The 54,111-nt window shown below is 68.3% G+C and carries 59 protein-coding genes and 1 pseudogene (1 of these 60 only partly in view); 23 read left to right on the top strand and 37 right to left on the bottom strand.

The features are described from left to right. Window positions 1-401: the 3' end of an alpha/beta hydrolase gene (locus HMPREF0591_RS04430; RefSeq protein ID WP_007167225.1), read on the top strand. Its footprint begins 496 nt before the window's first position; the window shows 401 of its 897 coding nt (coding positions 497-897); the start codon falls outside the window, past its left edge; its stop codon occupies window positions 399-401. 16 nt (window positions 402-417) lie between these two features. Here HMPREF0591_RS04430 and HMPREF0591_RS04425 read toward each other — a convergent pair whose 3' ends face one another. After that, a complete protein-coding gene (locus tag HMPREF0591_RS04425; protein WP_007167224.1) occupies window positions 418-1,041 on the bottom strand; it encodes a TetR/AcrR family transcriptional regulator in 624 nt (207 codons plus the stop codon). Window positions 1,042-1,203: 162 nt separating this feature from the next. Between HMPREF0591_RS04425 and HMPREF0591_RS31895 the strand changes: the two genes are divergently transcribed. Then, window positions 1,204-1,332: a hypothetical protein gene (locus HMPREF0591_RS31895; protein ID WP_170826102.1), complete on the top strand. Its 129-nt coding sequence runs from the start codon at window positions 1,204-1,206 to the stop codon at window positions 1,330-1,332. A 12-nt stretch (window positions 1,333-1,344) separates the two neighbouring features. On the opposite strand, the gene HMPREF0591_RS04420 is transcribed toward HMPREF0591_RS31895, so the two are convergent. The 4 genes from HMPREF0591_RS04420 to HMPREF0591_RS04405 form a co-directional block, all read right to left on the bottom strand. Further along, complete coding sequence (locus HMPREF0591_RS04420; RefSeq protein ID WP_007167222.1) at window positions 1,345-2,772, bottom strand: NAD(P)(+) transhydrogenase (Re/Si-specific) subunit beta; 1,428 nt, start codon at window positions 2,770-2,772, stop codon at window positions 1,345-1,347. Further along, a complete protein-coding gene (locus HMPREF0591_RS04415; protein ID WP_007167221.1) occupies window positions 2,769-3,098 on the bottom strand; it encodes an NAD(P) transhydrogenase subunit alpha part 2 in 330 nt (109 codons plus the stop codon). Before HMPREF0591_RS04415 ends, HMPREF0591_RS04420 begins: the two co-directional genes overlap by 4 nt. 19 nt (window positions 3,099-3,117) lie before the next feature. Beyond that, window positions 3,118-4,203 carry a Re/Si-specific NAD(P)(+) transhydrogenase subunit alpha gene (locus HMPREF0591_RS04410; protein WP_007167220.1) on the bottom strand — a complete coding sequence of 362 codons (1,086 nt, stop codon included), beginning with the start codon at window positions 4,201-4,203 and terminating at the stop codon, window positions 3,118-3,120. 228 nt (window positions 4,204-4,431) lie between these two features. After that, window positions 4,432-4,893 (bottom strand): nuclear transport factor 2 family protein, encoded by a 462-nt coding sequence (locus HMPREF0591_RS04405; protein WP_040621827.1) that lies wholly within the window; start codon window positions 4,891-4,893, stop codon window positions 4,432-4,434. A 118-nt stretch (window positions 4,894-5,011) separates the two neighbouring features. Here HMPREF0591_RS04405 and HMPREF0591_RS04400 point away from each other — a divergent pair, with 118 nt between their 5' ends. Further along, the gene (locus HMPREF0591_RS04400; protein WP_050790008.1) at window positions 5,012-6,232 is read left to right on the top strand and encodes an acyl-CoA dehydrogenase family protein; all 1,221 of its coding nucleotides are present in this window, start codon (window positions 5,012-5,014) and stop codon (window positions 6,230-6,232) included. Next, window positions 6,225-7,049, top strand: a complete 825-nt coding sequence (locus HMPREF0591_RS04395; protein ID WP_007167217.1) for a tyrosine-protein phosphatase — start codon at window positions 6,225-6,227, stop codon at window positions 7,047-7,049. The genes HMPREF0591_RS04400 and HMPREF0591_RS04395 overlap by 8 nt, the downstream gene beginning before the upstream one ends. Window positions 7,050-7,059: 10 nt before the next feature. Here HMPREF0591_RS04395 and HMPREF0591_RS04390 read toward each other — a convergent pair whose 3' ends face one another. The 6 genes and pseudogenes from HMPREF0591_RS04390 to HMPREF0591_RS04365 all read right to left on the bottom strand — a co-directional run bounded on the left by HMPREF0591_RS04390 (window position 7,060) and on the right by HMPREF0591_RS04365 (window position 13,179). After that, window positions 7,060-7,920, bottom strand: coding sequence for an SDR family oxidoreductase (locus tag HMPREF0591_RS04390; RefSeq protein WP_007167216.1), 861 nt, complete (start codon window positions 7,918-7,920; stop codon window positions 7,060-7,062). Window positions 7,921-7,975: 55 nt separating this feature from the next. Further along, window positions 7,976-9,400, bottom strand: a complete 1,425-nt coding sequence (locus HMPREF0591_RS04385; protein ID WP_007167215.1) for an aldehyde dehydrogenase family protein — start codon at window positions 9,398-9,400, stop codon at window positions 7,976-7,978. A 163-nt stretch (window positions 9,401-9,563) separates the two neighbouring features. Continuing rightward, window positions 9,564-10,505, bottom strand: a complete 942-nt coding sequence (locus HMPREF0591_RS04380; protein ID WP_007167214.1) for a class I SAM-dependent methyltransferase — start codon at window positions 10,503-10,505, stop codon at window positions 9,564-9,566. A gap of 30 nt (window positions 10,506-10,535) precedes the next feature. Next, window positions 10,536-11,474: pseudogene (locus HMPREF0591_RS04375) on the bottom strand (class I SAM-dependent methyltransferase). A gap of 83 nt (window positions 11,475-11,557) precedes the next feature. Further along, window positions 11,558-12,193, bottom strand: coding sequence for a TetR/AcrR family transcriptional regulator (locus tag HMPREF0591_RS04370; protein WP_279626953.1), 636 nt, complete (start codon window positions 12,191-12,193; stop codon window positions 11,558-11,560). 2 nt (window positions 12,194-12,195) lie between these two features. Beyond that, window positions 12,196-13,179 (bottom strand): pirin family protein, encoded by a 984-nt coding sequence (locus tag HMPREF0591_RS04365; RefSeq protein WP_007167211.1) that lies wholly within the window; start codon window positions 13,177-13,179, stop codon window positions 12,196-12,198. A 173-nt stretch (window positions 13,180-13,352) separates the two neighbouring features. Between HMPREF0591_RS04365 and HMPREF0591_RS30240 the strand changes: the two genes are divergently transcribed. Beyond that, entirely contained in the window at window positions 13,353-15,356 is a 2,004-nt protein-coding gene (locus HMPREF0591_RS30240) for a chloride channel protein (protein ID WP_007167210.1), read from the top strand. On the opposite strand, the gene HMPREF0591_RS04355 is transcribed toward HMPREF0591_RS30240, so the two are convergent. Both HMPREF0591_RS04355 and HMPREF0591_RS04350 read right to left on the bottom strand, forming a co-directional pair. After that, window positions 15,353-15,901 carry a Dps family protein gene (locus tag HMPREF0591_RS04355; RefSeq protein WP_023867974.1) on the bottom strand — a complete coding sequence of 183 codons (549 nt, stop codon included), beginning with the start codon at window positions 15,899-15,901 and terminating at the stop codon, window positions 15,353-15,355. The two genes, HMPREF0591_RS30240 and HMPREF0591_RS04355, sit on opposite strands and share 4 nt — an antisense overlap. Before the next feature lie 96 nt (window positions 15,902-15,997). Next, window positions 15,998-16,909: a DNA-3-methyladenine glycosylase family protein gene (locus tag HMPREF0591_RS04350; RefSeq protein ID WP_007167208.1), complete on the bottom strand. Its 912-nt coding sequence runs from the start codon at window positions 16,907-16,909 to the stop codon at window positions 15,998-16,000. A gap of 54 nt (window positions 16,910-16,963) precedes the next feature. Here HMPREF0591_RS04350 and HMPREF0591_RS04345 point away from each other — a divergent pair, with 54 nt between their 5' ends. Further along, complete coding sequence (locus tag HMPREF0591_RS04345) at window positions 16,964-17,359, top strand: nuclear transport factor 2 family protein (protein ID WP_065517745.1); 396 nt, start codon at window positions 16,964-16,966, stop codon at window positions 17,357-17,359. Here HMPREF0591_RS04345 and HMPREF0591_RS04340 read toward each other — a convergent pair. From HMPREF0591_RS04340 to HMPREF0591_RS04325, 4 genes are read right to left on the bottom strand one after another with little or no spacing between them, the layout of a single operon-like run. Beyond that, window positions 17,356-17,736 (bottom strand): DUF427 domain-containing protein, encoded by a 381-nt coding sequence (locus HMPREF0591_RS04340; protein WP_007167206.1) that lies wholly within the window; start codon window positions 17,734-17,736, stop codon window positions 17,356-17,358. The two genes, HMPREF0591_RS04345 and HMPREF0591_RS04340, sit on opposite strands and share 4 nt — an antisense overlap. 59 nt (window positions 17,737-17,795) lie before the next feature. Next, window positions 17,796-18,611 carry a class I SAM-dependent methyltransferase gene (locus HMPREF0591_RS04335; RefSeq protein WP_040621821.1) on the bottom strand — a complete coding sequence of 272 codons (816 nt, stop codon included), beginning with the start codon at window positions 18,609-18,611 and terminating at the stop codon, window positions 17,796-17,798. A gap of 18 nt (window positions 18,612-18,629) precedes the next feature. Further along, entirely contained in the window at window positions 18,630-19,667 is a 1,038-nt protein-coding gene (locus tag HMPREF0591_RS04330) for an NAD-dependent epimerase/dehydratase family protein (protein ID WP_007167204.1), read from the bottom strand. Continuing rightward, complete coding sequence (locus HMPREF0591_RS04325; protein ID WP_031353776.1) at window positions 19,664-20,170, bottom strand: nuclear transport factor 2 family protein; 507 nt, start codon at window positions 20,168-20,170, stop codon at window positions 19,664-19,666. The genes HMPREF0591_RS04330 and HMPREF0591_RS04325 overlap by 4 nt, the downstream gene beginning before the upstream one ends. Before the next feature lie 90 nt (window positions 20,171-20,260). On the opposite strand from HMPREF0591_RS04325, the gene msrA reads away from it, so the two are divergent. Further along, window positions 20,261-20,773, top strand: a complete 513-nt coding sequence (msrA, locus tag HMPREF0591_RS04320; protein WP_007167202.1) for a peptide-methionine (S)-S-oxide reductase MsrA — start codon at window positions 20,261-20,263, stop codon at window positions 20,771-20,773. Window positions 20,774-20,780: 7 nt separating this feature from the next. Here the strand turns inward: msrA and HMPREF0591_RS04315 are convergent, their stop codons facing one another. Next, window positions 20,781-22,106 carry a cytochrome P450 gene (locus HMPREF0591_RS04315; RefSeq protein WP_007167201.1) on the bottom strand — a complete coding sequence of 442 codons (1,326 nt, stop codon included), beginning with the start codon at window positions 22,104-22,106 and terminating at the stop codon, window positions 20,781-20,783. 129 nt (window positions 22,107-22,235) lie between these two features. On the opposite strand from HMPREF0591_RS04315, the gene HMPREF0591_RS04310 reads away from it, so the two are divergent. From HMPREF0591_RS04310 to HMPREF0591_RS04300, 3 genes are read left to right on the top strand one after another with little or no spacing between them, the layout of a single operon-like run. Next, window positions 22,236-22,847: a TetR/AcrR family transcriptional regulator gene (locus tag HMPREF0591_RS04310; RefSeq protein WP_007167200.1), complete on the top strand. Its 612-nt coding sequence runs from the start codon at window positions 22,236-22,238 to the stop codon at window positions 22,845-22,847. A 40-nt stretch (window positions 22,848-22,887) separates the two neighbouring features. After that, window positions 22,888-23,100: a TOBE domain-containing protein gene (locus HMPREF0591_RS04305; protein ID WP_007167199.1), complete on the top strand. Its 213-nt coding sequence runs from the start codon at window positions 22,888-22,890 to the stop codon at window positions 23,098-23,100. Between the two features lie 3 nt (window positions 23,101-23,103). After that, window positions 23,104-24,147, top strand: a complete 1,044-nt coding sequence (locus HMPREF0591_RS04300; protein ID WP_007167198.1) for a zinc-binding dehydrogenase — start codon at window positions 23,104-23,106, stop codon at window positions 24,145-24,147. A 65-nt stretch (window positions 24,148-24,212) separates the two neighbouring features. Here the strand turns inward: HMPREF0591_RS04300 and HMPREF0591_RS04295 are convergent, their stop codons facing one another. Together HMPREF0591_RS04295 and HMPREF0591_RS04290 are read right to left on the bottom strand one after the other, a co-directional pair. Continuing rightward, a complete protein-coding gene (locus HMPREF0591_RS04295; protein WP_007167197.1) occupies window positions 24,213-25,103 on the bottom strand; it encodes an alpha/beta fold hydrolase in 891 nt (296 codons plus the stop codon). A 29-nt stretch (window positions 25,104-25,132) separates the two neighbouring features. Beyond that, on the bottom strand, window positions 25,133-26,368 hold the full coding sequence (locus HMPREF0591_RS04290) for a sulfotransferase family protein (RefSeq protein ID WP_007167196.1): 1,236 nt from the start codon (window positions 26,366-26,368) through the stop codon (window positions 25,133-25,135). Between the two features lie 28 nt (window positions 26,369-26,396). Here HMPREF0591_RS04290 and HMPREF0591_RS04285 point away from each other — a divergent pair, with 28 nt between their 5' ends. Both HMPREF0591_RS04285 and HMPREF0591_RS04280 read left to right on the top strand, forming a co-directional pair. Further along, on the top strand, window positions 26,397-26,984 hold the full coding sequence (locus HMPREF0591_RS04285) for a TetR/AcrR family transcriptional regulator (RefSeq protein WP_007167195.1): 588 nt from the start codon (window positions 26,397-26,399) through the stop codon (window positions 26,982-26,984). Next, entirely contained in the window at window positions 26,981-28,093 is a 1,113-nt protein-coding gene (locus tag HMPREF0591_RS04280; protein ID WP_007167194.1) for a DUF1214 domain-containing protein, read from the top strand. Before HMPREF0591_RS04285 ends, HMPREF0591_RS04280 begins: the two co-directional genes overlap by 4 nt. On the opposite strand, the gene HMPREF0591_RS04275 is transcribed toward HMPREF0591_RS04280, so the two are convergent. The 4 genes from HMPREF0591_RS04275 to HMPREF0591_RS04260 form a co-directional block, all read right to left on the bottom strand. Then, window positions 28,090-29,130, bottom strand: coding sequence for an LLM class flavin-dependent oxidoreductase (locus tag HMPREF0591_RS04275; RefSeq protein WP_007167193.1), 1,041 nt, complete (start codon window positions 29,128-29,130; stop codon window positions 28,090-28,092). The two genes, HMPREF0591_RS04280 and HMPREF0591_RS04275, sit on opposite strands and share 4 nt — an antisense overlap. Beyond that, a complete protein-coding gene (locus HMPREF0591_RS04270) occupies window positions 29,130-29,654 on the bottom strand; it encodes an SRPBCC family protein (RefSeq protein ID WP_007167192.1) in 525 nt (174 codons plus the stop codon). The genes HMPREF0591_RS04275 and HMPREF0591_RS04270 overlap by 1 nt, the downstream gene beginning before the upstream one ends. Window positions 29,655-29,705: 51 nt before the next feature. Next, window positions 29,706-30,815, bottom strand: a complete 1,110-nt coding sequence (locus HMPREF0591_RS04265; RefSeq protein ID WP_007167191.1) for a fatty acid desaturase family protein — start codon at window positions 30,813-30,815, stop codon at window positions 29,706-29,708. Between the two features lie 82 nt (window positions 30,816-30,897). Continuing rightward, window positions 30,898-31,986 (bottom strand): ferredoxin reductase, encoded by a 1,089-nt coding sequence (locus HMPREF0591_RS04260; protein ID WP_007167190.1) that lies wholly within the window; start codon window positions 31,984-31,986, stop codon window positions 30,898-30,900. A 97-nt stretch (window positions 31,987-32,083) separates the two neighbouring features. Between HMPREF0591_RS04260 and HMPREF0591_RS04255 the strand changes: the two genes are divergently transcribed. Beyond that, window positions 32,084-32,731 (top strand): TetR family transcriptional regulator, encoded by a 648-nt coding sequence (locus tag HMPREF0591_RS04255; RefSeq protein WP_007167189.1) that lies wholly within the window; start codon window positions 32,084-32,086, stop codon window positions 32,729-32,731. A 48-nt stretch (window positions 32,732-32,779) separates the two neighbouring features. Here HMPREF0591_RS04255 and HMPREF0591_RS04250 read toward each other — a convergent pair whose 3' ends face one another. Continuing rightward, on the bottom strand, window positions 32,780-33,175 hold the full coding sequence (locus HMPREF0591_RS04250) for a hypothetical protein (protein ID WP_007167188.1): 396 nt from the start codon (window positions 33,173-33,175) through the stop codon (window positions 32,780-32,782). A 37-nt stretch (window positions 33,176-33,212) separates the two neighbouring features. Next, the gene (locus HMPREF0591_RS04245; protein WP_007167187.1) at window positions 33,213-33,818 is read right to left on the bottom strand and encodes a GNAT family N-acetyltransferase; all 606 of its coding nucleotides are present in this window, start codon (window positions 33,816-33,818) and stop codon (window positions 33,213-33,215) included. A 66-nt stretch (window positions 33,819-33,884) separates the two neighbouring features. Here HMPREF0591_RS04245 and HMPREF0591_RS04240 point away from each other — a divergent pair, with 66 nt between their 5' ends. After that, window positions 33,885-34,970, top strand: a complete 1,086-nt coding sequence (locus HMPREF0591_RS04240) for a F420-dependent hydroxymycolic acid dehydrogenase (protein WP_040621085.1) — start codon at window positions 33,885-33,887, stop codon at window positions 34,968-34,970. On the opposite strand, the gene HMPREF0591_RS04235 is transcribed toward HMPREF0591_RS04240, so the two are convergent. After that, a complete protein-coding gene (locus HMPREF0591_RS04235) occupies window positions 34,971-35,888 on the bottom strand; it encodes a cation diffusion facilitator family transporter (protein WP_007167185.1) in 918 nt (305 codons plus the stop codon). Between the two features lie 153 nt (window positions 35,889-36,041). Here HMPREF0591_RS04235 and HMPREF0591_RS04230 point away from each other — a divergent pair, with 153 nt between their 5' ends. After that, window positions 36,042-36,620, top strand: a complete 579-nt coding sequence (locus HMPREF0591_RS04230) for a hemerythrin domain-containing protein (protein ID WP_007167184.1) — start codon at window positions 36,042-36,044, stop codon at window positions 36,618-36,620. A 56-nt stretch (window positions 36,621-36,676) separates the two neighbouring features. On the opposite strand, the gene HMPREF0591_RS04225 is transcribed toward HMPREF0591_RS04230, so the two are convergent. Further along, window positions 36,677-37,573, bottom strand: a complete 897-nt coding sequence (locus HMPREF0591_RS04225) for a manganese catalase family protein (protein WP_007167183.1) — start codon at window positions 37,571-37,573, stop codon at window positions 36,677-36,679. A gap of 164 nt (window positions 37,574-37,737) precedes the next feature. Between HMPREF0591_RS04225 and HMPREF0591_RS04220 the strand changes: the two genes are divergently transcribed. Both HMPREF0591_RS04220 and HMPREF0591_RS04215 read left to right on the top strand, forming a co-directional pair. Next, window positions 37,738-38,436, top strand: a complete 699-nt coding sequence (locus HMPREF0591_RS04220) for a GAF and ANTAR domain-containing protein (protein WP_007167182.1) — start codon at window positions 37,738-37,740, stop codon at window positions 38,434-38,436. 39 nt (window positions 38,437-38,475) lie between these two features. After that, window positions 38,476-39,813 carry an acyl-CoA dehydrogenase family protein gene (locus HMPREF0591_RS04215; protein ID WP_031353778.1) on the top strand — a complete coding sequence of 446 codons (1,338 nt, stop codon included), beginning with the start codon at window positions 38,476-38,478 and terminating at the stop codon, window positions 39,811-39,813. Window positions 39,814-39,881: 68 nt separating this feature from the next. Here HMPREF0591_RS04215 and HMPREF0591_RS04210 read toward each other — a convergent pair whose 3' ends face one another. Then, entirely contained in the window at window positions 39,882-40,337 is a 456-nt protein-coding gene (locus HMPREF0591_RS04210; RefSeq protein ID WP_007167180.1) for a MaoC family dehydratase, read from the bottom strand. A 161-nt stretch (window positions 40,338-40,498) separates the two neighbouring features. Here HMPREF0591_RS04210 and HMPREF0591_RS04205 point away from each other — a divergent pair, with 161 nt between their 5' ends. Beyond that, window positions 40,499-40,789: a hypothetical protein gene (locus HMPREF0591_RS04205; RefSeq protein ID WP_007167179.1), complete on the top strand. Its 291-nt coding sequence runs from the start codon at window positions 40,499-40,501 to the stop codon at window positions 40,787-40,789. A gap of 118 nt (window positions 40,790-40,907) precedes the next feature. Then, entirely contained in the window at window positions 40,908-41,081 is a 174-nt protein-coding gene (locus HMPREF0591_RS32920) for a hypothetical protein (protein ID WP_007167178.1), read from the top strand. A 34-nt stretch (window positions 41,082-41,115) separates the two neighbouring features. On the opposite strand, the gene HMPREF0591_RS04200 is transcribed toward HMPREF0591_RS32920, so the two are convergent. The 4 genes from HMPREF0591_RS04200 to HMPREF0591_RS04185 all read right to left on the bottom strand — a co-directional run bounded on the left by HMPREF0591_RS04200 (window position 41,116) and on the right by HMPREF0591_RS04185 (window position 43,300). Beyond that, on the bottom strand, window positions 41,116-41,784 hold the full coding sequence (locus tag HMPREF0591_RS04200) for a GAP family protein (RefSeq protein WP_040621081.1): 669 nt from the start codon (window positions 41,782-41,784) through the stop codon (window positions 41,116-41,118). A 73-nt stretch (window positions 41,785-41,857) separates the two neighbouring features. Then, window positions 41,858-42,256, bottom strand: coding sequence for a DUF302 domain-containing protein (locus HMPREF0591_RS04195; protein WP_007167176.1), 399 nt, complete (start codon window positions 42,254-42,256; stop codon window positions 41,858-41,860). An 80-nt stretch (window positions 42,257-42,336) separates the two neighbouring features. Further along, a complete protein-coding gene (locus HMPREF0591_RS04190) occupies window positions 42,337-42,951 on the bottom strand; it encodes a mycothiol-dependent nitroreductase Rv2466c family protein (RefSeq protein WP_007167175.1) in 615 nt (204 codons plus the stop codon). A gap of 31 nt (window positions 42,952-42,982) precedes the next feature. Continuing rightward, a complete protein-coding gene (locus HMPREF0591_RS04185; protein WP_007167174.1) occupies window positions 42,983-43,300 on the bottom strand; it encodes a metal-sensitive transcriptional regulator in 318 nt (105 codons plus the stop codon). Window positions 43,301-43,536: 236 nt separating this feature from the next. Here HMPREF0591_RS04185 and HMPREF0591_RS04180 point away from each other — a divergent pair, with 236 nt between their 5' ends. The 4 genes from HMPREF0591_RS04180 to ag85C all read left to right on the top strand — a co-directional run bounded on the left by HMPREF0591_RS04180 (window position 43,537) and on the right by ag85C (window position 48,792). Continuing rightward, on the top strand, window positions 43,537-43,968 hold the full coding sequence (locus HMPREF0591_RS04180) for an MmpS family transport accessory protein (RefSeq protein ID WP_007167173.1): 432 nt from the start codon (window positions 43,537-43,539) through the stop codon (window positions 43,966-43,968). After that, window positions 43,965-46,883 (top strand): MMPL/RND family transporter, encoded by a 2,919-nt coding sequence (locus tag HMPREF0591_RS04175; protein ID WP_007167172.1) that lies wholly within the window; start codon window positions 43,965-43,967, stop codon window positions 46,881-46,883. The genes HMPREF0591_RS04180 and HMPREF0591_RS04175 overlap by 4 nt, the downstream gene beginning before the upstream one ends. Window positions 46,884-46,905: 22 nt before the next feature. Then, window positions 46,906-47,403: a metallophosphoesterase family protein gene (locus tag HMPREF0591_RS04170; RefSeq protein WP_007167171.1), complete on the top strand. Its 498-nt coding sequence runs from the start codon at window positions 46,906-46,908 to the stop codon at window positions 47,401-47,403. 330 nt (window positions 47,404-47,733) lie between these two features. Continuing rightward, window positions 47,734-48,792: a diacylglycerol acyltransferase/mycolyltransferase Ag85C gene (gene ag85C / locus HMPREF0591_RS04165; protein WP_007167170.1), complete on the top strand. Its 1,059-nt coding sequence runs from the start codon at window positions 47,734-47,736 to the stop codon at window positions 48,790-48,792. Window positions 48,793-48,827: 35 nt separating this feature from the next. Here the strand turns inward: ag85C and HMPREF0591_RS04160 are convergent, their stop codons facing one another. From HMPREF0591_RS04160 to HMPREF0591_RS04145, 4 genes are all read right to left on the bottom strand, one after another. Next, complete coding sequence (locus HMPREF0591_RS04160; RefSeq protein ID WP_007167169.1) at window positions 48,828-49,544, bottom strand: YoaK family protein; 717 nt, start codon at window positions 49,542-49,544, stop codon at window positions 48,828-48,830. Between the two features lie 64 nt (window positions 49,545-49,608). Then, complete coding sequence (locus HMPREF0591_RS04155; RefSeq protein WP_007167168.1) at window positions 49,609-50,958, bottom strand: maltokinase N-terminal cap-like domain-containing protein; 1,350 nt, start codon at window positions 50,956-50,958, stop codon at window positions 49,609-49,611. A gap of 48 nt (window positions 50,959-51,006) precedes the next feature. Continuing rightward, window positions 51,007-52,779, bottom strand: a complete 1,773-nt coding sequence (treS, locus tag HMPREF0591_RS04150; protein WP_040621817.1) for a maltose alpha-D-glucosyltransferase — start codon at window positions 52,777-52,779, stop codon at window positions 51,007-51,009. 121 nt (window positions 52,780-52,900) lie between these two features. Continuing rightward, window positions 52,901-53,950 (bottom strand): S1C family serine protease, encoded by a 1,050-nt coding sequence (locus HMPREF0591_RS04145; protein ID WP_007167166.1) that lies wholly within the window; start codon window positions 53,948-53,950, stop codon window positions 52,901-52,903. Window positions 53,951-54,111 lie beyond the last annotated feature (161 nt).

Raw genomic sequence — 54,111 nt, 5'->3', positions numbered from 1 at the left:
CCGCCCGGCTGCACAAGCCTCCGGTCATGGTGCCGACGGTCGGACGACCGGGAGACGTCGCCTTGATGAGCACGCCCGACGCCTACCCCGGCTACCTCAGGCTCGTGCCCGAGGGTGGGGAGCTGACCAACGAGGTGGCGGCCCGCATTGCGTTGACGATCATGGCCTACCGTCCCGGCCGCGACGCCGCGAAGGTCACCTGCCCGATCCTGTTCTGCGTGTGCGAGGCCGACTCGGTGGCACCGGCGGGGCCGACGCTGCGCTATGCGGCCAAGGCGCCGCGGGGCGAGGTCAAGCTCTATCCCGAGGGCCATTTCGCGATCTATGTCGACGAGGCGTTCGACCGCGTCGTCGCCGACCAGCTCGCCTTCCTCGACAAGCACCTGAAGAGCGCGGCGTAGCGGGAGAGCCCCGAACCTAGGGGCCGAGCGGGGAACTCGTGCGGATCCCTTCGTCGCGGATCAGCCCGCGCAGCAGCGCGGTGCTGAATTCCGCGGCGATCTCCTTGGCGCTGCGGCGTCCACTCGGGCGCAACCACCGGTACGCACCCAGCGTCATGCCGATGTATCCGAGCGCCAGGACGTGGGAGTCGCACTGGTAGAACTCGCCGCTGGCGATCCCCCGGTCGATGAGGCCGTGGACGTGCTCGTAGACCTGGGTTTCCTTCTCCCGCACCGCGGCGACCTGCTCCTCGGTGAACCACTCGGCGATGTAGGGCGCCTCCTGGAAGTAGACGGCGGCCCGCTCGGGATTGGCCGCGATGCCGGTGAGCAGGCGGACGGTGTACTGGTAGAGCGCCTCGCGCGCCGTCCAGGACGGGTCGTCGTGGACGGCGGCCAACGTGCCCTCGGCGGCCTGCTGATAGATGTCGTAGAGGATCAGGGACTTGCTGGCGTAGTAGTGGTAGACGGTCGCCTTGTTCAGTCCGATCACGTCGGCGACGTCGTCCATCCGGGTGCCGTGGTAGCCGCGGGCGGCGAACAGCTTGGTGGCGACCGCCAGCAACTCCTCGCGCCGCGTTCGTCCGTTCTCGGATGGCATCTGTACTCGCTATCGTCAGTGCCGGGCGGGACGGTGGTGTGCCGGGCAGGGCCAATTATCAATCAACTGGTTGGACAGTTTAGGCAAACGCCGGGTGTCGCCCCGACGAGGATGGGACTAGACTCCCTTCCAGAAAGCTCAAGTCGCGACTGGAGGGGTGGCCTGATGGATCCGAGCCCGGACTACGACGCTAGCGACGAAATCGAGTTCTTCTTCCGCTACGTCCCGTGGGGTCTGCGCGGTGTGGTCGACGGCAACGGCTACCCGCCGCCCGCCTACCCGCCGGTTTAGCCTGCTCCGGCCCTACAGGGCCTTCAACTCCTCGGCGACCTCGGTCACCGACTTCTTCGCATCCCCGAACAACATCGTCGTCCCGTCGGCGTAGAACAGCGGGTTGTCGATGCCCGCGAACCCGGAGTTCATCGACCGCTTGAGCACGATCACCGACTTGGCCTTGTCCACGTTGAGGATGGGCATGCCGTAGATCGGGCTGGACTGTTCGTTGCGGGCCGCCGGGTTGGTGACGTCGTTGGCGCCGATGACGATCGCGACGTCGGTGCGGGCGAACTCGTCGTTGATGTCGTCCATGTCCTTCATGGCGTCGTAATCCACCTCGGCCTCGGCCAGCAGCACGTTCATGTGCCCGGGCATCCGGCCCGCGACCGGGTGAATCGCGTACTTCACCGGCACGCCCTTCTCCTCCAGCAGGCTGGCCATGTCCTTGACGGCGTGCTGGGCCTGCGCGACGGCCAGCCCGTAGCCCGGAACCACGATCACCTGGTTGGCGTAGGCCATCTGGATCGCGGCGTCGGCGGCCGACGTCGCCTTGACGTGCTTGTCGCCGCCGTCCCCACCGGCGCCCGGGGCCACGCCCCCGCCGCCGAAGCCACCCGCGACGATCGCCGGGATCGAGCGGTTCATCGCCTTGGCCATGAGGTTGGTCAGGATCGAACCGGACGCGCCGACGATCATGCCGGCCACGATCATCGCGGTGTTGTTCAGCGCCAGGCCGGCCGCCGCGGCCGACAGCCCGGTCATCGCGTTGAGCAGCGAGATGACCACCGGCATGTCGGCGCCGCCGATGGGCAGCACCACCATCAGGCCGAGCACGCCCGCCGCAACCAACAGGCCGATCATCCACCACAGCGACGCCCCACCGGTGCCGGGGTGCGCATGGATGCCGACGACGACCGCCGCGGCCACGGCGCCGGCCAGCAGCAGCAGGTTGATCGGTTGCTGGGCCCTGCCGAAGCCGATCGGCGCCCCGGAGATGATCTCCTGCAGCTTGCCGAACGCGATGATCGATCCCCAGAACGAGATCGAGCCGATGATCGCGGCGAACAGCGAGGCCACCACGATGTGCACCGTCGGCGACTCGCCATGCTGGAAGGCCGAAAAGCCTTTGGTTTCAATGAATTCCGACAGGGCGATCAGCGCGACCGTGCCGCCGCCGACGCCGTTGAAGAACGCCACCAGCTGCGGCATGGCGGTCATCTTGGTCAGGCGCGCCGGTGGCACGCCGAGCACGACGCCCACGACCAGGCCCGCGATGATCAGCACCCACGACTCGGTGTGCCGGATCTTGATCAGCGTCGCCGCCACGGCGAGGGCCATGCCGACGGCCGCGATCAGGTTCCCCCGCACCGCGGTCTTCGGGCCGGTGAGGCCCATCAAGCCGTAGATGAAGAGGGCGAACGAGATGATGTAGAGGACGGTGACGAGGTAGTTCATTTGGCGGCCAGATCTTCCGTCTTGACGGGCACGGCTTTCTTCTTGCCCTTGAACATGCCCAGCATCCGGTCGGTGACGATGAAGCCGCCGATGACGTTCAGCGTCCCGAACACCACCGCGACGAACAGGATGATCTGCACCGCCAGCGACGGATGCTCGACCTCGCCGAAAACCACCAGCGCGCCCAGCACCACGATGCCGTGGATGGCGTTCGTGCCCGACATCAGCGGCGTGTGCAGCGTGTTGGGCACCTTGGAAATGACCGCGAACCCGACGAACCCGGACAGCACCAGGATCGCCAGATTGGCCAATAGCTCGTCGTACATGTAGTCCTCTCCTACCGGGTCACTGGGCCCGGGTCACGCACGCCGCCGCGACGACCTCGTCGTCGAAGTCGGGGGCCAGCTTGCCGTCGGTGATCAGCAGGTCCAGCAGCGCCGTGATGTTCTTGCTGTAGAGCTCGCTGGCGTGCTCGGGCATCGTCGCGGGCAGGTTCAGCGGCGAGGCGATGGTGACGTCGTGCTTGACGACCGTCCGCCCCGGCTCGGTCAGCTCGCAGTTGCCGCCCGTCTCGCCCGCGAGGTCCACGACCACACTGCCGGGCTTCATCGACTCCACCGCCGCGGCGGTCACCAGGCGCGGCGCGGGCCGCCCCGGGACCAACGCCGTGGTGATGACCACGTCGAACCCGGCGATCGCCTTCTCCAGCGACTTCTGCTGCTGGGCGCGTTCGTCCTCGGTGAGCTCGCGGGCGTACCCGCCCTCACCGGCCGCGTCTATCCCGATGTCGAGCCACTGCGCCCCCACCGAGCGCACCTGGTCGGCCACCTCCGGGCGCACGTCGTAGCCGGAGGTGCGCGCGCCGAGGCGTTTGGCCGTCGCCAGCGCCTGCAGCCCGGCCACGCCGACTCCGAGCACCAGCACGCTGGCCGGCTTCACCGTGCCGGCCGCCGTCGTCAGCATGGGGAAGAACCGGGTCGACTCCGACGCGGCCAGCAGGACGGCCTTGTAGCCGGCCACGTTGGCCTGCGACGACAGCGCATCCATCACCTGGGCCCGCGAGATCCGCGGAATGGCCTCGAGCGCGAACGCCTGCACGCCGGCCTCGGTGAGCGCGCCGATCGAGTTGTCCGCGTTGCGCGGCGCCAGGAACCCGATCAGGGTCTGCCCGCGGCGCAACCTGGCGACCTCTTCCTTGTTCGGCGGTGCCACCTTGACCACGATGTCGGCGGCCCAGGCGTCCCCGATGCTGGCGCCGGCCTCGGTGTAGAGCTGGTCGGGGAGCAACGCGCCTTCGCCCGCTCCGGACTCCACCACTACCGCCACACCGCTGCTGATCAGCGACGCCACCGCCTTGGGCACCAGCGCGACCCGCCGTTCGTCGGCGCCCGACTCGGCGACCACCCCTACCGTCGTCTGCGCATCTGTCATGGCGCGTACATCTGCTTTCCCGCACTTTCCTGCCGTTTGAATGTGCCGCTGGCTGGCCGCACGCTTCGCTACCTTAACGCCTGCCGGGTTTCACCCCCGACGTGCGATCGCCCGGGCCCGGATACCCCGCCAGCTGCCGATCGACTCCCGTCGATGGTTCGTCACCGCGAGCGCGAGCAGTAGCGCCCGCCGCGTTGTGGAGTCACAAGAAGGCGTTGTGGCCGGCGGCTACCAGAGCGGGATGTCCCGGCCGTGTTCGGCCGCGGGCCGGGGCCCGAAGTAGCGGCGTTCGGACCCGTCGATCGGCACGTCGTTGATGCTGGCCTCGCGGCGGGCCATCAACCCCGACGGGGAGAACTCCCACAGCTCGTTGCCGTAGCTGCGGTACCACTGCCCGCCCGCGTCGTGGCATTCGTACTGGAACCGCACGGCGATGCGGTTGTCGTGGAAGTCCCACAGGCTTTTTCGCAACGCGTAGTCGAGTTCGCGCTGCCACTTGCGGGTCAGGAAGGCCACGATCGCGTCGCGGCCGACGACGTGATCGCCGCGGTTTCGCCACTGCGAGTCGGGCGTGTAGGCCAGGCTTACGCGGTGCGGGTCGCAGGTGTTCCAGGCGTCCTCGGCGGCCTGCACCTTCTGCAGGGCCGTCTCGAGAGTGAACGGGGGGAACGGCGGGCGGGATTCGCTCATGGCCATGTCTACCGCGAGCAGACACAAAATCGCACTAATCCGCACGCCGGCAGGTGACTTTGCGTCTGCTCGTGGCCACGACGGGCACGTGTCCTATCGTGACGGCATGGACTTCGCGATGTCGGCCAAAGCCAACGACTACCACGAGCGACTGTCCGACTTCATGACCGAGTACGTCTTCCCGGCCGAGGCCGAATACGACAAGTACCGGGACGAGGCCGGCCCCAACGATCACACCGTCCCGCCGATCATCGAGGACCTGAAGACCAAGGCCAAGGAGCGCGGCCTGTGGAACCTGTTCCTGCCGGCCGAGTCGGGGCTGACCAACCTCGAGTACGCCCCGCTGGCCGAGTTGACCGGCTGGAGCCTCGAGATCGCGCCCGAGGCGCTCAACTGCGCGGCCCCCGACACCGGCAACATGGAAACCCTGCACCTGTTCGCCACCGAGGAGCAGCGCAAGCAATGGCTGGAGCCATTGCTGGGCGGCGAGATCCGCAGCGCCTTCTCGATGACCGAGCCCGCGGTCGCGAGCAGCGACGCGCGCAACATCGAGACCTCCATCGTGCGCGACGGCGGCGACTACGTGATCAACGGGCGCAAGTGGTGGACCTCCGGGGCGTCGGACCCGCGCTGCAAGATCCTCATCGTGATGGGCCGCACCAACCCCGAGGCGGCAAGCCACCAGCAGCAGTCGATGGTCCTGGTGCCGATCGACACCCCGGGCGTGACGGTCGTCCGCTCCACCACGGTCTTCGGCTACCAGGACCAGCCCGGGCACTGCGAGATCATCTACGACAACGTCCGGGTACCCGTCACCAACCTGCTCGGCGAAGAGGGCGGCGGCTTCGCGATCGCCCAGGCCCGGCTGGGCCCCGGCCGCATCCACCACTGCATGCGCGCGCTTGGCGGGGCCGAACGCGCGCTGGCCCTCATGGTGGACCGGGTGCAGAACCGGGTGGCGTTCGGCCGCCCGCTGGCCGAGCAGGGCGTGGTGCGGGAGGCGATTGCCAAGTCGCGCAACGAGATCGATCAGGCCCGGCTGTTGTGTCACAAGGCGGCGTGGACCATCGACCAGCACGGCAACAAGGCCGCGCACACGCTGGTCTCGCAGATCAAGGCGGTGGCCCCGCAGGTGGCCTGCAACGTGATCGACCGCGCGATCCAGGTGCACGGCGCCGCCGGGGTCAGCGAGGACACGGTGCTGGCCCGGTCGTACGGGTGGCATCGGGCCATGCGCCTGTTCGACGGGCCCGACGAGGTGCACATGCGGACCATCGCCCGCGCCGAACTCGGCCGGGAGAAGTCTCCCCTCGCCGCGGCGGTCACCGCGCATGACTGAGACGCTGCGGGAGTTGTCCGGCGCGTGGAACTTTCGCGACGTCGCCGACGAGACGCCCGGGCTTCGGCCGGGACGGCTGTTCCGGTCCGGTGAGCTGAGCCGCCTCGACGACGAGGGCCGCGCGATGCTGCGCGGGTTGGGGATCACCGACGTCGCCGATCTGCGCGCCGTACGCGAGGTTGCCCGCCGCGGCCCGGGCCTGGTGCCCGACGGCGTCGACATCCACCTGTTGCCCTTCCCCGACCTGGGTGACGAGGAGCCAACCGAGGACGATGCGCCGCACGAGACGGCGTTCCGGCGGCTCTTCGAGGGCAATCCCGACCAGTCCGACGAAGAGGTCAACGAGGCCGCCGTCCGCCACATGATCGACGAATACCGGCAGTTCCCCTCTCGCAACGGAGCGCAACGCGCTGTGCGGCATGTCTTTTCGCTGCTGGCAGCCGGACGTTCGGTGCTCACCCACTGCTTCGCGGGCAAGGACCGCACCGGCTTTGTGATCGCCACGGTGCTGGAAACGGTCGGCATCGATCGCGACACCATCGTCGCCGACTACCTGCGCAGCAACGCCGCGGTACCGCAACTGCGCGACCACATCTACGAGATGATCCAGCAGCGTTCCGACGCCGAGCTGACCCCGGAGGTCGTCACCTTCACCAAGGCGCGGCTGGCCGACGGTGTCCTGGGAGTCCGCCCGGAGTATCTGGCCGCAGCGCGTCAGGCCATCGATGAGGCGTACGGCTCACTGGACGCGTACTTGCGCGACGCGGGCGTTGCGCAGGCGGACATCGACCGCCTGCGCAACCAACTGCTCGTCTGATCCGGCCCGGCTACAGCTTGAAGTTGGCCTGCTTGGCCGCGGAGAGGTCGTCGATCTCGGACCAGTGCGCGGCCACATCCTGAACTGACGGCGGCGTGTCGAAGTTGGCGCCCTCGTTCTGGAACAGCGCCACCCGCTGCACCTTGCCCCCGCCGACGACGAAAACGGAAGCGGTGTTGGCGTTTTCCTCGGTGCACAGGTAGGCCACCACCGGCGCGACGTACTCGGGCGTCAGCTTCTCGAGCACCTCCTTGGGGAGGATGTCCTCGGTCATGCGGGTCGCGGCGATCGGCGCGACGGCGTTGGCGTGGATGTTGTACTTCGCCCCCTCCTGCGCCAGCGTGTTGATCATGCCGACCAGGCCGAGCTTGGCCGCGCCGTAGTTGGTCTGGCCGAAGTTGCCGAACAGGCCGCTGGTGGAGGTGGCGACGACGATGCGGCCGTAGCTCTGCTCCCGGAAATGCGGCCAGGCGGCGCGCAGCACGTTGTACCCGCCGTAGAGGTGCACCTTGAGCACGGCGTCCCAGTTCTCGAACGTCATCTTGTGGAAGGTGCCGTCGCGCAGGATCCCGGCGTTGCTCACCACGCCGTGCACGGCGCCGAACTCGTCGAGCGCCGTCTTGATGATGTTGGCGGCGCCCTCCGGCTCGGCGACGCTGTCGTAGTTGGCCACCGCCCGGCCACCCGCGTCCTTGATCTCGTTGACGACCTGGTCGGCCATGTTGTGGCCGGCGCCGGTGCCGTCGCGGGACCCGCCGAGGTCGTTGACGACGACGCTGGCGCCCTCGCGGGCCAGGGTCAGGGCGTATTCACGCCCCAGCCCCCCGCCGGCTCCGGTGACGACGATGACGCGATCCTGCACTCCGGGCATCAGGTTCCTCTCTCAGGTGAAAAATGCTTTCTGGCAAGCGGTTTCAAGCGGCGATTCAGAACATCCGGCGGGCCATCTTGAAGGCCCGCGCCGTGTACGGCGGGTAGATGAAGCTCGACAGGTCGGGCCGGGTCGGCTTGGTCAACACCGACTTGCGGTGGCTGAACTCCTCGAAACCGTAGCGGCCGTGATAGGCGCCCATCCCGGAGGCGCCGACGCCGCCGAACGGCAGCTTGGCCGTCGACACCTGGAAGGCCAGGTGGTTGACCAGCATGCCGCCGGCCGGCACCTCCTTGATCACCCGCTCGCGGGTCTCGCGCGTCTTGGTGAACAGGTAGGCGGACAGCGGCTTGGGCCGCGAGTTGACGAAACGTATTGCGTCGTCCAGAGATTGGACGGTGATCACCGGCAGCACGGGCCCGAAGATCTCGTTCTGCATCAACGGCCCGTCCGGGTCGGGGTCGACCACGACCGCGGGCTGGATGCGCAGGGTCGACGGGTCGCATTTGCCACCGACGACGACGTTGCCGTCCCCACCGGCGAGGTAGCCGCTGATCCGGTCGAACTGACGCTGGTTGACGATCCGCATCCCGTTGGGCTTGTCCGACGTGAACTTGGTGATCGCCGCGCCGATCTTGCTCACCAGCTCGTCGCGAATCTTGGCGTCCGCCAACACGTAGTCGGGGGCGACGCAGGTCTGCCCGGCGTTGAGCAGCTTCATCCAGGCGATCCGCTTGGCCGCCACGTCCACGTCGGCGTCGGCCGCCACGATCACCGGGCTCTTGCCGCCGAGCTCCAGCGTGCACGGGGTCAGGTGCGGCGCGGCGCCCTCGTACACCTTGCGGCCGATCTCGGTGCCGCCGGTGAACAGCACCCGGTCCAGGCCCTGCGCGATGAGTTCCTGGCTGACCGAACCGTCGCCCTCGACGACGGCGATCGCGTCGTTGTCGAGGTAGCGCGGCACCAGCTCGGCCATCAGGCGGGCGGACGCCGCGGCGATCTCCGACGGCTTGAGGATGACGGCGTTGCCGGCCGCGATCGCGCCGACCGCCGGGCCCAGCGTCAGGTAGAACGGGTAGTTCCACGCGCCGATGATCAGCACGGTGCCGTACGGCTCGTATTCGATCCACCCGCGTCCGGGCAGCTGCGGCATCTCGAGCAGCTGGTATTTGCGCCGCGTCCACTTGCGCACCCGCTTGGCCGCGTACTTCGCCTCACCCGCAGTGGTCGCGATATCGGCGATGAACGCCTCGAAGGGGCTACGGTCCAGATCCTCGGCGAGAGCGGCCGCGATGGCGGCCTCGTTCTCCTCCATCAGCTTGGCGAGCTGCAACAACTGCCGTCTGCGCCATTCGACGTCGCGGGTGCGCCCGGTGGCATAGGTCTTGCGCAGCCGCTCCACCGTGGCGGGAATGTTCGGCGGCTGAGGTGCGGCGCCATTGGCGACGGATGCCTTGGGTGTAACCGATTCGGTGGTCATCGTTGTCCTTCCCCTGCTTCGGTTCATCCCGGACGCGCGCGTTGCCGGTGGCACGAGCGCTCGTGGGTGATAACCGCGATCCTAACCATCCGGTTGGGAGAGCAGTGAGGAAGATCCTGCGGGGTGCGCTGGAGCCGCCGTCGGGGTTTGGTCGCCCCCGCGATCAGAGCCGTTCGGCGATGACGAAGTCGGAGAAGGCGTCCTTGTCGTCGTCCAGCTCGACGCTTTGCACCCTGCGGTTGAGGCGGTGCATCTCGTCGATCGAATTCTGCGCCGTGGCGCGCCAGCCATGCTCGTTGAGCCATTCGGTGAGGTCCGCGCGGTGCTCGTCGCGGTACATCAGCTCGCCGACGTCGACGGTCTCCTCCAAGCCCAACTCGTCGGCGACCTTCTTGAACCGTTCCCGCATCTTCTGGCGACGCTCCTCGGCGTGCATGGGCGCGGTTTCGGCCGAGACGCGGCTGCCGGCGGGGCTCAGCTCGCCGATCTGGGTGAACAGCTTGTCCTGGGCCTCGGCGGGCAGGTACATCAGCAGTCCCTCGGCGAGCCAGGCGGTCGGCTTGGTCGGGTCGAAGCCGGCGGCGCGCAGCGCGGCGGGCCAGTCTTCGCGCAGGTCGATGGCGACCTCGCGGCGGTCGGCGGACGGGGTGGCGCCGCTGTCGGCCAGCGTCGCCGACTTGTAGTCCATCACCTGCGGCTGGTCGATCTCGTAGACGACGGTGCCGGCGGGCCAGTCCAGCCGGTAGGCCCGGGAGTCCAGCCCCGACGCGAGGATCACCACCTGCCGGATCCCGGCGCCGACGGCGTCGGCGAAGTAGGAGTCGAAGAAGTGGGTCCGCACCGCCTGGTAGCCGCGCATGTGTTGGATACGTGCGGCGGATTCCTCGTCGATGGCCTCGATCTTGGCCACGACCTCCGGGTCCAGCATGGCCTCCCACAACACCGCGGCACCGGCGTTGTTGACCAGCAGCCGGGCGTAGGGGTCGCGGATCAGCGGGTCGGGCTGCTCGGTTTCGATGGCGCGGGCGGCGGCGACCATCACCGCGGTGCTGCCGACACTGGTCTTGATGTCCCAGGTGTCGTCGTGGGTGCGCAGTGAGCTCATCGAGTTGCTCCTCCGGTCTGGGGGCGGACGTCAGGCTGTCGGTTCGCCGAGACGGGCCCGCAGCAGCGTGCTGCGCACCGCGTCTTCGGCCAGGTCTTGGGGTACCGGGCGGCCCAGCCGGGCCATTTCCTCGCGGTTGTCCACGGTCTGCACCTGCCAGCCGTGGTCGGTCAGCCATTGGGCCGCGTCCGAGCGGTCCGGCTCGTGGTAGGTCAGCGCCTGCACGTTGACGTCGAGGCCGAGGCGTTCCCGCATCCGCAGCCAGCGCTGCGAATTGCTCCGCGAGTTCATGCCGAACACCTCGATCGCGACCTGGCTGTGCGGCGCGCTCAGCGCGGTGAACATGTCGAACAGCCGGTCTTGCGCGTCGCTGGGCAGGTACGGCAGCAGACCCTCGGCCAGCCAGGCGGTCGGCTGGGTGCGGTCGAATCCCGCCGCGGCCAGCGCCGTCGGCCAGTCGTCGCGCAGGTCGACGGGGACCGGTCGGCGGCTCGCGGTGGGAGCGGCGCCGTGCTGCTGCAGCACTTCGGCCTTGTACTGCAGCACTTTGGGCTGGTCGATCTCGTAGACCGCCATGCCGTCCGGCCACTTCAGGCGGTAGGCCCTCGAGTCCAGACCGGCGGCCAGGATGACCACCTGCCGGATCCCGGCCTCGACCGCGTCGGCGAAGTACTCGTCGAAGAAGTGCGTGCGCACGGCCTGGTAGTCGATGCCGATGCGATGCGCGCGGCGACCGTGCTCGTCGCCGTCGAGCCAGGCCAACTCCGGATCGGTGAGCCGGGCCCATGCCGGACCGCCGACGAGACCAATACGCGGGCGAACTCGTCGCGGATCAGCGGGTCGCTCCCGGCGGTCTCCGCAGCCCGCGACGCGGCGACGCCCAGCGCGGTGGCTCCGACCAGTTCGGTGATGGCAGCTGTCGCCGGCAGATCTCAGGGAGGGCGGTAACGACGCGTCCAGATCAGTCATGACCCGACCATGTTACCGGGATAAGTTAGTTAGCCTATACGCTTTGTGGGCAACTTCACTGCGCCCGGGTGGCCGCGGGCCCGTTAGTCCTGAGCTCCTCGGAGCGCGCCTTCCAGCAGCCGCCGCATTATCCCGGTGATGGACAGCAGGTCGTCCGGGCTCTGGACGAAGCCGGCATACAGGCCCACCCCGCACATCAGGACGAGCAGCGCCTCGACCAATGCCGCCGCGTCGATGTCCGCGGCGACCTCGCCGCGCCCGATCGCGGCGGCAACGCCCCGGACCAGAAATTCCCGGACGATCCGCACGGATTCATTCTCGGTCGTGTTCCATTCCGGATGGCGCTGCGACTCGAGCACCCCGGTGATAATCAAAGCCGATCCGGCGGGATTGTCGGAATTGGCGCGCACCGCAACCGAAATGAACGCGGCGAGCTGTGCGGGCAGCGTGGGTTCACGCTCAGCCTCTTCGATGCCGGTTCCGATGACGGCTTGATTGGTTTGCTCCAGGACCTCCCGATACAGCACCCGCTTGCTGGGGAAGTAATGGTTGATCGCCGGCCGGGTCAGGTCGGCGCGCGCGGCGATGGCCTGGAAGGTCGCGCCGTCGTAGCCGCGTTCGCTGAACACCAGCCGAGCGGCCCGCATGATGCGCTGTCGTGTCTCGTCCGCCTTTGCGGCAGGGGGCCGTCCCGGCCGACGGCTCACCCCTTCAGACACTGTTAAAGTGTGCCACCGCCATGGTGCGGCATCAGCGCATTTGGCGGAATGCTGCCAAATTTGCCCGCCCGGTAGTCCTCGAGGGCTTCGATCAATTCGGCCCGCGAGTTCATCACGAAAGGCCCGTAGTGGAATACCGGCTCCCGAATGGGCCGGCCGCCCAGAAGCAGCACATCCATCGCGGTCGTGCGCGACGATTCCTGCGCCCGGTCGGCGCCGACCGTGATGCGATCACCTGGTCCGAGTACCGCCAATTGCCCCTCGCGAATGGGGTGGGCGACGGGTCCGACACATCCGCTCCCCGACAGCGCGTAAACCAGCGCATTGAAATCGCGTCGCCACGGCAGGTTCAGCCGGGCACCGTTTTCGATCGTGGCGTGCGCGAACGTGATCGGCGTGTGGGTGACGCCGGGTCCCCGGTGGCCGTCGACCTCGCCGGCGATGACGCGGACCAGCGCCCCGCCGTCGTCCGAGGCGACCAACGTCGCGTCGCCCCCCTCGATGGCCTGGTACCGGGGTGGGGCAAGCTTGTCCCTCTTCGGCAGGTTCACCCACAACTGGACGCCGTGGAAGAGGCCCCCGCTCTCGACCAGTTCGGCGGGCGGCGTCTCGATGTGCAGGATGCCCGAGCCGGCGGTCATCCACTGCGTGGCGCCGTCGGTGATGAGGCCGCCGCCACCGTGGGAGTCCTGGTGGGCGAACTTGCCGTCGATCATGTAAGTGACCGTCTCGAACCCGCGGTGCGGATGCCAGTCGGTCCCCCTCGGCTCCCCCGGCTGGTACTCCACCTCGCCCATCTGGTCCATGTGCACAAACGGATCCAGCGCAGCGGTGCTGACCCCGGCGAAGGCGCGGACGACGGGAAAGCCCTCCCCCTCGTAACCGCGCCGGCCGGTGGTGATCGACCGGACCGGGCGCTCGGTGTCGGCGGGGCCGGCGGCAACGACGCGGGGTAGCGCCAGCGTGTGTGCGGTGATAGCGGGCATGTGTCCTCCATAGTCAGAGCCAACCCGTATAACCGGACCGCAGTCCAGTTATTCCGCGCCACCTTCCGCACGAGCAAATATTGCGTGGTGCAATATTTGCTGTAGCGGATGGTCATTGCGGCCGCCGGTCCGTTCAGCGGGCGCACGACGGTCGTCGGGGGAAGGATGCGTGCATGGCGCAAAAAACGACAGCCGTCGCTCCGGCGCGCACGAACCGGCCAGTCTCGGACGCCGCGGGCCGGTTCGCCGGCTGGATGCGCGCGAACCGGCTCGGATTGTTCTGCGTGGCAATCCTCGTCGGCCTCGGCGCCGGCCTCGGCGCCGTGGCGTTCCGCTACCTGATCTACGGCTTCACCTGGCTGGCGACCGGGCGCGACGAGTTCGGCCAGGACGGTTGGGTGGGCAGTGACCACCTGCCCTGGCTTGGCCTCGGCTTCTTCGTCGTCATTCCGGTCGTCGGTGGCTTGCTGTACGGGCCGCTGATCTCCCGGTTCGCCCGGGAGGCCCGCGGCCACGGCGTCCCGGAAGTCATGATCGCGGTGGCGGAGAACGGGGGGCGGATCCGTCCGCAGGTGACCGTGGTGAAGGCCCTGGCCTCCGCGCTGTGCATCGGCACAGGCGGGTCGGTCGGCCGCGAGGGGCCGATCGTGCAGATCGGCGCGGCGCTGGCGTCCGGCTTCGGCCAATGGGTGCGCATGCCGGAAAATCGGCTGCGGGTGCTGGTGGCCTGCGGCGCCGCCGGGGGCATCTCGGCCACCTTCAACGCCCCCATCACCGGGGTGTTCTTCGCCGTCGAGCTGATCCTGCGCGAACTCTCCGTCGAGGGGATCTTCACGATCATGCTGTCGTCGATGGTCGCCGACGTGGTCGCCCGCGTCTTTTTCGGCTCTGACCCCTTCCTCACCCAGTTGCCGGCCGGCATCGAGCTGAATCACATCGCCAACTACCTGCTCGTGGCGCTCCTCGCGGCGATCGCCGGGCTGATCGGGATCCTGTTCAAGAACGTCCTCTACAAGACCGAGGACCTGTGCGACCGCGTGTGGGGCAGCCGCCCCGATTGGGCGCGGCCCGCGGTCGGCGGGGTGGTGCTGGGCCTACTCCTGCTCGCGCTGCCGCAGCTCTACGGCGTCGGCTATCCGGTGATGTACGCCGCCTTCGCCCACCACTACGCGATCTGGTTCCTGGTGCTCCTCGCGGCCGGCAAGATGCTGGCCTGCAGCCTGACCATCGGGATCGGCGGCTCGGGCGGCGTGTTCGCGCCGTCGTTGTTCGTCGGGGCCACCTCGGGCATGGCCTTCGGACTGTTCGTCCAGCACACGATCGGCACGGCCGTCGGGCATCCCGCGCTCTACGCCATCGTCGGCATGGGCGCCGTGTTCGCCTCGGCCACGCGCGCCCCGCTCACGGCGCTGGCGAGCACCGTCGAAATGACCGGCGACTTCACCCTCACCCTGCCGGTCATGCTGGCCGTCGCCGTCGGAACGACCGTCTCCCGCGGTGTCTCCTACGGCACCATCTACACCACCAAGCTGCTGCGCCGCGGCATCGACATCGACCGCCCGACCCCAACCCACGCCTTCGCGGACCTCACCGCGGCCGACGCCATGCACCGATTCGCGGTGCCACTCGATCTCGCGCACCCCGCCGGCGACGGCCATCGCGACCTGACGGGCATGCTGGGCCCGGTCACCCGCGTTCGCGAACCACAGGCGCTCTTCGCCAACGACAGCCTCGCCCAGGCGTTGCGCCAGCTCGTGCTGTACGGGCGCGACGGGCTGCCGGTCATCGACACCGAGGCGAGGTCCGTCCAGGGGTGGCTGACCAATCAGAACGTGCTGCGCGCGGTTGGCGCCTGCTTCACCGACGTCCAGCCCGATGCCGTCACCGCCCCCCAGGCCGCCGAACCCGCCGGCCCGCCACCCGCGACCCAAGAACACGATCCACACAGCCAGCTCGAGGGGTATTACATCGTCGAACACACCCTGGCCGGCGACTCGGTCGCCGTCGGCCGAAGCCTCGGCGACCTGGACTGGCCGGCCGGCCACTTCCCCGTCTCGGTGCTGCACAACCGGCAGCTCGTCGATGCCGACGCCTCCCTACGGCTCGCCTCGGGCGACCGGGTCAACGTTCTCGCACCCAAACAAAATGGGCACCAACCGGATTCGGCGTCCGGCTAGGAAGCGCTACGCGCGCTGCTCGCGGCGTCCTTCTCCGTGGAGGAGCCCTCGTGGGTCAACTTTCCGCCCGCGTTCTCCAGGTGCGCCCGGACGAACCACTGGAACTTCTCCAGGTTTCCGGCCTGGTCGATCAACAGATCCTGTGTGACCGGGTCGAGTTCCTCGGTCTCCTCGATGTACTTGCGGATGTCCTCGATGATGCCGGTGTAGACGAGATCCAGCGCGGCCAGATGGGCCTGGACGCAGTCACGCCCGACGGAATAGTCGTCCCAGGTGCGGTCTTTGATGATCGCCCCGGGCGTCCCCTGCGGCGATCCGCCGAGGGCCGCGATGCGCTCGGCGACGTCGTCGGCGTAACCGCGCACCGCCTCGACCTGCGGGTCGATCATTTCGTGCACGCCAATAAAATTGGGCCCCACCACATTCCAGTGGACGTGCTTGAGCGTCAGGTGAAGATCGTTGTAGGTGCTCAATTGCTTCTGCAGCAGTTCGGTCAACCGCGCTCCCTGTTTGTCGGTGAGCCCCGGGATGGTGAACTGTGTCATCGATTTGCCTCCGTTTCCCCGCACGGTCACGTGCTCACAGTGGGTTACCCGGAGGCCGTGGCGGAAAACGCGGCCCCGACGAGGCCATGACCACGTTTAGAGTTCGCTGATCTGCTGAACCGGCAGCCGGGCCCCCCGCCTCGGTTCGTAGGCCAGGCCGCTGGCTTCGAGCAGCCGCACCACTCGGTGGCGGTGCGGCCGCATGGGCTCGAGCAGTTCGAGCATGCCCGCGTCGTCGACCGGGTGACCCACCAGCGTCCAGCCGATCATCTTCGGCACGTGGTAGTCGCCGACCGAGAGCGCGTCGGCGTCCCCGAACGCCCGTTGCGCCGTCTCGGCGGCGGTCCATTCCCCCACCCCCGGCAACGACGTCAACGCCGCGCGGGCGTGCGCGGCCGGACGGGAGGCCAGCCGCTCCAGCGAGACGGCCCGGCGCGCACACGCCACCACGGTCTGCGCACGCCTCGGGTCGACATTGGCGCGATGGAACTCCCACGACGGGATGTGGCGCCATACCTCGGCCGTCGGGGGCACGCGCATCTTGTCCGGCGCGGGCCCCGGGGCCGGCGAGCCGTACCTGGACACCAGCAGGCGCCACGACCGGAACGCGTCGGCCCCGGGCACCCGTTGCTCGATGATCGCGGGAATCAGCGCCTCCAGTACCAGGCCGGTGCGGCCGAGGCGCAGGTGCGGAACGCGGCGGTGCGCGGCGGCAACGGTCGGGTCCGAGGGAACGAAATCGGTGGCATCGTCGTGCAGGCCGAGCATCGCGGGCAGCCTGTCGACGAACTCCGGCGCCCCGCCACCCCACGCCACGCAGTGAGCGGCGTTGGCGGCCGCACGGCTGATGCGCGCGGTGACGGGACCGGTGGGCAACAGGCTGGTCCGCCAGATCGCGCCGTCACCGGGCGCGTGGAAACAGGGGTCCCCGAGCCCGCGCCGAAGCGGCGCCAACGTGTGCCCGAAGCTGACCGGCCCGGGGAACGTGACCGTGCGCGCGCTTTCCACCGACCCATTCTCCGATTGACCGTGAACGATGTGCCAAGTCAATATTGCGATGTGATGACGCCGTTCGATGACCCGCAGGGCGAACTGGCCTGGATGTTCCTCCAGAGCACGAGCGACGGGGGCGACCTCGACGAGGGTTTCGCGCTGCTCAGCGACGACTTCACCTACTGGTCACTCGTCACCCGCTCCACCTGCGACAAGCAGACCTTCCGCCGAACGGTCGAGCGGCGCAAGCGGGAACTGGAGCTGACCATCGACCTGGTGCGCTGCGTCAACGAGGGCGAAACGGTGGTGGTCGAGGCGCAGGCCAACGGCACCACCACCAGCGGCGTCGAATATGACAGCCCGTTCGTCTGCATCTTCGACACCCGCGAGGGGCTGATCGTCTCGATGCGGCTGTACAGCGATACCCGGGCACACGAGGCCGCGCTCCCCGGGTGGATCTGCTAGGACGCCGAGACGCTGATGTCGGCCTTGTTCGGGTAGAACGCGACGTGCCCGGCGATCGCCGCGACCGCCGGGTAAGGCTGCTCGTAGGTCCAGATCACGTCGTCGACGGTGTCGCCGGCCGAGCTGGTCACGCTGTAGTAGCTGGCCTCGCCCTTGAAGGGGCAGTAGCTGCTGGTGTCCGTGCGGGTCAGCCGGTCTTGCGCCACGTCGCCCATCGGGATGTATTGCACCGCAGGCAAAGTGGCTTCGCGCAACTCGAGGGCGGCCGTGGTGTCGGCGATCAGCTCGCCGTTGACGCGCACCTGCACCCGCCCCTTCGTCGGCTCGATGGTGATCGGGTGCCCGGCACTGGGCTCTTTGATTTCGGGGTGGCTCATGGTCTCCTCCTAGACGCCGATAGCCAGTGCAACACGAGCCGGGCGGCCAGACTTCCCGATCAGGCCGGACCGAATGCGTAGCGGTGATACTGCGCCATTGTCCGCAGGATCGGCACGGCCGCCATCGCTTTGCCGATCCAGCGCACGAGCGGCGGGAGCAGGCCGAAGGGGTCGCTGTCGAAGACCGACTCCCAGACCAGCAGCCGCACCCCGGGAACTGCGGTCACGATGTCGGAGGGCCCGTCGATTCCCCAGTACAGTGTCGACCCGGAGCGACGGACCACCGCGTTGATCACCTGGGTGCGGATCCCGAAGGTGTTGAAGGCGTCGAACTGCAGTTCGCCGGAAGGGAATCGGTCGACGACGCGCCGAAGCAGCGCCAGCCCGTCGTCCTTCTTCAGGTACATGGTCAGACCCTCGCCGATGAACAGGGTGGGCCGGTCGGCCGGTAGTTCGGCCAGCCAGGACGGATCGGTGACCGAGGCCGGCACCATGCGATAGCCCGGTCGGCCGGGATACAGCCGTTCGCGCAGCCCGATGACCTCGGGATAGTCGACGTCGTACCACCGCACCGCGGGCGGTGGATCCAGCCGGTAGACCCGGGTATCCAGACCGCAGCCCGCGTGCAACACGACCGCTTCGGGATGCGACGCCAGGAACTGACGCGCCCAGTTGTCGAAGTGTTTACTGCGAACGGCGACCGACGGCGCGCGCCGCGCGTCGATGGTCGTTGCCGCCCAGTCGTACTCGATGTGCGCCACGGCGGCCTTCGCATACCGGTCGCCGAGGATGGACGGGGAAGCGTCGGCGTCCAGCGCCTTGGCATACAGCGTCGCCAGCGTCGTCTGCGGCGGCCCCTCGAGGTCGACGCGTATGCGGTCCACGGGCGGCGGCTATTCGGGTTGCCCGGCCGGCGTGTTCTTTCGGGGGGTTCGCATCGCCGCCCAGAACCGGGCCGCCTCGCGGATCGACTCCTCGACCGGGCGTGGCCGCCAGCCCAATTCGCGCTTCGCCTTGCTGCTGTCGACGTCGGCCTCGGACCGCATCATGCGCACCGACGCGAGGCTGAGCTCGGAGTCCTTGCCGGTGAGCCGGGCCTTCAGGCTGCCCAGGGCGGAAAGTGCGTACAGCATCGGCAGCGATATCGAGCGTTGCGGCGGCGGCACCCCGGCCTCGTCGGCGGCGATGCGTATGACGTCGTTCAACGCGATCATCCGCTCGGAGACCAGGTATCGCTCGCCGATGCGGCCCCGCTCGGCGGCCAGGATCATGGCCCGCGCGGCGTCGTCGACGCCGACGACCTCCAGCTGGATGCCGTTCATTCCGAAGGGCAGCTTGCCGAACACCGCGCCGGCGATGAAGGCACCGTGTGGGGTGCCGCCCCAGTCGCCGCTGCCGTAGGTGGTCGACACGCACATCGCGACGGCGGGCAGCCCGGCCTCGGCCACGTAGCGCATCACCAGGTCCTCGGCCTGCACCCGGGATTGGACGTAGGGAGTCTGGCCGCGCGGGCTGATCACGTCGTCTTCGGTTGCCACGTGCCCCCGTCGCCGGCCGACCGTCGCGTAGGTGCTGGTGAAGACGAAGCGGCGCAGGTCGGGCTGGTTGACGGCGACGTCGAGAACGTTGCGCAGCCCCTCGACGTTGGTGCGAAACAGCGGTGCCGGGTCGCGCAACCATGCGCGGGTGTCGACGACGCAGTAATAGACGTCGTCGACCCCGTCCATCGCCTCGCGCAATGTGACGTCGTCGAAGACGTCGCCGTGAAAGCGGGTCAGCTCGAGGTCGTCGATCGAGCGGGTGTTCGCGTTCGGGCGCACCATCGCCCGCACGGGGAACCTGTCGGCGACGAGTTGGCGGGTGACGTGCGAACCCAGGAAGCCGTTGGCGCCTATAACCAGCTTGGGGCCGAGTTTGGGCTTGGTGCTCACTTGGCTCCGCCGTTCTCCCGCATCCACCGCGCGGCGTCCTCGTCGAGGGTGCCCAGCTCCTGCGCCTTGCGGCACCACTTCATTCCGGCCCGCAGGAAACGCAGCGGGTTGTAGATGTCTTCCTGACGGCGCCACAGGCCGTCGCCCGCGTAGGTGACGATCGAGATGTTGGTCGCGCTGATCACGCTTCCGTCGCCCGGGTCGCGCATGGGGTTGTCCAGTTCGCAGATGACCCGCCCGGTGGGCTCGTCGATGACCGACCACAGCGAGGGGAACGCCACCATGTGGCTGCCCGGGTAGGTCGTCATCGTCCGTTTGATCCACTGACGCACCTCGTCGCGGCCCCGCATCGTGCCGGCGGCGTGTTCGACGTACTCGACGTCGGGCGTGTACTGCTCGACCCAGGCGTCCCAGTCGTGCGTTTCGGCGGCCCGGGCCACCGTCTGCTCGAATTTCTCGAACGCGTCGGACAGTTCGCTGCGGGAGAACTCTTGCGTGGTCATGATGCGGCACTTCCCGAAATCGTCGCGACGTTGCGGCTCATCGGCGGAGTGTAGCCTGGGCAGCATCGTGGCGGGCTAGGAGGACGAGCAATGGCAACCCACAAAGCGATCCTTGCCGGCGGGTGTTTCTGGGGGATGCAAGAACTCATCCGCAAGCAGCCGGGTGTGGTTTCGACCCGCGTCGGTTACACCGGCGGCGACGTCCCGAATGCGACCTACCGCAACCACGGCACGCATGCCGAGGCCGTCGAGATCGTCTACGACCCGGCGGTCACCGACTACCGCACCATGCTGGAATTCTTCTTCCAGATCCACGACCCGACAACGAAAGACCGCCAGGGCAACGATCGCGGCCCCAGCTACCGGTCGGCGATCTTCTACCTCGACGACGAGCAGAAGCGGATCGCGCTCGACACGATCGCCGACGTCGAAGCGTCCGGGTTGTGGCCCGGCAAGGTGGTGACCGAGGTCAGCCCGGCCGGGGATTTCTGGGAGGCCGAGCCCGAGCACCAGGACTACCTGCAGCACTACCCCAACGGGTACACCTGCCACTACATCCGCCCGGGCTGGAAACTGCCGCGCCGGGCCACCGCGGGCCAGTAGGCGCGGCTCAGCGCCGGTGCGCCACGACCCGGCCGCCGTCTCTCGGCGTGTAGGCGACGCCCCGGCCGTGCCACTTCTCGCCGGACGCCGTCGTGGTTTCGATCGTGAAGTGGCGCAGCACCGTTCGCAACACGACGTCCATCTCCATGTTGGCGAAGGCCGCCCCGACGCAGCGGCGGGTGCCGCCGCCGAACGGGATCCACGCGAAGGCCGACGGCTTGGTCCCGACGTACCGTTGCGGGTCGAAGCGCTCCGGGCTCGAGAAAACTGCAGGATTTTCGTGAATCTGCGCGATGCTCACCAGGATTGATTCCCCGCGCGGAATGACCCACTCGCCGAGTTGATACCGCGGCGGGTAGACGCGGCGGGCGGCGAAATCGATGACCGTGCGGGCCCGCTGGACTTCCAGGATCGTCGCCTGACGCAGCTCCTGGCCATCGTTATCGGCCTCCTCGACCAGGGCCGCCAGCACATCCGGATGACGCGTCAGCCGCTCGAACGCCCAGGCCAGCGTGGAGGCAGTCGTCTCGTGGCCGGCGGCCAGCAGCGTGAGCAGCTCGTCGCCGATGTCCTTGCGCGACATGGCCGAACCGTCGTCGTAAGTGCTGCGCAGCATCAGCGCCAGCACGTCGGTGCGCTCGTCGAAGTTCGGGTCGGCCCGCTCGATTTCGATGAGCCTGTCGATGATGGTGTCGTACTGTCGGCGCCACTCGTCCAGTCGCCCCCACGGGCTGAACCGGCCGTAATTGCGTTGCGGCTTGGGCATCGTCGCCATCCGGGAGCCGAGCGTGACCCACGGCGGGATGAGCCGGCGCAGCTCGTCGAGTTCGGCGCCCTCGGCCCCGAAGACGGCACGCAGGATCGCGTTGAGCGTGATGCGCATCATCGACGGCAGCGTCGCAAAGGGCTCCCCCTCCGGCCAGCCGGCCGTCTCGCGCAGCGTCTCCTCCTCGATGATCGCCTCGTACTTCTTCATGCTCTTGCCGTGGAACGGCGGTGCGAGCAACCGCCGCCGGCGGCGATGGTCCTCCCCGTCGAGGGCGAACACGGATCCCGAGCCGAACAGCCGGCTGAGGTTGGGCTGGATGTTGCCGAGCTCGTCCGGGCTGGTCGTGAAGATCTGCTTGGCCAGCTGCGGATCGCCGACCACCACGACGCGGCCGTAGATGGGCAGGTTGAGGGTGAAGACGTCGCCGTGCCGACGGGCCAGCCGCTGGATCATCGCCCGCCGCGACACCGCAAAGCCCAATCCCTGCAACAGCTTCGGGAGCCGGGTCGCGGGGGGCAAGCTGACTTCGGCGGTTGCCGGTCGGGCGGTGGTCACTTCACTCATGCGGGCTGCTCCCCCGTATCTGGCCCCGAGACGCCGGGGTGGTACCGCGGTGTACCAAATCGTTGGGAGCTACGGTACTCTGTGGTACTAGGCCTGACAAGGGTGCCGTAGCTATCGAAAGGGGCCGCCGTGAGCCCGACGGCGACTGCAACGGCCGACGAAGCGGTTCTCGGCGACCCGTTCCGGCTCAGGTTGCTCGACGGCCTCGCCGCCTCCATCACCGAGCGCGGCTACCGCGCCAGCACCGTCGCCGACGTCGTCCGTCACGCCCGCACGTCCAAGCGCACCTTCTACGACCATTTCGCGAGCAAGGAAGAGTGCTTCCTGGAGCTCCTCGGATCGGACAACGAGAAGCTGGGCGAGTGCATCGCGGCGGCGGTCGACCCCGAGGCCGATTGGCATCGGCAGATCCGGCAGGCCGTCGAGGCGTACGTCGGCTACATCGAGTCCCGGCCGGCCATCACGCTGAGCTGGATCCGGGAACTCCCCTCGCTCGGTGCCGCCGCCCGCCCGGTGCAGCGCCGCGGGCTGCGGCTGCTGTCCAGCCTGCTGGTCGACCTGAGCGCCAGCCCCGGCTTCCGGCGGGCCGAGCTGCCCCCGCTGACCGCGCCCCTGGCCGTCATCCTGCTGGGCGGCTTGCGCGAACTCACCGCCCTCGCCGTCGAGGATGGCCGGCCGGTGCGCGACATCGTCGAACCCGCCGTCGACGCGTCCATAGCCCTGCTCGGCCCGCGACACTAGAGTCACCCGCAGACCCCTCAACCCGACGGAGGACCTCGCGATGCGGCTATCCACCCGAAACCAGCTCAAAGGGACCATCACCGAGGTCGACCTCGGCAGCGTCATGGCGATCGTGAAGGTCAAGCTCGACGGCGGCGACCAGGTCGTCACCTCCTCCGTCACCAAGGACGCGGCCACCGATCTCGGGCTCAAGGTCGGCCAGCCCGCGACCGTATTCATCAAGTCCACGGAAGTCACCATCGGCGTCGACTAGCGCATGGCCAACACGATGCGCGCCGAGCGCTTCTACGCGGAGACCAAAAGGGTTGCGCTCGAGGATGTTCCAATACCGGAACCCGGTCCCGGCGAGGTCCTGGTCAAGGTCGCCTTCTGCGGGATCTGCCACTCGGACCTGAGCCTCATCAACGGCACCTTCCCGGCGCAGCAGCCCGTGGTGACCCAGGGCCACGAGGCGTCGGGCACCATCGCGAAGTTGGGCCCGGAGGTGACCGGCTGGGACGAGGGCGATCGCGTCGTGGTCGCCGCCGGCCGGCCCTGCCAGCGCTGCGCGAACTGCCGGCGCGGCGACGTGGTGAACTGCCTGCGCATCCAGTTGATGGCGTTCGCCTACGACGGCGCGTGGGCGGAATACACCCTGGCGCAGGCGGCGGGTCTGACGCGGGTGCCCGACAACGTTCCGCTGGAACAGGCCGCGATCCTGGCCGACGCGGTGTCCACGCCGTTCGGGGCCGTCGTGCGGACCGGGAAAGTCGCGGTGGGTGAGTCGGTCGGGGTGTGGGGCGTCGGCGGCGTCGGCACCCACATCGTCCAGCTGGCGCGGTTGGTCGGCGCGGTGCCGATCATCGCGGTCGACATCAACCCCGCGGTCTTGGAGCGGGCCCTGGCCCTCGGCGCGGACTACGCGTTCGACTCCCGCGACGACGGCCTCCACGACAAGATCGCGGAGGTCACCGGCGGCCGGCTGCTCGACGTCGCCTTCGACGCCGTCGGCCTGAAGGCGACCTTCGAGCAGGGGCTCGATTGCCTCACCCCCGGCGGCCGGCTGGTGGGCGTCGGGATGAGCGCCGAAGCGCCGACCGTCGGGCCCACCTCCCTGTTCGGTTTGACCCGCAAGCAAGTGCTCGGGCACCTGGGCTATCAGAACGTCGACATCGAGACGCTGACGAAGCTGGTTTCGGCTGGGCGCCTTGACATCTCGCGATCGATCAGCGAGATCATCGCCTTGGAGGACCTACCGCACGGCATCGAGATGCTCGAGCGTCAGGACGGCAACCCCATCCGCATCCTCGTCCGTCCCTGACGGGCGCCGGCGTTGCCGCGACATATAACTAGTTGCGACGACGCGCCGAAACGGCGCGCAAGGGTTTATGTTTCGCCGCGCAGGAAGGCCCGGACCCGGTCCAGCACCAGCTCCGGGCGCTGGTCGACGATCCAGTGGCCGACACCGTCGACCAGCTCCACCTTGAAATCGCTGATGTGGTCGGCGTATCCGTCGGTCAGCTCGGGCGTGATCACCGGATCCAGCGTGCCGGTCAGCCAGCGCACCGGGACGTCGACGCGGGCGTCGTCGTACTCGCCGCGCGCCCAGCGCAGCATCTCGCCGGTTTGAAAGCTGCGATACCACCGGGAACCGGCCTCCGCGTGCCCGGGCTGCCGCATGCACTCGATGTAGAGGCGGGTGTCCTCCTCCGGCAGCGCGTACCCGCCACCGACCCAGGAGCCCATCCAACGGCCGATCCGGGACTCGAGATCGCTGATCATCCGCGGGCCGATGACCGGCAACGAAATCGGGATCTGGTACCAGAACCGCCAGATATTGCGCACCGCACGCAGATCGCGCTTCACCCAGGGCGCCACCGTGTTCACCCCGAAGAACCCGGTCACCTTCTCCGGGTGGCGCAGCATCATGATGAACGCCACCGGCCCGCCCCAGTCGTGGGCGACCAGCTTGACCGTTCGCACATCGAGGAGATCCAAAACGGCGGCCAGGTCCTCGGCCATCTCCGCCTTGGTGTAGCTCGTCCGCGGCGCCGAACTCCAGCCGGCGCCGCGCAAGTCCGGGCACAGCACCCGGTAGCCGTCGGCGGCCAGCGGGCCGATCAGGTGGTGCCACTCCCACCAGTTCTGCGGGAACCCGTGCACCAGCATCACCGCCGGCCCGTCGCCCGGCCCCGCATCCGCGACATGGATCGTCACACCGCTTCCCACGTCCACGTACCTGTGTTCGACACCGTCCAGCTCCGGCATGGTCACCATGCCTGGAGAACGTAGCGGCCCGCCCCGGGTTAGGCCAGAAACCGCTCGGCATACGGCGCGAAGCGGCGGCGCAAATCGCTCTCCTCCAGCCCGAACATCTCGCAGGACGTCGCGACGGCGCCGAGCCGGCCGCGCCGGTGGCCCGCCAGGTACTCGTCGATCGCGGTTCGGGCCTGCGCGGTGAACGGCTCACCGGCCAGGGCGTATACCCGCTCCGCAACGCCGATTTCGTCGGCCATGAAGTCGTCGAAGCGGACGTCGATCGAACGCTCCGGGCCAATCGCGTCCCGGTCGCGGACCAGCGCGGAAAGCATGTCGTCCAGGCGGTCGATCCACGACGCCGCGATTCGCTCGACGGGCACCGGCGAGCGGTGCATGCGCGCCGAGTAGGTGATCATCGCGATCATCGACAACGCCACCGGCACCGGATCGCGGTGTGTGAAAACCACGATGCTGCCCGGGAATACGCGGTCGAGAACCGGCACCTGCTCGAGGTGCTGCGGCGACTTGAGCAGCCAGCGCCGGCCGCCCCGCAGGAACTGCATGGCCTTGAGCTGGCGGGCGAGGTGCCGGTAGTGCGGTGCCTGGTCGTGGGCCTGGTAGTAGCCGCGCCAGCGCGGCACGTCGGCCAGGGTCTCGAACAGCATGGTCGAGAAGTCGTTGGCGAGCAGCTGGATCTCTTCGTGGACGTGGTCGGTGGTCATCTCGTGCATCAGCGCGAAGTGCGGCATCACGGTGTTGATCAGCCCGACCGCGACGTCCATCCGGGCCCGCCGCGGGTCCGGCGCGACGCCGGCCTCGCCGGGCAGGGGGAACGGCTCGACGCTTTCCCAGTAGGGCATGGTGCGGAAGGTGGGCGGCGCGGCCAGCAGGTTGTGCAGGTGGGTGGTGCCGGTGCGGGGCAGCCCGGCGATCACCACCGGCGGTTGGAGCTCGATGTCGTCGATCTCGGGATGCCGGGTCAGCAGGTCGGTCAGCAACAGCCGATTCTTGAGCAGTTGCAACAGCTGCCCGAAGAAGTTCACCACCCCGGCCGGGTGCAGCCCGTCGATCTCGCGCAGCGCGGCGAGGTAGACGTCGAGCCGCTCGCGGTAGTCCGGCGCGCCGAAATCGTGCAGGCCGGTGTCGGCGGTGGCCCTGGCGCGCAGCGCGTCGGCGTCCAAGGGGCAGTCGGGGGCCAGTGTGGCCATCATGTCGAGGAGTTGCTGCGCCTCGGCGCTGAAGCGCGGCTGGGCGAGATCGTCAAGGCGAACGGCGTCGGTCACGGCGACTTATGTTACTTTCAGTTTCGTAATGGTAGTGGATTGTGGCCGGCCCCGTGACCCGCGCATCGAGGGTGCGGTGCTGAGCGCGACCGTCGAACTGCTCGCCGAGACCGGCTATGCCGGGCTGTTGGTCTCCGCGATCGCCGAACGCGCCGGCACCAGCAAGCCCGCGATCTACCGGCGCTGGCCCAGCAAGGCGCACCTCGTGCACGAGGCGGTGTTCCCGATCGGTTCGGCGACCGAGCTGCCCGATACCGGATCGCTGCCCGATGACCTACGCGAAATGGTCAGCCGCTCAATGGTTTTCCTGACCACCCCGGCCGCCCGGGCAGCCCTGCCGGGACTGGTCGGCGAGATGGCCGCGGACCCGACCCTGCATTCGGCGCTGCTGGAGCGGTTCGCCGGCGTCATCGGCGGAGGCCTCACCGAGTTGCTGGGGCGGGCCGCGGCGCGCGGCGAGGTTCGGCCCGACGTGACGGCCGCCGAACTCACCGACGCCATCGCCGGCATCACGCTGATGGGCTTGCTCACCCGCGTGACCGCGCTCGACTCGGGACTCGGGGAGGCCTGGGTCGATCGCACCACCACGTTGCTCCTGAAGGGAATCAGCGCATGACGCACGAAACGATGGCCGCGTGGCAGGACCTGCTCGGCGCCCTCGGCGCCCTCGATCGCTCGTTCACCGAGGGCGACCGCGCGGTGACCGACGACCGGCACGTCGCCGACGGTTACCGCATGCTCGCCAGCACGCTCGGCGTGGCCTTCGACACCTACCTGTTCACCGAGCCGGGCCGGCCGCAGTTCGTCGCCGTGAACACGCCGTTCCGCCGCGACCGGCGCTGGGGCGGCGACAACACCGACGCCTACTACTTCGTCTGCCCGGTCGATCCGCGGCGGCGCTACCGGATCAGCGGCAACCGCGGTGACAGCGTGTACTTTTCGGCGACCGCCTACAACGAGCCGTCGCCGGGGGCGTGGTCCGACCGGGTGGTCGCGATCGTCCGCGACACCGATCTCGACGTCGACGCCGAGGGTAACTTCGCCTTCGAACTCGGCCCCACCCCCGAGGCCGCGGTGCTGATGACCCGCGACTACCAGGCCGACCCGCTGACCGGCCGCCCCGTCACCTGGCGGATCGAGGCGCTCGACGAGCCGGAACCGATCCGGCACGGCGACGCCGAAACCGCGGCGAGGCTGCGCGCGGTCACCACCTGGATGCGCACGATGTTCGCGATCGTGCCGCTGGCGGTCGGGACGCGCACCGACGACGAGCACGCTCTGGGGCACGAAACTGCGGACGCCGCAAACGAATTCGCCGATCCCTATCAGGTGCCCGACGCCAACTTCGGCTGGTCGGCCCGCGACGCCTGCTATTCCTACGGCAGCTTCGTGCTCGGCGACGGCGAAGCCCTGGTCATCACCCATCGGCCACCGCCCTGCCGGTTCTGGAACCTGGTGGTGTGGAACCAGTTCATGGCCACGTTCGGCGCCTCGGAGGGTGCCGACGTCCGCTGCTCGATCAACGGCCACAGCGCCGCGCCGAACAGCGACGGCTCGGTGACGATCGTGTTGTCCCGCGAACCGACCGGTCACCCGAATTCGCTGACCACGGTGGGTTATCCGCGCGGCAACCTGGCCTTCCGCTGGTTCCTGGCCGACGGTGTACCGGCCCGGCCGCAGGTGCGGCTGGTGCAGGTCTCGCAGGCGCCGACGGACCTGTCCTAGGCCGCGGCGACCAGCTCGATGGCCCGGCCGAGCGTGCGCAGTTTCGCCTCCAGCGTGTCGCCGGCCGGATACAGCCGCACGGTATTCACCCCGGCCTCTCGCCACACGGCGAGCCGGGCGCGGACCATCTCCTCGGTGCCGATCAGTGTGGTGGCCAGCACCATCTCGTCGGTGATCAGCGCGGCCGCGCCGTCGCGGTCACCCCGTTGCCAGCGCTCGCGCACCTCGGCGGCGATGTCGGCCCAGCCCTGCCTGCTGTAGGCCTGGTTGTAGTAGTTCGTGCTCGACGAACCCATCCCGCCGAGGCTGAACGCGAGTTCCTTCTTGCGGCCCGCGACCATGCCGCGCAGTTCCTCCTCGTCGGAGGCGAAGGCGACCTCGGCACCCTGGCAGATGTCGACGTCGGCGCGGGTGCGGCCGGCCGCGGTCAGGCCCTCGTCGAGGTGGGCGAAGTACGCGTCGCCGGCGCCCTCCGGGACGAAACTGGTGCCCAGCCAGCCGTCGGCGACCCGCCCCGTCAGCCGCAGCATCGCCGGTGACAGCGCGGCCAGGTAGATCGGGATCCGATGCTCGGGCCGCGTCGACAGCCGCATCGGCACCGCTTCGCCGCCGGGCAGGGGGATCTGAAACTGCCTGCCGGAGTGCGAGATTTTTGCTCCGGTGAACGCCTGGCGCACGATGTCGACGGTTTCGGAGAGGCGCGCCAGGGGCCGGCTGAACGAGACACCGTGCAGGCCCTCGATCACCTGCGGGCCGGACGCGCCCAGCCCGAGCAGGAACCGCCCGCCCGACAGGTTGGACAGCGTGATGGCGGTCTGGGCGACCATGACGGGCGAGCGGACGCCGACCTGTAACACGCCCGAGCCCAGCAGGATCCGCTCCGTCCGCGCCGCGAGGTAGCCCAGCGCGGACGGGGCGTCGGAACCCCAGGCCTCGGCCACCCAGCACACGTCGAGGCCCAGCTTTTCCGCCTCGACGACGAAGGCCGCGGTTTCCCGGCCGGCGGCCGACAGCTCGACCGTCGTGGCGGTCCGCATCAGCGCACCCCGTGCTCGGCAAGCCTCTTGATCGTCGCCAGTGTCTTGTCGATCGCGGCCTCGATCTCGCGGAGCCGCACGAACACGATCTTCTGTTCCTTGTCCGGCATCGCCTCGATCGCCACGGACAACCCCGACCGGCCCGGCCCCATCTGCATCCAATAGCTCAGGTCGGTGCCGCCGTCTCGCGGCGTCAGGCGGAATCGCCATGCCGCCGCCGGCCTTTCCGGCTCGCCGACCGCCCAGGCGAACTCGCGTGGCTCATCGCACGCGACGATCTGCGAGGTGCTGCTCCACTGCCCGAACGCCTCGTTTTGATTGTGCCCGACGAAGCGGGCGCCCACACGCGGCGCGTCGGCGCCCTCGGCCCACTCCACGGCCTGCAGCTCGTTGCTCAGCGTGGGCATCAGCTTGATGTCGGAGACCAGGCTCCACACCCGGGCGGGGTCCGCATCGATCCACGTCGATGCCTCCACCGTCGGTTTGTCCGCGTAGCGCGCGCCGGTCCACTGCACGCAGCCCATTGTCCCCCGCGCGCAATGCCCGGTTTGCGCGTGGGGGACGTGGGCGAACAGTCAGGCGGCCGCGGGGACCGGGTCGGCCGACCGGTCGGCGGCGGAGGCCTTGCGCAGCACCGAGTCCGGGAAGGTCAGCCGGACGATCTTGCGGACGACGGTGCCGAACTGGCGCAGCAGCGGGCCGCGGTTGTACGGGATGCCGTAACGCTCGCAGATCGCCTGCACCTCCGGTGCGATCTCGGCGTAGCGGCGCGCCGGCATGTCCGGGAACAGGTGGTGCTCGATCTGGTGCGACAGGTTGCCCGACAGCAGGTGAAACAGCTTGCCGCCGGTGAGGTTCGCCGAGCCGAGGACCTGGCGGAAGTACCACTGACCGCGGGACTCGTCCGTGGTCTCCTCGACCGTGAATTCCTGGGTGCCGTCGGGGAAGTGGCCGCAGAAGATGATCATGTAGGACCACACGTTGCGCATCAGGTTGGCCGAGAGGTTGCCGGCGAAGACGAACGGCGCGAAGGGCCCGGCCAGCAGCGGGAAGGCCACGTAGTCCTTGAGCGTTTGCCGCTTGGTCTTCTTCCAGATCGCGCGCAGCAACTCGCGTTTGTCGGCGAGCTCGATCTCGCCCGCGCGGATGCGTTCGGTTTCCAGCTCGTGCAGCGCGACGCCGTATTGGAACAGCACCATCAGCAGGAAGGCGTAGACCGGGTTGCCGAGGAAGTACGGCTCCCACGGCTGGTCCTCGCTCATCCGCAGGATGCCGTAGCCGATGTCGCGGTCCATCCCCACGATGTTGGTGTGGGTGTGGTGCATGTAATTGTGCGAATGGCGCCACTGGTCGGCCGGGCACGCGGTGTCCCACTCGAAGGACCGGCCGGAGATCGCCGGGTCGCGCATCCAGTCGTACTGGCCGTGCATGATGTTGTGGCCGATCTCCATGTTGTCCAGGATTTTCGACAGGCCCAGCATCGCGGTGCCCAGCAACCAGGCGGGCGGCAGGAAGAGCAGCGCACGGCCGCCGACTTCCAGCGCGCGCTGCGCCTTGATGACGCGACGGATGTAGTCGGCGTCCTCCGCGCCCAGGCCGGCCATCACGCGTTCCCGGATGGCGTCCAGCTCACGGCCGAACTCCTCGGCCTGTTCGGGGGTCAGGGTGATCTTGTTCTGTGTCATGGCTTTTCCCCCAGGTAATTGGGTGGCGACCCGCTGCGCCCGGCTCCGCCGCGCTTGCGATCGCCACGGGCGTGGGTTGGCGTTAGAGCGAGAGATCGACATCGCCGACCGGGACGGACACACAGATCTGCACGTCCTCGTCGGGCCCGGTCGACACGGCGCCGGTGATCAGGTTGCGCACCGTTCCGGCGGTCTTGCGGCGGGTGCAGGTGTGGCAGATGCCCATCCGGCAGCCGTTTTCCGGTGACAGCCCGGCCGATTCGGCCTGTTCCAGCAGGGGGCGGCCGTCGTCGACGACGTCGACCCCGCTGTCGGAGAAGGTGACCCGTCCGCCCGACGGGTTGGCCGGCGCCTCGAACGACGGGGGCACGAAGCTCTCCGTGTAGACGTTGTCGCAGTGACTCCGGACGGCGTCGACCAGAACCGTTGGCCCGCAGACGAACACCGCGTCGGGCGACGGCATCGCGGCGGCCAGGTGCGCGGCGTCGAATCGGCCGACCAGGTCGCCGCCGCCGGATCGGGTGTAGCCGTGCAGCACGCGGACGCCGGGCAGGCCGGCGAGCTCGGCGCGGTAGCAGGCCTCGTCCGCGGTGCGGGCGTAGTGGATGAATGCGATCTCACCCGGGTGCCCCTCGGCGACGAGCGTGCGCAGCATCGCCATCACCGGGGTGATGCCGCTGCCGCCGGAGACGAAGAGAATCCGCCGCGGCCGCTGCGCCGGCAAGACGAAGTCGCCGCCGACGCCCGCCAAACCGACGACCATGCCGCGGCGGGCGTGCTCGTACAGGTGGTTGGAGACCAGGCCGCCGTCGTGGCGCCCGATGGTCAGCTCGAGGTGGCGGGCGCCCTCGGCGTTGGCCGGTGAATAGCAGCGGGTGAACCGCCGGCCGTCGATCTCGACGGTGAGGTTGACGTACTGGCCGGCCTTGACGGCGGCCGTGAAGCTTTCGTTGGGGGCGAGGGTGAGGGTGACGCTGCGGGCGGTGGTGCGACGCACGTCGACCACCTTGGCGCGGGCCTCGCCCAGCGTCCAGGTCGGCGCCACCAGCTCGGTGTACCGGTCGACGCCGTGGGGACCGGTGAGCAGATCGAGGAGGTCTGAACCCAACACTCGCTTCCGGAAAGTCCGAGCGAGGGCCCGACGAGAAGTCTGAGCGGTTTGAGTGAACATATGTACACCGTGCAGCCGTACCACCCGGTCAGTCAAGGGTTTACTGCAGGTCTGTGGTAGGGTTCACATAGTGAACAGCCGTACTCCTAGCTCACGGGTGCGAGGTTCTGGTCGCGAGCGCTCACGCGAAAGCCGGTCGCGCGAGGAGCGCAAGGAGGCGACCCGTCGCGCCATCATCGCCGCGGCGCTCAAGCTGCTGCAAGACCGCAGCTTTTCCAGCCTGAGCCTGCGGGAGGTCACCCGCGAAGTCGGGATCGTGCCCGCGGCCTTCTACCGCCACTTCGAGTCGATGGAGGCCCTCGGGCTGGTCCTGATCGACGAGTCGTTCCGCAGCCTGCGCGACACGCTGCGCGACGCCCGCGCCGGCAGGCTCGATCCCAACCGGGTGATCGAATCGTCCGTCGAGATCCTGATCGCCAGCGTCGCCCAGCGGCGGGAACATTGGCGGTTCATCGCACGCGAACGCAACAGCGGGCTCAGCGTGCTGCGCTATGCCATCCGCACCGAGATCCGGTTGATCACCTCCGAGCTGGCCACCGACCTGGCCCGCTTTCCGCGACTGCACGAGTGGACCACCGAGGACCTCAACGTGCTGGCGACGCTGTTCGTCAACGCGATGATCGTCATCGCCGAAGCGATCGAGGACGCGCAAAGCGCCGAGGCGCAGGAAGACATCCGGCGGATCGCCGTCAAGCAGCTACGGATGATCACGACCGGGATCGCGGGCTGGAAGAGCACGCCCTAACCACGGTTCGCGCACCCCGGTTGGAGTGAACAGTCGAACACTGGCGCCTCACTCCGTCGTCTGAGTGAAGTCCGGCGCCGCGTTCTCGTCGACGACCTCGTACAGCGACTGGCCGTCCTCGGGGGCGCCGTCGATCTGGCCGCGGTGCGCGCGCCCGCGCGGACCGTCGGCACCCACCTCCGCCACGTCGTCGGCGGAGACGTCCGGCTCCTCCTCGGCGAGCCGGGCATCGAGCGACTCGCCCTCGCGCTCCTCCCGCGCCGTCATGCCGAACTTGTCCGCCTCGCTCCAGTCCTCGGGCGGATCGACGACGACGTCGCCGTCGTCGTTGTGCACTTCGTCGGAGTCGGTGCCTTCGCTGGCGTTCAAGGTGTCCCCGGGTCCGCCTTCCTCGGGGAAGTCCGCCGGGTCCACCAACTCGTCGCCTTGCGGGTTTTCGCTCATGCGGGGACGGTTGCCCGCCGGGTAGGGGGGCTAAACGCTACCGCGGCGCGCGCCACATCGCCCACATCGACGGGCCGCCGTCGGGCAACACGATCTCGCGGGTGACGACGAATCCGAAACGCTCGTAATACGGCACATTTTCGGGCTTGCTGGACTCGAGGTAGGCCGGGCAATACTCGGCGTCGCAACGGTCCAGCCGCGACCGCATCAGCGCCTGCCCGAAGCCCCGGCCGCGGACCGAGGGGTCGCTGCCGATCGCGGCGAGATACCAGTGCGGCTCTTCGGGATGCGTGCGTTTCATCAGCTCCTGCACGGCGCGCGCCTTGGTCGCGCGCAGGCCGAACACCCGCAGAAACGTCGGGGTCATCGCCAGTTCGCCCAGCCGTGTCTCGCGCCACCGGTTCGGCGGGTCCCAGAGGGCCGCCGCGCCGATATCCGGGCCGCCGCGGGCCACCTCGACGCCGCCGCAGCCCAGATGGTGGTGGCGCGTCATCGTCGCGAACACCCGGTACAGGTTCGCGGTCCGCGTCCCCTCGTCGGGCAGCAACCAGGTCATCACCGGGTCGTCGGAGAACGCGCGGGCCAGGGTGCGGCACAGCTCGCGGAGGTCGGCCTTCCGCGCGGGGCTTGCCTGGGGAGTCATCCCAGCAGGCTAACGGGTGGACCGCGGCCCGGGTGTCATCGCCGGATGCGGGGGTACGTTACGACGGTGACCGGCGTTTCGCGGCGTGCGTTGTGGCGGATGGCCGCCGGTGCGGGCGTGCTCGGCGCCGCAGGCTGTGGGCGGCCCGGCACCGACCACGCCACGCCCGACGCTCCGCCGCCGCCCGCGGCCAAGGCGGTGGGTGTGGTTTTGTCCCACGAGCAGTTCCGCACCGACCAGCTGGTGACGCAGGCGCGGGCGGCCGAACAGGCCGGCTTCGGGCATGTCTGGGCCAGCGACCACATCCAGCCGTGGCAGGACAACGAGGGCCATTCGATGTTCCCGTGGCTGACGCTGGCTTTGGTGGGCAACGCCACCGGCCGCATCTCGTTCGGCACCGGGGTCACCTGTCCCACGTACCGGTACCACCCGGCCGTGGTGGCCCAGGCCTTCGCCTCGCTGGCGATCCTCGGCCCCGGCCGGGTGTTCCTCGGCGTGGGCACCGGGGAACGGCTCAACGAACAGGCGGCCACCAACGCGTTCGGCACGTACACCGAACGCCACGATCGCCTGATCGAGGCCATCACCCTCATCCGCCGGCTGTGGACCGGGGCGCGAACATCGTTCGCCGGCCGCTACTTTCAGACCGACGCGTTGAAGCTGTACGACACGCCGCCGACGCCCCCGCCGATCTTCGTGGCGGCCAGCGGCCCCAAGAGCGCAACACTGGCCGGTCAATACGGCGACGGCTGGATCGGTCAGGCCCGCGACATGACCAACCCCACCCTGGTGGCCGCATTCGAGACCGGCGCCCGGGCGGCCGGACGCGACCCCGGCAGCCTGGGCAAGCGCGCCGAACTGTTCGCGGTCGTCGGCGACGCCGCCGAAGCCGCCACCGCCGCCGCACTGTGGCGTTTTACCGCCGGCGCCGTCGACCAGCCCAATCCGGTCGAGATCCAGCGCGCCGCCGAGGTCAACCCCATCGACAAGGTGCTGGCCAACTGGACGGTGGGCACCGATCCGGCCCCGCACATCAGGGCGGTGCAAGGGGTCCTCGACGCAGGCGCCGTACCGTTTCTGCACTTCCCCCAAGGCAATCCGGTGACGGCCATCGAGTTCTACCGGACCAACGTGTTGCCCGAGGTGCACTAGCTAGGTCGGCTTGCGCTCGACCTCGGGCTGGATGTAGACGACGCGCACCGCGGGCACCGTCTGCCGAACGCGAGCCTCGGCGTTCTTGATCACGTCGGCGGCCATCGCGAACTCCTGTTCGGGCCCGAATACGACCTTCGCGGCAACCACCATCTGGTCCGGGCCGAGGTATTCGGTGCGCAGCTCCGCCACGGAATCGACATGCTCGGCCGCCTGCAGGGAGGACCGAATCATTTTGCACTGGTGCGTCGTTGCGCCCTCGCCGATCAGCAGGCTGTGCGTCTCGACGATCAAGACGACGGCGATCACCGCGAGCAGCGCGCCGATGCCCAGGGTGCTGACCGCATCCCACAACGGGTTTGCGGTGGCAGCCGTCAACGTCACGCCGGCGAATGCCACGCTCAGACCGAGCAACGCGGCGCTGTCTTCCAGCAGCACCACGGGCGGTTCGGGAATGCGCGAATTCCGGATGAAGCGCCACCAATTGTCGGAGCCCCTCAGCCGCTTGGACTCCCTGAGCACCGTCCGCAGGCTGATGCCCTCCAGGACCGCCGCGACGACGAGGATCGCGATGGCGACTCCGGGGTCGGTCAACGGCTCGGGGTGGGACAGCTTCCGGTATCCCTCGTACATGGCGGCGACCGCGCCGAGCACGAACACCAACAGCGCCACGACGAACGAATAGAAGTACCGGCTGCGGCCATACCCGAACTGGTGCAAGGCATCTGGGCGCCTGAGCGAGACGCGCTTGCCGACCATCAACAGGACTTCGTTGATGGTGTCGGCGAGGGAGTGCACCGATTCCGCGAGCATGGCCGAGCTTCCGGTGACCAGGAAGCCGACGAACTTCGCCACCGCGATCCCGGCGTTGGCGGCGAACGCCACGACGACGGACTTCGTTGTGCCGTCGGCCGCCATCGCCTAGAGCTACCCCCGACGCGGCCTTCCGAAACGACCGACGTTTTGCCACGAACGGGCGCGGCCACACGGTGCGGGCGCGGCGTTTCAGCCCCCCCGACCCCGGGTATCCGCAGGCCACTTCGAGTGACAAGCCCAACCGGAAGGCAAGGCATGGACGCAATCACTTTTCTTCGCCACGACCATAAGAGCGTGCTCGGCCTGTTCGAGACGCTCGACGGGGCGCCGACGGGGCCGGGCGCCGAGGCCAGCGGCCTGGAAACGATGGTGAACAATCTCATCATCGCCGAGTCGCAGCACGAAGCCATCGAGGAACAGTTCTTCTGGCCGGCGGTGCGCAAGGCGCTCGGCGACGGACTGGTCGATAAGGCGGTCGAGCAGGAGCAGGCGGGAAAGCAGCTGTTGCAGCGGCTCGAGGACGGCAACCCCGGCGAGCCCGACTACCACGAGGCGTTGCAGGAATTCGTCCGGGCGGGCCGCGAGCACATCGCCTACGAGCAGGACGTGGTGTGGCCGCAGGTCGAGCTGGCGATCAGCCGGGAAGAGCTGGAGAAGATCGGCGAAAAGCTGGAACAGGCAAAGAAGATCGCGCCGACCCGGCCCCACCCGGACACCCCGCCCAACCCGACCGTGCTCAAGACGATGGGGATGGGCGCGGCGGTCGTCGACCACGTGCGTGACGCGGTGACCGGCCGCGGGGAGGACAACCCGCCGGATCCGCAGATCAAGTAGGCCAACGCGAAGGCCGGGCGCTGAGATATCTCAGCGCCCGGCCTTCACGTCCCCAATTAGCCTGTCGGCGAGTGTTGTTCGTGCGTGAAGGGCTTCTCGGCCTTGATGGCCGGCGAGCCCTGGGGGTTCTGCTGTGCGCCCTTGTTCTGCCGGGTGTCACCGCCCAGCCACTGCTCCTGGGGCTTCTCCACGTACTCCCACTCCATGCCCTCCGGCCACGGTCCCTGACCCTGGTTCCACGGGCCGCGGATCGATTCTCCGCCGCCGTCGGACATGTTGAACGCGACGTTCTGAAAGCGCGGATCGGCGGCCAGTTGCCCCGGCGGGAAGTTCACCGGGAGTTCGTTCAGCGCGGCGGTGAACTGCTGGTAGTGCGTCACTTCGCGTGTCATCAGGAAGCTGAGGGTGTCCTGCACGCCCGGGTCGTCGGTGAACTGCTTGAGGTATTCGTAGACGATCTTCGCCCGCGACTCGGCGGCCAGGTTGCTGCGCAGGTCCACCGTGGGGTCGCCGTTGGCGGTGACGTAGGAGCCCATCCAGGGCACGCCTTGCGAGTTGCTCACGTCCGGGCTGCCCCCGTTCAGCGCCATGTACAGCGGGTTGACCGCGACCTGGTGAATGATCTGGTCGCGACCGTCGCCACTGGCCACCGCGGGCATCCAGTCGCACTTCTCGTTGGCCATCTTCAGGTCGTCGTTGAGGCCGTCCAGCAACATGGTGATCATCGAGCCGACCATCTCGAGGTGGCTCAGCTCCTCGGTGGCGATGTCCATGAACAGGTCGTACATCTTGGGGTTCTTGTCGCGCAGCACGAACGCCTGGGTGAAGTACTGCATGGCGGCCTTGAGTTCGCCGTTGGCGCCGCCGAACTGCTCCTGCAGCAGCGTCGCAAACCGTGGATCGGGCTCGCTGACCCGAACCTCGAATTGAAGGGCTTTGTTATGGATGAACACTGGGCCTCCCCGGCGGGTTGAGATCGAGCTGGTCGACGGCGGGTACCCGGGGGCGATGCGAACAAACGTTGCCGGCGGCCACCCGTCGCCATTCGTCACCACGCCTACCGGCGAGCGGGGCCGCGCGGTTGCACCCCTCGCCCGATCGGGGAGAATCCGCCCCTATGGACTTATCGGACCCGAGTTCCCGGCACGAGCTGGCCAAGCGCATGGCCGAGCTGGCCCGCGACTTCGCCGCCCCGCGCTCGCTCGATCAGGTGCTCGCCGACGTGACCACCGCCGCGGTGCAGCTGATCCCGGCCGCGGACATCGCGGGAGTGCTGCTGATCAAGGGGGGCGGGGAGTTCGAATCGTTGGCGGACACCGACGGCCTGGTTGCGCAGCTGGACAAGCTGCAGACCGACTTCGGCGAGGGGCCCTGCCACGACGCAGCACTCAAGCAGACGATCGTGCGCACCGACGACCTGCGCGACGAACCCCGTTGGCCCCGATACGCGCCGGCCGCGGTGGAACGCGGTGTGTTGAGCAGCCTCTCGTTCAAGCTGTACACCGCGGAACGCACGGCCGGTGCACTGAACCTGTTCAGCTTCCGGCCCGACGCATGGGATACCGAGGCGGAGACCGTCGGCACGGTGTTCGCCGCGCACGCCGCCGCGGCCATCATGGCGAGCCACCACGGCCGGCACATGCAATCGGCGCTGTCGACGCGCGACCGGATCGGCCAGGCCAAGGGGATCATCATGGAGCGTTACGGCGTGGACGAACTGCGCGCGTTCGACCTGCTGCGCCGGCTGTCCCAGGAGAGTCAGGTCAAGCTCATCGACATCGCGCAGCGCGTCATCGACACCCGCGGCGACAACTGACCCTTCGTCGCCGCCATCTACGATGGGGTGGCTTCATCGATGAGTCCGGCGCGACGCGGCGCCGGGGAACGGGTGGCCACCGTGTGGGATTTCGAAACCGACCCCGAATACCAGGCAAAGCTCGACTGGGTCGAAAAGTTCATGGTCGACGAGCTCGAACCGCTCGATCTGGTCGCTCTCGACCCGTATGACAAGCAGAACGCCGAGATGATGGCGATCCTGCGGCCGTTGCAGCAGCAGGTGAAGGACCAGGGGCTGTGGGCCGCGCACCTGCGGCCGGAACTCGGCGGCCAGGGCTTCGGTCAGGTCAAACTCGCGCTACTCAACGAGATCCTCGGCCGGTCCCGCTGGGCGCCATCGGTGTTCGGCTGCCAGGCGCCGGATTCGGGCAACGCCGAAATCCTGGCGATGTTCGGCACCGACGAGCAAAAGGCGCGCTACCTGCAACCGCTGCTCGACGGCGAGATCACCTCGTGCTACTCGATGACCGAACCGCAGGGCGGTTCGGACCCGGGCCAATTCGTCACGGCCGCGACCCGCGACGGCGACGACTGGGTGATCAACGGCGAGAAGTGGTTCTCCACCAACGCCAAGCACGCCTCGTTCTTCATCGTGATGGCCGTGACCAACCCCGAGTCGCGCACGTACGACAAGATGTCGTTGTTCATCGTTCCGGCCGAGACGCCCGGCATCGAGATCGTCCGCAACGTGGGGGTGGGCGCCGAATCGTCGAAGCGCGCCAGCCACGGCTACGTCCGGTACAACCATGTCCGCGTCCCGGCCGACCACGTGCTGGGCGGCGAGGGCCAGGCGTTCATGATCGCCCAGACGCGGCTCGGCGGCGGTCGCATTCACCACGCCATGCGCACAATCGCGTTGGCGCGCAGCGCATTCGACATGATGTGCGAGCGTGCGGTGTCGCGCAAGACGCGGCACGGGCGGTTGTCCGATTTCCAGATGACTCAGGAGAAGATCGCCGACAGCTGGATCCAGATCGAGCAGTTCCGGCTGCTGGTGCTGCGCACCGCGTGGCTGATCGACAAGCACCACGACTACCAGAAGGTGCGCCGCGACATCGCCGCGGTGAAGGTCGCGATGCCCCAGGTGCTGCACGACGTCGTGCAACGGGCCATGCACCTGCACGGCGCGCTCGGCGTCTCCGACGAGATGCCGTTCGTCAAGATGCTGGTGGCCGCCGAGTCGCTGGGTATCGCCGACGGCGCCACGGAATTGCACAAGATGACGGTGGCACGCCGCACCTTGCGCGAATATCAGCCCGTGACAACGCCTTTCCCGTCCGCGCACATACCGACCCGGCGCGCCGAGGCGCAGGCGCGACTGGCCGAGCGCCTAGAACACTCGATCGCCGAATTCTGACCGGCGAGCAGACGCAGAATCGCCCTTTTTCGGCGGCCTTGGGCGTGCGATTCTGCGTCTGCTCGCCGTCAGGAGATGTAGCGGACGATGCTCTCGGCGACGCACGCCGGCTTGGGCGCGCCTTCGATCTCGACCGTGGTCGACATGGTCGCCTGCACGGCGCCGTTCCCGACATCGTCGACGCTGACCAGTGCGGTCTGTGCACGCACCCGCGAGCCGACCGGTACCGGGGCGGGAAAGCGAACCTTGTTGAGGCCGTAATTGATTGCGAGCTTGATGCCGTTGACCGTGTAGATCTGGTGCTGCAGGCGCGGCAGCAGCGCGAGGGTCATGAAGCCGTGGGCGATCGTCCCGCCGAACGGGCCTGCGGCCGCGCGTTCGGGGTCGACATGGATCCACTGGTGATCGCCGGTCGCGTCGGCGAACAGGTTGACGTCCTCCTGGGTGATCGTCACCCAGTCGCTGTGCCCGATCGTCTCGCCGGTGGCGGCCGCGAGTTCGGTCACCGATTCGAAGGTGCGCATCGAAGGTCCTCCTTGGCTCCGGGTGGTAACAATAGCGCCGACGTCGCGGGGCCTCTCCAGCCCGCCCCCTGCGAGAGCACGCCGAGGGTATCCGGATTTCGTTTCACCGCCGCCGCCCGGGGAAGCCCTGCGAAACGCGAATCGCACGAAGGGAAACCCACATGCCTGATCGCAAGCGCCCGACGATCGATGCGCACGCCGCGCCGACGCGTCCGCGCCCCTCGGAACGAATCCGTGAAGCGGAGACCGTGCGGCTGCACATCCCGATCATCGGACGGGTACGGGTTCCGCACGTCGACCATCTCGCCTTCTATGGCGGACTGGCCGCCCTGGCGGCGCTCCAGATTCTGGAATGGCCCATGGCCCTCGTCCTGGGGGCCGGTCAGGCGCTCGCCGAAAGCCAGCACAACCGCGTGGTCCGCGGGTTCGGTGATGCGTTGACCGAGGCCTGATCGAGGCTCTGCCGGCTCCGACGGAACCACCACCACGACGGCACCGTCCGCGGCCTGGTTTGGCGGCGCGGGCGCGGGGAACCCGTCACCAGTCAGGAGCCGCACCGGAAGGAAGCACATGGCAGAGCCGAAGGGCCACAAGACAGAGTCCGACGTCGAACCGGAGGCTCACGAGTCCCGGTCGCGCGCCGCGGCCGGAGAGGCCGGCGGCTCGTACGTCGGAGCGGCGGGCTCCGACGATTCCTTCGACGCCGGGGAAACGGGAGCCGAGGCGCGAAGCCAGCAAGACTGACCGCGCTCCAGCCCGCGCGTCACCGGGCGGTCAGTTACGAAAAGCCGTACAGCACCACGGCGAATCCGACCAGCGCAACGGTGATGGCCGCGAGTGCCCGGTGCCGGTCCTGGATCCAGCACCTGATCCGTTCTAGGTGCGGGTCGATCCGTGGCCCGACGACGAAGTAGGCCACCACGGGGGCGGCGACGGTCGAAGTCGCCAGCACGGCGTAGTAGGCCACGGCGACGACGGCGCTGAGCGCCGTCAATCGTGAGGTGGCGATCTGGGTCCCGACGGCCGCGGTGGCGGCCAGCACCTTGGGATTGGCGAGCATCGGAAGCATCCCGATCGCGGCCGCCGCCGCAGGCGTTATCGTGCCCACGCCGCCGTCCCACCCCGGCCGGCCCGTCCCGTGCGCGCGTCGCCACCACAGCCACGCACCGAACGCCACGAGCGCGGCACCCACGCCGATGACCACCCAATCGCCCCACGGCGGCGCGGGTCCCACCAGATCGTCGAACAAGCGCGGGGCGCGCATGAAGGCCGTCGTCAGGACAGTCAGTGAGACCAACCTGCCCAGCAAGTATGCGACGCTGGACGAGTAGGGCCGATCGTTGTGAATGAGCAACACCAACGACACCACGATGGGTACCGGCGAAACCGCCACCACCAGCGCCGGTGCGCTCAATTTCGCCAGCACCAAGCCCGAAAGAACCGACACACCAATACCTTTCACACGCACGCGACGCCCCATCGGGCGCACCGGGCCCCAGGACCAGTGGTCAGTGCGTGGGTTAGCCGAGCGCGCCGATCGCGGCTTGCAGCTTGGCGGTGGCCTGGTCCGCGACGTCCTGCAAGGCCCCCTGCTCGCCGGTCACCTTGACCATGAGTTGCGGGTCCATCGCCTCGACGAGGACGGCATCGCTTTCGGCGGGATCGGTCCGCACCACGACGTTGCACGGCAGCAACTGGCCGATCTGGCGGTGAATGCCCAGCGCGCGATGGGCCAGGGTCGGGTTGCAGGCGCCGAGGATGACATAGTCCTCCATCTCCTCCCCGAGCTTCTGCTTGAGGGTGGCTTTGACGTCGATCGTGGTCAGCACCCCGAAGCCCTGCTCGGCCAGCGCCTTGGTGGTCCGCTCCACCGCGTCGTCGAACGAGGTGTGCAGCGTGGCGTTCAATCCTGATGTCATTTGTTTCCTCCTCTGTCTCGATCTACCCGAAATTTCGCCCCGCACGAATGCAATTCGCTTCGGCGCGGGCACGTCTCCCGCTACGCCGCGGCGCGGGGGCGCTGCAGCTGGGAGAACTGGGGAACCGCGGCCAACGTCGCGACCGCGTCGAACAGCGCGAGCGAGGCCTCCGCATCCGGCGGCGCGGTGAGGACCGGCCCGAAAAACGCGCGCCCGTCGATGCGCAGGATCGGGCTGCCGCCGGTTTCGCCGAGCGCATCCTGCCCCGCCCGGTGCGCCGCCCGGACCGCCTCGTCCAAAGAGGCGTCCGATCCGGCCGCCGCCGCGGTGTCGGCCGCGCCCGCCGCGCTCAGGACGTGAGCAACGAGATTGTCGTCGAGGGGCTCGGAGCGGTCGAAGTACCGCTCCGCGAAGGCGAAGTACGCGTCCGCCCACCCGTCGGCGCCGTTTTGCTGAGCGATGGCGGCCATCAGCCGGCCGGCTCGTTGCGAGTCGCGCATGCGAGCTTGCTGCGGGGGCGGGAGTTCCCGCCCCTCGTTGAGCACGGCGAGGCTCATCAGCTGCCAGTCGACATCGAACCCGGCCTTCTCGGCCACGGCGCGTAGCCACCGCGCGGTGTTCCACGAGAACGGGCACACCGGATCCAGCCAGAGTGTGACCTTGGCTGCGGTTCGATCAGTTTGATCGGGCGGCATTGCTCATTCCCCTTCCGTGGTCGCCGAACGATTAAGCCAGGCTCAGGAACAGCCTTTCCAGTTCCTCGATCGAGACGGCCGGCCTTTGGGCGGACGCGTCCTCCGGCCGTATGCACTCGCGCAGCCCGGACGCGATGATCTTGAAACCAGCGCGATCCAGCGCGCGTGACACCGCGGCCAACTGCGTGATGACGTCTTTACAGCTGCGCCCCTGCTCGATCATCGCGATAACCCCACCGAGCTGACCGTGGGCCCGGCGCAGCCGGGCGAGGACCGCGTCCATGTCGCCCGGGTCGTGTCCGGTGACGTCGGCCGCAAGCGGCCGACCACCGGTAACTTCGTTTGCCATAATTCCTTAATACCATACCCGGCGGGGTATGAGGGGCGATGTTGGCAATACCCCTGGGGGTATGGTAGGCCTTGTTTCGGGGTTGAAGCCATTACTTGCGGGTAGGCATTCACGCGATGACGGGTGATGTGTGCTTGCCGACCCTCAGGTGCGGGCCAAATGGCCCTATTGGCCGCGCGGCGCGGGGCTGAGACTCCGTACCAGTAACACCAGGTCACGAGGGAAAGGAAACGTCAGTGTCCACGTTTCTCAAACGGGCTTGGGTGCCACTGGTCGTCGTGGCCGCCGTCGCCCTCGGCGGTATCGCCATCGACCGGCTGCGTGGCGTTTTCGGCTCCGACCCGATCTTCACCGCGACCGGCAGCAGCGCCGAACCGCTCGTTGCCTCGCACATCAAGCGCGTCACCTACGAGGTCTACGGACCCAGCGGCACGACCGGGAGCGTGAGCTACCTGAACAAGAACGCACAGCCCGAACAGGCCGACTTCAGCACGCTGCCATGGACCTTCACGATCACCACCACCGTGCCCGCCGTGATCGCCAGCGTGGTGGCACAAGGCGACAGCGATGACATCGGCTGCCGCATCAGCGTGAACGGCGAAGTCAAGGACGAGCGGTCCTCGGCCGGGCGCAACGCGCAAACCTCCTGTCTGGTGAAAGCCGGATGAACGCCGACAACGACGCCCGGCCGAGGTTCATGCGGTTCGTCCGCACCTTCGCGTGGCCCATCATCATCGGCTGGCTACTGCTGACCGTCGCCCTGAATGTCCTTGTGCCACCGATCGAGTCGGTCGCGCGCAACCACGCGGTGACGATGTCGCCGCAAGACGCGCCGGCGATGATCGCCGCCAAGCGCATGGGCGCGACGTTCCACGAGTCGGACTCGGACAGCATCGCGATGATCGTCCTGGAGAGCGACAAACAACTCGGCGACGAGGCGCACCGCTACTACGACGGCCTGGTGAAAAAGCTGCAGGCCGACCCCAAGCACGTGCAGCACGTCCAGAACGTCTGGGGCGACCCACTAACCGCCGCCGGCGTCCAGAGTAAGGACGGCAAGGCTGCCTACGTGCAGCTCAACCTGGCCGGCAACCAGGGCAGCACCCTGGGCAACGAATCCGTCGACGCGGTGCGCAAGATCGTCGACAAGTCGGAGCCCCCCAAGGGCCTCAAGGTCTACGTCACCGGCCCCGCCCCGCTGACCACGGACATGAACGAAGCCGCCGACAAGAGCATGTTCAAGATGATGGGCGTCACGGGCGTGGTCATCATGATCATGCTGTTCATCGCCTATCGATCCGTCAGCACGGTGCTGCTGGTCCTCGTCATGGTCGGCTTCGAGATGGGCACTGCCCGAGGGCTTGTCGCGCTCCTGGGGAATTACGAACTGTTGGGGTTCTCGACGTTCGTCGTCGCGATGCTGTCCTCGTTGGCGATCGCGGCGGGGACGGACTACGCGATCTTCCTGATCGGGCGCTACCAGGAGGCGCGCCAGGCCGGACAGGACCGAGAAACCGCGTATTACACGATGTTCCGCGGGACCTCGCACATCATTTTGGGCTCGGGGTTGACCATCGCCGGGGCCACGTTCTGCCTTCACCTGGCGCGCCTGTCGTACTTCAAGGCACTCGGCATCCCGTCCGCCCTGGGCCTGCTGGTCGTCGTCGCCGGAGCGATGACCGCGGCGCCCGCCGTCGTCGCGGTGGCCACCCGGTTCGGCCTGCTCGACCCGAGAAGGATGATCAAGACGCGCGGATGGCGGCGGATCGGCACCGCCACGGTGCGGTGGCCCGGTCCCGTCTTCGCGGCCTCGCTGGTCATCGCGATCGTCGGCATCCTGATCATGCCGAGCATGAAGGTCAGCTACAACGACCGGTACTACACACCCGCCAACGTGCCATCGAACATCGGATACGCGGCCGCGGAGCGCCACTTCAGCGCCGCCACCATGAATCCCGACATCCTCATGATCGAGAGCGATCACGACATGCGGAACAGCGGCGACATGATCATCCTGGACAGGCTCGCCAAGGACATCTTCCGTTCGCCGGGGATCGCGATGGTGCAGAGCATCACCCGGCCGCTGGGCGGCCCGATCGAGCACACCTCCATCCCGTTCCAGATCAGTGCGCAATCGATCCCGATCCAGCAGAACCTTCAGTTCATGCGGGACCGCACGAACGACATGCTCAAGATGAGTGACGACCTCGGCGCCATGATCGTCTCGATGCAGCGGATGCAGGGGCTGCTCGGGCAGATGAGCGACGCCACCCACCGCATGGTCGGCGATATGCACGAGATGCAGGCCACGCTGGACGAGATGCGCGACCACCTGGCGGATTTCGACGACTTCGCCCGGCCGCTCCGGAACTACCTCTACTGGGAACAGCACTGCTACAACATCCCCGTCTGCTGGGCGACGAGGTCGGTGTTCGAGGCGATCGACGGTGTCGACAAGTTCAGCGAGAACATGAGCACGCTGATCAAGGACGTCAACAACGTCGACGCGATCATTCCGCAGATGCTCGCGCAGTTCCCGCCGATGATCGCCGTCGCCAAATCCATGCAGGGAACGCTGCTCACGATGCACAGCAGCTTCTCCAACCTGGTGACCCAGATGGCGCAGATGACCGATACGGCCAGCGCGATGGGGCAGGCGTTCGACGCCTCCCGCAGCGGTGACTACTTCTATCTGCCGCCGGAAGCCTTCCAGAATCCCGACTTTCAGCGCGGGCTCAAGCTCTTCCTTTCGCCGGACGGCAAGGCCGCGCGCTTCATCATCACCCATGACGCCGACCCGGCCACCCCGGCTGGCATTTCCGCCGTCGTGCCGGAACTGGCCGCCGCGCACCAGGCGGTCAAGGGGACGACGCTGACCGGCGCCAAGTTCTACCTGGCGGGCACGGCGGCCATCTATCGCGACATCCAGTCGGGATCGCACTACGACCTGCTGATCGTGGGGCTCGCGGCGCTGACGCTGATCTTCGTCGTGATGGTGATCATCACCCGCGCGCTGGTCGCCTCCCTGGTGATCGTCGGCACGGTGCTGCTGTCGCTGGGCGCCGCCTTCGGGCTCTCGGTTCTGGTGTGGCAACACCTCTTGGGGCTGGACCTGAACTGGATCGCACCGGTGTTCGGGTTGATCATCCTGCTGGCCGTCGGCTCGGACTACAACCTGCTGCTCGTGTCGCGGTTCCAGGAGGAGATCGGCGCCGGCCTGAAGACCGGCATCATCCGGTCCATGGGCGAGACCGGGGGCGTCGTCACCACCGCCGGCCTGGTCTTCGCCTTCACCATGATGTCGATGGTCGCCAGCGACCTGCGCTCGATCGGCCAGGCCGGCAGCACGATTGGGCTCGGCCTGCTGTTCGACACGCTGATCGTGCGCTCGCTGATGACGCCGTCGATCGCCGCGCTGCTGGGGCGGTGGTTCTGGTGGCCGATACGGGTGCGCCCGCGCCCCGCCAGCGAGATGCTGCGGCCGTTCGGTCCGCGGAGCCTCGTTCGTTCGCTCTTGTTGGGCGAGCCCGGCGACGCGCCCGCCACCAAGCCCGAAAAAGCCATGGCCTCGACGTCGGGGTGAAAACCGCGGGCAAGATGGGGCTGTGCGACTGCTGCTGATCTCCGACACCCACGTCCCGAAACGCGCCCGCGACCTGCCCGCCCGGGTTTGGGATGAGGTGGAGGCGGCGGACGTCGTCGTGCACGCCGGCGACTGGGTGGCGCCCGAACTGCTCGATCAACTCGAAAGCAGGTCGGCCCGGTTGCTGGCCTGCTGGGGGAACAACGACGGCCCCGCATTGCGGGCGCGGCTGCCCGAACGGGCGGACGCCACCCTGGCCGGGGTCCGTTTCACGGTGGTGCACGAGACCGGCGCGGCGACGGGCCGCGAGGCAAGGATGTCGCGGCTGTATCCGGACACCCAGGTGCTCGTCTTCGGGCACAGCCACATCCCCTGGGACACCACCAGCGACACCGGGTTACGCCTGCTCAATCCGGGCTCCCCGACCGATCGCCGCCGCCAACCGCACTGCACCTACATGGTCGCCCGGGTCGACGACGGGGCCCTGACCCACGTGGCCCTGCATCGCCTGCCGCGGTAGCGGGCACGTCCATCGGCCGCCCCCTTCAACCGTTCGACGTCGTCGTGTCCGTCGCCGCCGCGCTCGGAATCGCTACTGCCTCAACACTATTGCGTCGCCTCGTCGCCTAGCGCGACCGCCGCCGTTCCTCGGCCCGAAGAGCGGCGCGGTTTCGATGCCCAATCGTGATCGGGCAGTGACGATTCCGGGCCGAAGCCCAATCGTTAGCCAACCGCGACCTGAAGCTCCGGCCGTGACAGGCGATTTGCGCGCTTCTCCCGTGCTTGACTGCCCAGCGAACAGATTCGACCGCCGCAATCGGCAGTGAAAAGTTGGGATGGGTAGAGAGCTATGAAGTTCTTCGAAGAGTTGCGGAAGTTGCGTGGCGCCGCGGCAACCATGCCGCGGCAACTGGCGGTCGCGGCTATGGGGGCTGCCCTGATGTCCGGTCTCGTCACCGCCGCCGGCGTTTCGGCTACCGCGGGCGCGTTCTCGAAGCCGGGGCTTCCGGTGGAATACCTGGAGGTGCCGTCACCGTCGATGGGCCGCAACATCAAGGTTCAGTTCGAGGGCGGCGGACCCCACGCGGTGTACTTGCTCGACGGCCTGCGCGCGCAGGACGACTACAACGGCTGGGACATCAACACCCCGGCCTTCGAGGAGTTCTACCAATCCGGTCTGTCGGTGGTGATGCCGGTCGGCGGCCAGTCCAGCTTCTACAGCAACTGGTACCAACCCTCGTCGGGCAACGGCCAGAACTACACGTACAAGTGGGAGACCTTCCTGACGCAGGAAATGCCGCTGTGGCTGCAGGCCAACAAGCAGGTTTCGCCGACCGGCAACGCCGCGGTGGGCCTGTCGATGTCCGGCGGCTCGGCGCTGATCCTGGCCGCGTACTACCCGCAGCAGTTCCCCTACGCCGCCTCGCTGTCGGGCTTCCTGAACCCGTCCGAGGGGTGGTGGCCGACCCTGATCGGGCTGGCGATGAACGACTCGGGCGGCTACAACGCCAACAGCATGTGGGGCCCGTCCACCGACCCGGCGTGGAAGCGCAACGACCCGATGGTCCAGATTCCGCGGCTGGTCGCCAACAACACCCGGATCTGGGTCTACTGCGGCAACGGGACGCCCAGCGACCTCGGCGGCGACAACATGCCGGCCAAGTTCCTGGAAGGCCTCACCCTGCGCACCAACCAGCAGTTCCAGAACAGCTACGTGGCCGCGGGCGGGCGCAACGGGACGTTCAACTTCCCCGCGAACGGCACGCACTCATGGCCCTACTGGAACCAGCAGCTGGTCGCGATGAAGCCCGACATCCAGCAGGTGCTGCTGGCCAGCAACACCACCGCCCAGCCGGCACAACCGGCACCACCGGCGGCACCGGCGGCACCGGCGCAGCCGGCCGCCTGAAAACCGCCCAGCCAGCATCGGCAGCAGCGCACCGGTCAGCGCTGCTGCCGATGCTTTTTCTCGGACCGTTCCATCAACAGGGCGCGCCGATCCTGGTGGAAGTAGGTGTACCCGGTCGTCACCGCGCATACAGACGTGGCCATCACCAGCATCCAGGTCCCGTTGACGACCACGCTGATGAAGCCGCCCACCGCCGCGCCCACCATAAAGCTGGCCAACAGCAGAAAGTAACCGAGCCAGTCCCCGATGTTTCCGCCACCGGCGATGTGGCGCTCGATGCCCTGACCCATCTTGACGGTCGTGCCGGTCACGTAGCTCAACGGCACCGAAACCTCGCCGTTCTTGACAAAAGAGGTGTTCAACGCCCCGGTGCCAAACGCCAGCAGCATCATCGGCGCGAAATCAACGAGATTCTGCGTCCATCCCACATCGAAGACGTCGACCACGGTGGCGGCCGCCAAACTGAAGGTGGTCAGCACCGTCGGGCCGTGCGGATGGTCCACCCAGAAAAATCGGCGGCACAGTGAAGCCACGACCACACCGGCGACGAACGCCACGATGAGCAGCCCGGCACTCACGGCCAGCCACCCTTCCCCGGTGAAATACCCGAGCACGGCGCGCTGGGCGTTACCGGTGATGAAAACCACGAAGTAGCCCGCGGAGTGGGTGAAGGAGATCGCGCCCACCACCCCGGCCAGCGCCGCCAGGACCCACGACAACCGCGCTTCGCTATTGAAGGTTTCGCTCGCCACGCTGACATGCTGTCAGACGCTTGCCGCCCCCGCAGGGGACGCATAGCGAATTCCTACCAAGCGCCTATCCTGCGGTGAGCCGGGCGATGGAACGCAGCGGAATGGGCAGCCAGCTCGGCCGGTGCCGCGCCTCGTACCCGGCCTCGTACACCGCCTTGTCGAGCTCGTAGGCGGCCAGCAGCTCGGCCGAATCGCGCGGGTCGATGCCCGACGCGGCGGCGTAGCCCTCGCAGAACGCGGTCCGGTTGCGCTCGACCCATTCCCGGGCGCGGGCGGCCAGCTGCTTGTCGGTCGCCTGATCCACCAGCGGCCCGTACGCGGCGTATTCGAAGGACCGCAGCACGCCGGCCACGTCGCGCAACGGTGAGTCCGGCGCCCGCCGCTCGTCGACCGGCTGGCCCGGTTCGCCCTCGAAGTCGATCAGCAACCAGCTCTCGGGGGTCCGCAGCACCTGACCGAGGTGCAGGTCACCGTGCACGCGCTGCACCGTGATCGACTCGCCCGACAGCTTCTGGAATCGCTCTTCGATGGTCGCCGCGTACTCCTGCAGCTCGGGCACCTTTGCCACGGTCGACGCCAGCCGCGACAGCACGGTCTCGACCGGGAAGGACGACTGTGCCGTCCCGAGGGATTCGGCCAGGGTGGCGTGCACGGACGCCACCGCCTCGCCCAGCCGGCACGATTCACCGGCGAAGTCGCCGCCGACTTCGTGCGCGTACAAGTCGCCCTCGGCGAACAGGTCGCGGACGCTGGCGGTGGCCATCGCCCACCCCTCCGCGGCGTTGGCCGCGAACTCGGTCACCATGCCGAGCGGCCAGGCCGCGTCGGCCGTGCCGTCCGGGGCGGCCATCTCGTAGGTGCCCAGCAGGCGGGCCACGTGCGGGTTGCCGGCGCGACCCAGCACCCGGTTGAGTTCGATGTCCGGGTTGATACCGCTGCTCACCCGGCGGAACGCCTTGAAGATCGCGGCCCGGTCGAAGATCACGCTGGTGTTGCTCTGTTCGGCGTCGGAGACGTGCGGCAGCGCCTCGAGCGGCAGCTCCACGTCGGGCTCCCGGACGAACCTCACCTCGGTGCCCGACGCCGCGCGAACGGCGGACTCGTCGATCAAGGACAGCAGGAACTGCGGCGCGTCGGTGTCGTAGAGGCCGTCGAAGCCGGTGCGGTCACCGGCGGCGCCGATGGTGGCCACGTTGCTGTACTCGGAGACCGGCGCGGTGTCCCACCGCACGATGATCTGGTAGCGCTCGGACGCGCCGTCGGCGTACCGGGCGTCGACCAGGACCAGGTCGAGGTCGTCCCGCAGCGGGACCACGACGGCGGCCTCGGCGGTGGTGAGCTCCCGGTTGCGTCCGGCGTACCAGCGCTGCTGGGGGAGCCAGTCCGACCAGGGCAACTTGGCTGGATCAGTCATCTGCGCCGCTCCTCCCCATCACTTCGCTTCGCATCGTCGCCGGCGCGATCATGAGTCCTCCTCACATGCGGTCAGCTGGAACCAGTAGAACCCGTGCCCCGGCAAAGTCAGCAGGTAGGGCAGGTGCCCGATCCGCGGGAATTCGACGTGCCCGGTCAGTTCCACCGGCGTGCAACCGCTCCAGTGCTGCAGATTCAGTTCGATCGGCTGCGGGAACCGCGACAGGTTGTTGACGCACAACACCGTGTCGCCGCCACCGGGTGCCTGACGCACGAACGCCAGCACCGACGGGTTGGATCCGCCCAGTTCCTCGAACGTGCCGACGGCGAACGCCTCGTGCCGGCGCCGCACGGTCAGCATCACGCGGGTGAAGTTCAGCAGCGACGTGGAGGTGTCGCGCTGGGCCTCCACGTTGACCGCCTGATACCCGTAGACGGAGTCCTGGCTGGCCGGCAGGTAGAGCCGGCCGGGGTTGGCCTTGGAAAACCCCGCGTTGCGGTCCGGGGTCCATTGCATCGGGGTGCGCACACCGTCGCGGTCCCCCAGCCAGATCACGTCGCCCATGCCGATCTCGTCGCCGTAGTACAGCACCGGGGACCCCGGCAGCGACAGGAGCAGCGCGGTGAACAGCTCGATCTGGTTGCGGTCGTTGTCCAGCAACGGCGCCAGGCGACGTCGGATCCCGACGTTCGCCTTCATCCGCGGGTCCTTGGCGTACTCGGAGTACATGTAGTCGCGTTCTTCGTCGGTGACCATCTCGAGCGTCAACTCGTCGTGGTTGCGCAGGAAGATGCCCCATTGCGCCATGTCGGGGATCTCCGGTGTTTGCGCCAGGATCTCCGAGATCGGAATGCGCGACTCGCGACGGACCGCCATGAAGATGCGCGGCATCAGCGGGAAGTGGAACGCCATGTGGCACTCGTCGCCGCCCGTGGTGGGGTCGCCGAAGTACTCCACCACGTCGGCCGGCCACTGGTTGGCCTCGGCCAGCAGCACCCGGCCGGGAAATTCGTCGTCGACGACCTTGCGCACGCGCCTCAGGAAGGCATGCGTCTCGGGCAGGTTCTCGCAGTTGGTGCCCTCCCGCTCGAACAGGTAGGGCACCGCGTCCAGCCGGAACCCGTCGATCCCCAGGCCCAGCCAGAAGCGGATGACGTCGATCATGGCGTCCTGCACGGCCGGGTTGTCGTAGTTGAGGTCCGGCTGGTGGGAGAAGAACCGGTGCCAGTAGAACTGTTTGCGCACCGGGTCGAAGGTCCAGTTGGACTCCTCGGTGTCGACGAAGATGATCCTCGCGTCGGTGTAGCGCTCGCTGGTGTCGCTCCACACGTAGAAGTCGCCGTACGGGCCGTCCGGGTCGTGCCGCGACTCCTGGAACCAGGGGTGCGAATCCGACGTGTGGTTCATCACCAGGTCCGTGATGACCCGGATGCCCCGCTCGTGCGCGGCGTTGAGCAGCGCGACGAAATCCTCGACGGTGCCGAACTCCGGCAGCACCTTGTAGAAATCCCGGATGTCGTACCCGCCGTCGCGCAGCGGCGAATCGTAGAAGGGCGGCAGCCAAATGCAGTCGATGCCCAGCCACTGCAGGTAGTCCAGGCGCCCCAGCAGTCCGCGCAGGTCACCCGCCCCGTCCGCATTGGCGTCGAAGAACGCCCGGACCAGCACCTCGTAGAACACGGCGTGCTTGAACCACGTCGGATCGGTGGGCAGCGCGGCGGCGTTGTCGAAGTCGTCGGAGTCGGGGTGCTCGACCACACCGTCCTGGACGTGACTGCCCCCTGCGGGATGGTGCTCGACAGCGTCTCGTGCGTCGTTCATCAAATCCACGATGCCACGGGTACCCGAGCCGCGACATTCGAAATCACACCCGCCGATGCGCGACGAGACACGCCCGGCGCCAACGGAATTGGCGACCGGCAGGGGGTCATCGACGCGGGCGTCAGGCCGGCGGCCCTTCCGCCAGCGCCACGATGGCGGTGCGGTCGCCGCCCCCCGCGGAGCGGTAGTGCACCGCGATGGTGTCACCGGGGTGATGGGGGACGAGCACGTCCGTCATCGAGGTCGCCCCGTTGATCGGGACGTTGTCGACGGCGGTGATGACGTCACCCGGGGAGATCCCGGCCGCCGCCGCGGGACCGCTGGTGACCACCCGTTCGACGCGCGCGCCGTTGCCGTCGCTGTCGGTGACGCCCAGGCCGAGGAACGCCGTCGGGCCGACGTGCACGGTGTTCGAGCCGGCGCCGGACCGGATCTGGCCGGCCACGCCCATCGCCCGGCCGATCGGGATGGCGAAGCCCTGCCCGCCGCCGGACATCTTGTAGTTGTCGGTGGCGGCCGTGTTCACGCCGACCACCTGGCCCTGGTTGTTGACCAGCGGACCGCCGGAGTCACCGGGCCTGATCGGGGTGTCGGCCTGGATCAGCCCGCCCAGCGACTCGTTCGCACCCGTCAGGGTGTCGGTCGCCGAGACGGTCTGGTTGAGGGCGATGACCTTGCCGGACACCGCGCTGGGCGTCCCACCCTGACCGCCCGCATTGCCCATCGCGACGACGGGCTCGCCGACCGCGACGCCGCCGCCGATCGCGGCGGTCGGAAGCCCGGCCGCGCCGCGGAGCTGCAGCACCGCGACGTCCTGGGTGCGGTCGTAACCGACCACGTCGACGGCGTAGGTCTGCCCGTTGCCCACGTCGAACGCGCTGATGTCCGTCGCGCCGGAGATCACGTGGTTGTTGGTCAGCACGACGCCGTTGGGGTCGATGACGATGCCCGTCCCGGCGCCCACCGCGTTGTTGTAGCCGAACTTGGTGTTGATGTTGACGACCTGCGGCCCCACCTGGCCGACCAGCGCCGCCGGGTCGAGCGGCGCCCGCGGCTGAGTGAACGGCGAGGCGGCCGCCGGCGCGATGCCCAGACCGAGGCCCACGCCGACCACCGCCAGCACGCTGACCACCCATGACCACCAAACCGAGCGGTGGTGCGATTTGCTCATCCCGTCACCCTTCCTGAGTCGCGGCAAACACAAACTGTCCCCGCCGTGCGGTTCAGGGCGGCACAATATTGTGTATATAACCGTAATGCAGGTAGCTATTCGCGGCAGTGGCGAGGTTCTGATCAGCCACGACGGCATCCGGTCGGCCCCATGACGGGCGC

It is taken from the genome of Mycobacterium parascrofulaceum ATCC BAA-614 (genome assembly GCF_000164135.1).
GTDB lineage: Bacteria > Actinomycetota > Actinomycetes > Mycobacteriales > Mycobacteriaceae > Mycobacterium > Mycobacterium parascrofulaceum.
Note: the sequence above shows the minus strand (reverse complement) of the source record. Positions and strands in the feature narration are given on the sequence as shown.

Bases quoted from the DNA above. Each gene is read 5' to 3' on its own strand.
- HMPREF0591_RS04315 (WP_007167201.1), bottom strand. From the start codon at position 22,106: ATGAGTGAAGTGACCACCGCCCGACCGGCAACCGCCGAAGTCAGCTTG.
- HMPREF0591_RS04145 (WP_007167166.1), bottom strand. From the start codon at position 53,950: ATGAGCAAATCGCACCACCGCTCGGTTTGGTGGTCATGGGTGGTCAGC.
- HMPREF0591_RS04425 (WP_007167224.1), bottom strand. From the start codon at position 1,041: ATGCCATCCGAGAACGGACGAACGCGGCGCGAGGAGTTGCTGGCGGTC.
- HMPREF0591_RS04400 (WP_050790008.1), top strand. From the start codon at position 5,012: ATGTCGGCCAAAGCCAACGACTACCACGAGCGACTGTCCGACTTCATG.
- HMPREF0591_RS04420 (WP_007167222.1), bottom strand. From the start codon at position 2,772: ATGAACTACCTCGTCACCGTCCTCTACATCATCTCGTTCGCCCTCTTC.
- HMPREF0591_RS04340 (WP_007167206.1), bottom strand. From the start codon at position 17,736: ATGAGCCACCCCGAAATCAAAGAGCCCAGTGCCGGGCACCCGATCACC.
- HMPREF0591_RS04230 (WP_007167184.1), top strand. From the start codon at position 36,042: ATGGACGCAATCACTTTTCTTCGCCACGACCATAAGAGCGTGCTCGGC.
- HMPREF0591_RS04405 (WP_040621827.1), bottom strand. From the start codon at position 4,893: ATGAGCGAATCCCGCCCGCCGTTCCCCCCGTTCACTCTCGAGACGGCC.
- msrA (WP_007167202.1), top strand. From the start codon at position 20,261: ATGGCAACCCACAAAGCGATCCTTGCCGGCGGGTGTTTCTGGGGGATG.
- HMPREF0591_RS04235 (WP_007167185.1), bottom strand. From the start codon at position 35,888: ATGGCGGCCGACGGCACAACGAAGTCCGTCGTCGTGGCGTTCGCCGCC.
- HMPREF0591_RS04305 (WP_007167199.1), top strand. From the start codon at position 22,888: ATGCGGCTATCCACCCGAAACCAGCTCAAAGGGACCATCACCGAGGTC.
- HMPREF0591_RS04385 (WP_007167215.1), bottom strand. From the start codon at position 9,400: ATGACCACCGAATCGGTTACACCCAAGGCATCCGTCGCCAATGGCGCC.
- HMPREF0591_RS04245 (WP_007167187.1), bottom strand. From the start codon at position 33,818: ATGACTCCCCAGGCAAGCCCCGCGCGGAAGGCCGACCTCCGCGAGCTG.
- HMPREF0591_RS04325 (WP_031353776.1), bottom strand. From the start codon at position 20,170: ATGACCACGCAAGAGTTCTCCCGCAGCGAACTGTCCGACGCGTTCGAG.
- HMPREF0591_RS04280 (WP_007167194.1), top strand. From the start codon at position 26,981: ATGACGCACGAAACGATGGCCGCGTGGCAGGACCTGCTCGGCGCCCTC.
- HMPREF0591_RS04265 (WP_007167191.1), bottom strand. From the start codon at position 30,815: ATGACACAGAACAAGATCACCCTGACCCCCGAACAGGCCGAGGAGTTC.
- HMPREF0591_RS04285 (WP_007167195.1), top strand. From the start codon at position 26,397: ATGGTAGTGGATTGTGGCCGGCCCCGTGACCCGCGCATCGAGGGTGCG.
- HMPREF0591_RS04215 (WP_031353778.1), top strand. From the start codon at position 38,476: ATGAGTCCGGCGCGACGCGGCGCCGGGGAACGGGTGGCCACCGTGTGG.
- HMPREF0591_RS04380 (WP_007167214.1), bottom strand. From the start codon at position 10,505: ATGAGCTCACTGCGCACCCACGACGACACCTGGGACATCAAGACCAGT.
- HMPREF0591_RS04185 (WP_007167174.1), bottom strand. From the start codon at position 43,300: ATGGCAAACGAAGTTACCGGTGGTCGGCCGCTTGCGGCCGACGTCACC.
- HMPREF0591_RS04260 (WP_007167190.1), bottom strand. From the start codon at position 31,986: ATGTTCACTCAAACCGCTCAGACTTCTCGTCGGGCCCTCGCTCGGACT.
- HMPREF0591_RS04355 (WP_023867974.1), bottom strand. From the start codon at position 15,901: ATGACACAGTTCACCATCCCGGGGCTCACCGACAAACAGGGAGCGCGG.
- HMPREF0591_RS04390 (WP_007167216.1), bottom strand. From the start codon at position 7,920: ATGCCCGGAGTGCAGGATCGCGTCATCGTCGTCACCGGAGCCGGCGGG.
- HMPREF0591_RS30240 (WP_007167210.1), top strand. From the start codon at position 13,353: ATGGCGCAAAAAACGACAGCCGTCGCTCCGGCGCGCACGAACCGGCCA.
- HMPREF0591_RS04415 (WP_007167221.1), bottom strand. From the start codon at position 3,098: ATGTACGACGAGCTATTGGCCAATCTGGCGATCCTGGTGCTGTCCGGG.
- HMPREF0591_RS04175 (WP_007167172.1), top strand. From the start codon at position 43,965: ATGAACGCCGACAACGACGCCCGGCCGAGGTTCATGCGGTTCGTCCGC.
- HMPREF0591_RS04155 (WP_007167168.1), bottom strand. From the start codon at position 50,958: ATGACTGATCCAGCCAAGTTGCCCTGGTCGGACTGGCTCCCCCAGCAG.
- HMPREF0591_RS04300 (WP_007167198.1), top strand. From the start codon at position 23,104: ATGGCCAACACGATGCGCGCCGAGCGCTTCTACGCGGAGACCAAAAGG.
- treS (WP_040621817.1), bottom strand. From the start codon at position 52,779: ATGAACGACGCACGAGACGCTGTCGAGCACCATCCCGCAGGGGGCAGT.
- HMPREF0591_RS04210 (WP_007167180.1), bottom strand. From the start codon at position 40,337: ATGCGCACCTTCGAATCGGTGACCGAACTCGCGGCCGCCACCGGCGAG.
- HMPREF0591_RS04190 (WP_007167175.1), bottom strand. From the start codon at position 42,951: ATGCCGCCCGATCAAACTGATCGAACCGCAGCCAAGGTCACACTCTGG.
- HMPREF0591_RS04195 (WP_007167176.1), bottom strand. From the start codon at position 42,256: ATGACATCAGGATTGAACGCCACGCTGCACACCTCGTTCGACGACGCG.
- HMPREF0591_RS04410 (WP_007167220.1), bottom strand. From the start codon at position 4,203: ATGACAGATGCGCAGACGACGGTAGGGGTGGTCGCCGAGTCGGGCGCC.
- HMPREF0591_RS04395 (WP_007167217.1), top strand. From the start codon at position 6,225: ATGACTGAGACGCTGCGGGAGTTGTCCGGCGCGTGGAACTTTCGCGAC.
- HMPREF0591_RS32920 (WP_007167178.1), top strand. From the start codon at position 40,908: ATGGCAGAGCCGAAGGGCCACAAGACAGAGTCCGACGTCGAACCGGAG.
- HMPREF0591_RS04205 (WP_007167179.1), top strand. From the start codon at position 40,499: ATGCCTGATCGCAAGCGCCCGACGATCGATGCGCACGCCGCGCCGACG.
- HMPREF0591_RS04220 (WP_007167182.1), top strand. From the start codon at position 37,738: ATGGACTTATCGGACCCGAGTTCCCGGCACGAGCTGGCCAAGCGCATG.
- HMPREF0591_RS04295 (WP_007167197.1), bottom strand. From the start codon at position 25,103: ATGGTGACCATGCCGGAGCTGGACGGTGTCGAACACAGGTACGTGGAC.
- HMPREF0591_RS04275 (WP_007167193.1), bottom strand. From the start codon at position 29,130: ATGCGGACCGCCACGACGGTCGAGCTGTCGGCCGCCGGCCGGGAAACC.
- HMPREF0591_RS04270 (WP_007167192.1), bottom strand. From the start codon at position 29,654: ATGGGCTGCGTGCAGTGGACCGGCGCGCGCTACGCGGACAAACCGACG.
- HMPREF0591_RS04250 (WP_007167188.1), bottom strand. From the start codon at position 33,175: ATGAGCGAAAACCCGCAAGGCGACGAGTTGGTGGACCCGGCGGACTTC.
- HMPREF0591_RS04345 (WP_065517745.1), top strand. From the start codon at position 16,964: ATGACGCCGTTCGATGACCCGCAGGGCGAACTGGCCTGGATGTTCCTC.
- HMPREF0591_RS04365 (WP_007167211.1), bottom strand. From the start codon at position 13,179: ATGCCCGCTATCACCGCACACACGCTGGCGCTACCCCGCGTCGTTGCC.
- ag85C (WP_007167170.1), top strand. From the start codon at position 47,734: ATGAAGTTCTTCGAAGAGTTGCGGAAGTTGCGTGGCGCCGCGGCAACC.